We start from the raw sequence: 57,671 nt of genomic DNA, 5'->3' as shown, positions 1-57,671 counted from the left end.
CCATCGCTTTGTTCGCCGCTTCAATCGTTGCATCGATATCTTCCTCTGTATGGGCAATTGTCATGAACCATGCCTCATATTTGGAAGGAGCAAGATTGATGCCTTGATCAAGCATGAGACGGAAAAACTTAGCGAATATTTCTCCATCAGTATTTTGCGCCTCGTCATAGTTTGTGACAGGGTGGTCGCAGAAATGAGCTGAGAAGGAGCCACGAATTTGATTAATAGTAAGAGGGATGCCATGTTGCTTCGCTGCATCGCCGAGTCCCTTAGCAAGTCTTGTTGCTTGAGCATCCATACGCTCATAAATACCTGGTGTTTGCAGTACTTCAAGACAAGCAATACCAGCTGAGATTGAAGCAGGATTGCCTGCCATCGTTCCTGCTTGATAAGCAGGGCCAAGTGGAGCAACTTGCTCCATTATTTCACGACGACCGCCGTATGCACCGATCGGAAGTCCTCCGCCAATGATTTTGCCAAGTGCGGTTAAGTCGGGTTCAATCGCTGCATGATCCGCAAAGAAGTTATATGTTTGAGCAGCACCATAGTGGAAACGGAATGCGCTGATGACCTCATCATAAATAACGAGAGCGCCTGCATCTCTTGTTAGCTTGCACAGCCCTTCCAGATAACCTTCATGAGGCATAACCATGCCGAAGTTGCCGACGATAGGTTCCACCATAACTGCCGCAGTCTCATTACCCCAACGTTGCAGAGCTTCTTCAAGTGCTTTCAAATCATTAAATGGTACGGTAATGACTTCTTGTGCAATGCTAGTTGGAATTCCCGCACTGTCTGGAATACCAAGAGTGGATGGTCCTGAACCAGCGGCGACTAGAACAAGATCGGAATGTCCATGATAGCATCCAGCAAATTTAATGATTTTGTTGCGTTTTGTATAAGCACGTGCAACTCGAATTGTTGTCATAACTGCTTCTGTTCCGGAATTGACGAAGCGAACTTTATCTAGTGATGGAATTGCTTCTTTCATCATTCGCGCAAGCTGGATTTCGAGTTCAGTAGGTGTACCGTATAGGACACCATTCTGTACAGCACGAACGATTGCCTCTGTAATGTGCGGATGAGCATGTCCTGTAATTATTGGTCCGTACGCAGCTAAATAATCGATATAACGATTATTATCAACATCCCAGAAATGAGCGCCTTCAGCACGTTTCATAAAGACAGGAGCGCCTCCGCCTACAGCTTTAAAGGATCGGGAGGGGCTATTAACGCCTCCTACAATATGTTTAAGTGCTTCTTGATATAAATGTTCGGAAGTGGGTCTGTTTGAATTCATCTTTACATTCCTTTCAAAAAGAGATTGTTGTACAAGGAGAGGACAGCCTGCTCGTTGTTCGAGCAGGCTGTCCATTAATGTGGTTAAGTATCATTAAAATATTAACAAAAGGTGGATGGTCATTTATCTAGACGACCGGCTACTGCTTGACTCGCTAGCATTACTTGAGCGCTCGCTAGTACCGTTAGTGCTCTCACTACTGCTTTCTCCATTAGGAGAAGATGATTCAGATGGTGTCGGCAACGTATCATCCTTGAGCAACACTTCCTGTACGTAGCCAATCAATGCGTCGGTATCACGTATCCCAATAACGGATGCGCCGCCAACATGTCTCTCTCCTACAAGCTCCATCGGAGGGATTTGGGCTGAGCCGCCAACCGTGCTCTCTACGCCAAGTTGACCTAGCTTCAGCATATCGCCAACTGTTAAGTTAGTTTCAATGTAAGGTGATACACTTTCTAATATTTTTTTCATTTGAACGATATTCCAAGTCGATTTCATTTCCTTTGCCACTGCGCCGAGGAAATTTCGTTGTCTTTCCGTACGTGTATAATCACTCATCGCATCATGACGGAAACGTACATATTGCAGTGCTTTATCACCATCTAGAAGTTGATAACCTTTTTTCAAATCAATGTCGTAACGATTCCCGTCAGCGTTATCTCTATAACGCATGTCTTTTTCAACTTCAAAGTTGATTCCGCCAATGGTATCGATTAGAGCTTTAAAGCCTTCAAAATCGGTGTATACAAAATATTGAATTTCAAGTCCAAGCAGATCGCCTACTGTTTTCATGGCTAGCGGAGGCCCGCCAATCGTAACGGCGGAGTTAATTCTGCCGTCACCATGATCCGGAATTTCCGCATATGTGTCGCGAAGTACGGAGAACAGATGAGCTTTTTTCGTTACCGGATCAAGAGAAGCGACCATAATGGAGTCAGATCTTGCGATATCTCCGTCTTTGGCATCTCGTGCATCGCCGCCGAGCAACAGAACATTGACTCGCTCTTTACCTTCCCATTTAGGCACTTCTACAACATTTTCTGGTTTGATGTCTTTGAAAATGGATTCTTCTGGTGTCTTTTTGAAATTGTCCAAAGCACTATATATACCAGCGCCCCATATGATCGATACTGTCAAAATACCAGCAGCGATGATGGAGAGGATAATAATTAGCCACTTCCATCGAAATTTTTTCTTTCCATCTGACCGTGTACGCATTGCGTTTGTAGGTCTCCTTTCAATTACGACAATTTTGTGTAATACATCCATGTAAGTAGGTCAGACAGCTGTAGTTATACGTGTGTATTGGCTAAGGAGATATTGCAATCAGCAGAACCGATTGCGGCTAAGGGTAGCCGTTCGCAAATACAGGCGCACATAGGGTTGCACCATTTACGCATAGAGATAACTGATGTATGATTACATATCATAAAATTATAAAGCTCTTGGTAGACTAGTTGCAAGTTTTATCGTTTTGGGCACAATAAAATCGTTATTTCCCAGGAAATGTCGACAGAAGAGGAGTTGCTACATAAAAATGTTAGCGATAGATGTGAAGGACCTACGAAAGGACTTCCGCGTACAGAAAAACCGTGAAGGTTTGTCAGGCGCACTGCAAGACTTGTTTAAGCGTGAATATAATGAGGTTCGAGCAGTTAAAGATATTTCGTTTCAAATTCCTCAAGGCGAGATTTGCGGTTATATCGGTGAGAACGGGGCAGGGAAATCAACGACAATTAAAATGCTCACAGGCATTCTTGTGCCAACCGCAGGCGACATTAAAGTGAATGGGTATGTTCCTTTTAAGGATAGAGAAAAGTTTGTAAATGGGATTGGCGTTGTTTTTGGTCAGCGCTCTCAGCTATGGTGGGATATCGGTGTTATAGAATCATTCCAACTGCTGCGCAAGGTATATAGAGTATCAGAGGCTGATTTCCGTAAGCGACTAGATAATTTGGTCGATCGCTTGCAACTTGGTGAATTGCTTAATCGACCAGTTCGTAAGCTGAGTCTTGGACAAAGGATGAGATGTGAGCTTGTTGCATCCCTTCTACACAATCCATCTATTTTGTTTCTAGATGAGCCTACAATCGGCTTGGATATCGTTGTGAAGACGGAAATTCGTGACTTCCTTATGCAAATGAACAAGGAGGAGGGCACAACTATTTTGCTGACTACACATGATCTCCAAGATATCGAAGCGCTCTGCTCGCGTGTCATTATGCTTGATGATGGCAAAATCATCTATGATGGAGGCTTGGACGATCTTAAGACGAAGTGGAGCAAAGGTCGCGAAATTCAGTTCCAGTTTACAAAACAAACGCCTTTAGCTAAGCTCGAAGCCCTCACAGACGGGATAGATGCGAGCTGGACGATAGAAAATGATTTGACAGCGAAGCTGTTTGTGCCGCATGAGGTTAGCTTCTCGGATGCAATGGCAAGAGTTGTGGGTGGAGCAGACATTCGTGATATCAAAATATTTGAGACAAACACAGACGAGATTGTTAGAAGTATTTATCACTCGGGTTCTGCTGAAACAACGAAGAAGGAAGTTGCTTCATCATGATGAGCGCTTATATCGATTTTATTCGTATCCGATTTATAATGATGCTTGCTTATCGCGTGAATTATTATAGCGGCATCATTATTTATGCGATCAATATCGGCGCATATTATTTCTTGTGGCAAGCAATCTATGGAGATCAAGATACACTTGCAGGTTTTACAGTAGCCCAGATGACTACCTATATTGCTGTGTCGTGGATGGCAAGAGCTTTTTATTTTAACAATCTAGATCGAGAGATAGCCAATGAAATACGTGACGGCAGTGTAGCCGTTCAGCTTATTCGTCCGTATTCCTATCTTCTTGTTAAGATGATGCAGGGCTTTGGCGAAGGATTATTCCGACTTCTATTGTTTATGGTTCCGGGGCTCGCAATCGTTTGTTTGATCTTCCCAGTATCATTGCCAACTGATCCGACCGTTTGGCTTATTTATCTCGTTATGTTGTTTTTCAGCTTTTTGATTAATTCGCAGATCAACATATTGACTGGTCTGTTCGCCTTTTTCGTGGAAAATAATGAAGGCATGATGCGGATGAAGCGGGTTATGGTCGATTTATTTTCAGGGGTTGTTGTTCCAATCGCCTTTTTCCCTGGATGGCTGACTGAAATTATGCAGTGGCTTCCATTCCAAGCAATCACGTATTTGCCAAGCTCAGTATTTACAGGCCGAACTCCGCTTAGTGAAGTAACAGGCGTCCTGTCGATCCAGCTTTTCTGGTTTCTACTGTTGCTTATTCCAATCTGGTTAACATGGCGTGCAGCTCGTAAACGGCTCATTGTCCAAGGGGGGTAAGCGAAATGAGATACGCATCATTATTTTGGGAATATATCAAAAACTATGTCAAAACAAGGCTTACGTATCGTGCCGATTTCTGGATCGAGGTCATCTCAGATCTATTGTTCCAGGGGATGAACCTCATATTCATTCTTATCGTATTTCAACATACGGCGTCACTCGGCGGCTGGTCGGAGCTTGAGGTTGTATTCGTATATGGGTTCTTCATGATTCCATATGGCGTGTTTAGTACGTTCTTTAGTATTTGGAACTTTAGCGAGCGCTATATTGTGAAGGGGGAAATGGACCGTGTTTTGACGCGGCCAGCCCATAGTTTGTTTCAAGTGTTGTTTGAAAACGTCGATCCGCAGTCGCTCATCGGCTCATTCGTTGGAGCAGGCATTATGGCGTATTGCTGGTCTCAAATGGGATTACCATTCGAGATACTAGATTTGTTCATCTTGCTTATGTTCGTATTTGGCGCAGTTTTGATTTATGCGGGAATATACACAGCACTCAGCGCTATTTCATTTTATTCCGATGCGCCTACTGGTATTGTTCCACTCATGTACAATATTCAAAATTATGGACGATATCCCGTTAACATTTATAATAAACTAATTAGATTTGTGTTAACTTGGCTGCTTCCATTCGCATTTGTTGGTGTTATTCCGGCATCTTACTTTTTGGAAAAGAAGTCAGATGATTTGTCGCAGCTAGCGATGCTTACACCGGTAGTAGGTATTGTTTTCTTTAGCGTTGGACTAGCTATTTGGAACCATGGCGTCAAGAAATATCGTGGAGCAGGATCGTAAAGATTGAGGGGGATAAGCAGTGGCTTTGGTAATGGGGAAAAAAGCACCTAAGTTTAAGCTGCCAGCATCAAATGGTGAAACTGTTTCGCTTATGGACTTGCGAGGACAAAATGTCGTTATCTTCTTTTATCCGAAGGATATGACACCAACGTGTACTGAGCAAGCATGCGACATGAGGGATGCATATCATCAATTCAGCGGCGAAAATACGATTGTACTTGGCATAAGCACGGATTCAATCAAATCACATTTGAACTTTATTGGGAAAAAGGAGCTGCCTTATCTGCTCCTCTCAGATGAGGCGCATAAAGTGTGCGAACAATACGAGGTTTGGCAAATGAAGAAGTTGTATGGCAGAGAATATATGGGCATCGTAAGATCAACTTTTTTAATTGATACTGCTGGTAATTTCGTACGTGAATGGCGCAAAGTGAAAGTGAAGGGTCATGCCCTTGAAGTGCTTGAAGCAGTAAAAGAGTTAAACAAATAGATTAACAAAAATGTTGTGAATTTACGTTATGAACTAGTGAGAAGCCTTAAGCATTGTAAAAGATGCTTAAGGCTTCTTTTTGTTATTTTTAAATCAAATTATTATCATTAGCGCTGTCATTTACTAGAATCCGATTTCATATACTCTATCAAATCGATAATAAGCAATTATTTTCATGATAGAGAAGGGTGGCAATGACGATGCGGAGATTCATACAAGCATCCATTTGTTTAGTTGTAATTTGGTTTGGCATTTTGCAAATTGGCGGTAGCCTGATTTATAAGGGGGAGGCAGCTAGAATCAGTAATGAATCCTATTCAGCTAGCACAGTGACCTATCAATATGAGACTCAGCCGCTGCTCGGGGAACCTATTCAAATCATTCCTGAGGAAGAAATAGCTATTGAGAACGTGGAGGGGATAGCTGTATCTTCCAAAGAAGAAGGCAAAAAGTCAGATATAACCAATACTAATCTGAAGCCAGATAAGCGAGTAGATGGGAAGACCATTTATTTGACGTTTGACGACGGACCAAGCAAGCATACTCCTAAGGTTTTGGATATTTTGAAGAGCGAGGGTATTCAAGCTACATTTTTTCTGCTTGGTGAGCAAGTACAACAAAATCATTCTATTGCAAAACGAATCGTAGAAGAAGGTCATGCTGTTGGCAATCATTCCTTTAATCATAAATATGAACAATTGTACGGAGGTTTCGGCGAATTTGCCGAGCAAATTATGAAAACGGATGATGCGATCTATAATGCGACAGGTATCCGCACAACGCTGCTTAGAGCTCCTGGCGGGACACATACTAATTTTGATCAGGGTTATTTCGATGCATTAGCTGAAGCGGGTTATCAGGTACACGATTGGAATGTAGACAGTGGTGATTCGAAACGTCGGGGTGTACCAGCTGATGAGATTGTGGCAAATGTGAAGAACTCTAAGCTCGCAAACACGCTAAATGTATTGCTGCATGACAGTGTGGGGCATGAACAATCGGTAAAGGCATTGCCACAGATTATTAGTTATTATAAAGGATTGGGTTATCAATTTGACGTTTTGGATGAAAGTGTTAAGCCTATGCAATTTCAAACAGCAAAACGATTGAAGTGGAGCAGGGGTTCAGTAACAAGCAGCCAACAAAATAAGTTAAAGATGTTCGCTGATAGACTAGATGGTAGTGGTGAACGGAAACATAAAATAGAAGCGGGTACTTCATTAATTGTAAATCGTGGAGATGAGCAACTTATTTTGGGAGCAGGGGAATACAAACTAATTGAAGGTTCTATCCATGTTCCATTAAAGAAACTGACGGAGTGGTTGGGCGGGGAAGCAGAGATGGATCAGAAGTCTGGCATTATTGAAGCAAATATTCAAGGGAAACAAGTATTTTGGCTTGCTGATGCGGATGCACTTACTACTCAAAGCCCGGCAGAAAAACTTAATGTTCCAATTAGAGCTACACTTAGTGAATTTGGCATTTCAATTGAGGATTATGTTTACAATAGCGATCACAGAGAGGTTTGGATCGAAGAGTAAGAGAAAGCTTAATAATAATAGAATCTAGCAGGTCTAAATTGGGAGTAAAGTGGGGAACCTGAGAAATAGATAGATTTATTTTTCAGGAGGCGAAAGCACGATGATTAATTCCCAATTATCCGAAAGCAATGAACATGAACCTCAATTAAATGCGCTTAATCACTGGCCTGAGGCACCGCAAGTGTTGCTTCATCGCTTATTAGTTAAAGTAGAGCAAGTATTGCTAGGGAAGCAAGAGTTGATCAGACATACACTCGTCGCGATGCTCGCTGGTGGACATGTGCTGCTTGAAGATATTCCTGGCGTCGGAAAAACGATGCTCGCTCAAGCTTTTGCACGTGCGGTAGGCGGCGACTTTAAACGAATTCAATTTACATCCGATATGTTGCCAGCAGATGTTGTAGGCGGGGTAGTGCTAGAACCTCGGACTAATGAACTTGTATATCGTCCAGGTCCAATTATGGGTAATGTCGTCTTGGCAGATGAAATAAACAGAACGTCACCTCGAACACAATCAGCACTTCTTGAAGCAATGGAAGAGCGTAAAGTAACGATAGAAGGGAAAACGAGGCGACTTCCAGTTCCCTTTATGCTAATAGCAACTCAGAATCCGCTTAGCTTCGAAGGGACTAGTCATTTGCCTGAGGCACAGCTGGATCGATTTATGATGCGGCTAACAATTGGTTATCCCGGTGCGAGCAATGAGAAGCGGATGCTAGAGCAATATGCAGAAGGTAAACGAATAGAGCCGGATCGGATCAGACCTGTTATAGCGATTCAAGAATGGCTGCAGATGCAAGCTGAAGTGAGACAAGGTCACACCCATCCAGCATTGCTAGAGTATATGGTTCGTGTAGCAGAAGAAACGAGACGTTCTAATGATGTATTGCTGGGACTGAGTCCAAGGGCGCTTCGTGATTGGTTGCGGGCCGCACAGGCAAGTGCATATCTGGAGGGACGCAGATATGTTATTCCAGATGATCTTTCTACTACAGGAGAAGCAGTATTGTCACATCGCTTAACTTTACGCAGCAGTGCAGGTCTTGCTCACTCGGATGAGTCATCCGTTATTCGTCGTATCATTCGAGATACGCCATATCCTCCAGAAGCGGGCGTCGGCTTTGGAAGTAGGAAATCGAGATGAGTGAACGTGAAATTACAATTTCGATTAGCGATATGAGAGAGAAAGCAGTCTATCAAACAAGATGGGGCGTCTGGTTTTTTATAAGTATCGCGTTTATAGCTTCGTTTGTAGCCGTATTGCATCGTGGAGGAGCTGTGGAATGGTATGCTCTAACTTTGCTGGCAGGACTGATTGTCGTTAGTGGTTTATTACCGTTAGTTGCTTCGATTGGATTAGATGCTACTAGACGATCCTTTTCTGTAGAAGTAGTGGAAGGGCAGGATGCCTGCATTGAAATAACATTTCAACGCTCTTGGCGCATACCTTTTGTTTGGATTGCAATAGAGGATAGTGAACGAAATGAAAGCGGCATAGACGAACGCCCAGTTTACTTCCGATCCGTGCATGTACCAATGTTCAGTAAGGAACAGAAAGTCACTTATTCGCTTAAGTCGCTAACAAGAGGTGTTCATTGCTTTTCACCCATTTCCGTAATCGTTGGAGATTGGCTTGGCATGACGGCAATTAGGCGAACGATAATTCAAGAGAATAAGCTTCTTGTTATACCTGCGGTACCTCATATGCAATTACTATTACAGGCAAAAGCAGTGGGGGAAGATGGACGAGTGAAGGGGCACTTGCCTCAGCATATAAAAAATAATCGTTCGAGCATGATAATGGGATTAAATGAATCGTCAGTATCGTCTGCATGGGCAGGCGCAGGTCCTGATAGCCGTCCTTACCGAGATGGTGATCCGCTGCGGAACTTAGACTTCCGAGCAGCAGCAAGAGGACGAGGGCTATTTACGAAGGTGTACTCTGGTGTTGAATTATTACACACATACATATTGATTGATCAGTACAGGGATGCATACAAAGGGGATAATCGGTTATTTGATACATGTATTAGCTGGGCGTTACGGAGTGTTAAGGACAACGTAGAGCAAGGACATTCTGTTACAGTAATAACAAATGATTGGATATACGAAATTGCAAATAAAGCAGGCGTTGATCGCCGAGCAAATATGTCCGAATTAACACATCAGCTTGCTTATCTTCGTGTCGACAGTAACGCTTTCAAAGTGGAACGCTTAAGTGAAATAAGCGGGCGTTTGATCAAAGGTGGAACATTAAAGTTGTTTTCCCCCGATTGGCAAGACGATCGCCGCTTGTCGACGTTAGCTGATTATGCAACTGAGCATAATATGGGGATTGAGCTTTATTTGATCGTCCGCCATTCAGTAGCAACATTTGCAATGCGGGAGCAGAGCCGAAAGTTGGAAGGCAGCGGTATGAAAGTACATTGGGTGCATATGTCCGAAGGCATGGAAACATGGGCTTCTTCTGAGGAAGGGGTGAACGACTATGCCATCTGATAAGTGGGATGAATATTCATCAAAAGAAATGAATAGGGAAATCAATGAATTTTCATCACTAGACATGAATGGAGAAATAGTAAGCGGATCGAAGCAAGAGCAAGCGAGAGGAACCGAAAGTGAACAGGCAGACAACGACAGATTAGAGGAACAAATGTTGATTCGTAATCAAGTAAAGGGTGCGGATCGTGATGATGAAAAGGAGTATGAAGGGTCTTTTGCATTTCGTGGCGTAACATCACTGCTTCTTTTTGGACTGCTGGCAGAATGGCTGCTCCCATGGGGCAACTCAGGCCAATTGTCCCTTATCTTCCAGCCTATTCCGCTGATGATGGTCATAGGTTTAATATTGCTCACTGGTATTTTCAGACTGTCTTTGGGTGTTACAATACCACTCAATATTGTAATTGTATTGGCAGGCTTGATGTTATTGTTTAAGAGTGACAACCAAAGTGTTTTAGATTGGTTGATAGCTTTTCCAGTCTTGCTCACTGAACAGGTCCAGTTAATTATACAAAATGGACTATGGGCAATGTCTGATGAAATTCGCACACTTTTATTATTTGTCGGCTGGTCGCTGCTTGCACCAGCATTACAATCATTAATATGGTTAAGGCAGACTGCGCTAAGCATTGCTGCAATAACACTGCTTTATTTGGTAACACTGCATATATGGCTAGGTATGGATGTTATGTCAGGTTTATTGCGTACAACAGCAGAAGGTCTTTTGCTAGCGGCAGTTGTAGCATTGCCACGTGTCAGACGTATGATGGATGTTGGCGTGGGTCGACTGCAAGGTGTAGATCGCAGTTGGTTAGCTGGCTCATTGTTTTTAACGTTAATTATTGTTGGCTTCTCACTTCTTGCAAGTGGTGAAAAAGAAACTGATTTGGCGCCTGCTGCGTGGACAGTTGCGATGACGGAACGTCTACAACAGGGGATAGATGCAATAAACTCGGATGGCGCATCTGTTGCGGCACTTAGAAACTCAAAGGCAGGTCAGCTAGGCAAAGGCTTAACAGGTTATGGATTTGATGATACAAAGCTTGGTGCATCGCTAAGCGATGACTCTACTGTCGTATTTAATGGTTATTCATCCATTAGAGCCAATTGGCGTGGTGAATCGAAGTCATTTTATGATGGCAGCGGCTGGAGTAACGATGTTAGTGAGTTGACACTATTGCCAGTACAAACTAGTAGTACTTCTGTACGTGAAACGGGAGTGACCTCAGAGGGGAATAGCGGGTTTGCAGGGGGGACCACCCAAAAGAAAGGTTCACTTATTAAACAAACAATAACATGGGAAAATCCAATTGCTGCAATGCCGCTTTTTGCATCTGGACAACCAGTTCAAGTAACTGAGATGATCGCTGCAGATCCAAGGCGGAAGCTTGGCAGTTACTTAAAAAATGATCTCATAGACAGCTTGTATGCACAATCAGAAATGACAATAGTAGAGCAGTATACGATAGAAAGCTACTTGCCAATTACGGGGGAAGATGAGCTTCAAGCATTGGATGAAAGCGGATTTGAGTTTGGGGAAGAAAATAAGGAATTAACTTCTGGATTAGGTTCCAATGATGAAAGTGCGGGAGCAAGTACAGGGGCAGATGCAGAAGGAAATGCAAAGACAAGTGCAAATGAGAAAGATAAGGCTGAGGCTGAGGATTTAAGTGATGATGAGTTGGAGGTTTTTTTGCAGCTGCCAGATTCACTGCCTAGTCGTGTTGCTGCCTTGGCTGCAGAAGTGTCTGGTGGAGGAGTCACAAGTCGTTATGACCGGGTAAAGGCGATTGAGCGATTTCTAGAGAGCAGTTTCTCCTATACGAAAACAGATAGTAAAGCTCCTCCTGCTGGAACAGATTTTGTTGACCACTTTCTTTTCGAGCAGCGAAAAGGTTATTGTGTTCATTTCTCTACGGCAATGGTTGTTATGCTTCGCGCAGAGGGCATTCCTGCTAGGTGGGTGAAAGGTTTTACTCCAGGTACTGTTGTTCAAGCAAAAGACGGAGCGACTGCTAAAAATGTGGAACTTTCACTCGCGGCAGGTAATACGCAGTACGAGGTGAAAAACTCGGATGCTCATGCGTGGGTGGAAGTGTATTTCCCAGGCGCAGGCTGGGTGCCGTTTGATCCGACACCAGGTTTTGATGGCGTGAGTGCAGTTGCGTCTTCCCCCGGCGCTGGCTCGGGGGAAGGCAGTAGGGACGCAGCGAATGGCGGAGCCGCTGCGGAAAGTGGTGGCGAGCTGAGCTTTGCAAAGCTCGCCAGCAGGTTTGAGGCGGCGGGAGAGCAAGCAGCCGTAGCTCTTGCGCGCGGGGCGAAAGCGATCGCCCGCGGTGCGGTTAGCGCCGCTGAAGCGGCTGCGGCTGCGCCACTAGCGGCAGCTAGCGTAGGCGCTGCCGCGCTGGCGCTAGCAGGCGCAGCAATAGCTGCGGCGCAGCGCAAGCGGCTGCGCCTGCGGCTCGCGCTGCGCCGCTATAGCGCGGCTAGCGCGCGGCTTGGGGCGCCTGCGCTAGCCGGAGCAGCGCTAGCGCTGAGCGAGCTGCCCGGCGGCGTAGCGGCTAGCGCATCGGCGCAGCGGGAGCAGCTTGGCGCTGCGAGCGAAGCTGCGGCGCTTGGACCGCGCCGCCAAGCAACGGCGAAGGCTGCCTGTAGCGGAGCTGAGCGGCAGAGGGAAAGTCTTATCGATGTGGCGGAAGCACTCATCGAATTGCTGCGCAGCCGACTGAGCGGAGCGGAAGCATTGGCTTCGCATCGTCAAGCTAGTCATATGACACTGCGAGAGTTGACGAGTTCGCTTGGTGAACGTATGAATACGGAGCAGCAGAGCACATTAATAAGGTTAACGCATTGGCTAGAGGATGCGAACTATAGTGCTCCTGGGTATTTACCAAATGCCCCCACAATAGATGAGCTTCGAGAGGTGTGCATCAAACTTTTGAAGCAGGATCGTACGCTCGATCGTCAAACAAAGGCGCAAAGACGTTATTTGGGTAATAATTGAGCATTAATGCCAAAAAAACCGTTCCCTAGGATAGTTTTCTAAGGTACGGTGTTACATATTCGACAGGATATGCTCTGCGCCTTGACTCTCTCAAAGCGCCTTATATATAATTACTACATCAATTGAGGGAGGCTCGGTAATGACTAAGCAAAATGAAATGATCGTTGTTCTGGATTTTGGAGGACAATATAACCAACTTATAGCACGCCGTATTCGTGATTTGGGCGTATACAGCGAGCTATTGCCGTATAATACATCAGTAGAACGGATCCGTGAATTGCAGCCGAAGGGTATTGTATTCTCGGGAGGACCCGCTAGTGTATATGAAGAAAATTCACCAATGGTAGACCCTGCGATCTATGATTTGAACATTCCAATTTTCGGTATTTGTTACGGTATGCAGCTTATGTCGAATCAACTGGGCGGTAAAGTTGAGCGTGCAGGCAAACGTGAATATGGTAAGGCGGAAGTTGAATTTATAGAAGGATCACAAATCGGCTTTGGTCTTGACAAGGTTCAAACTGTTTGGATGAGTCATGGCGATCATGTAGTTGAATTGCCTGAAGGCTTTAAATTAGATGCAAGTTCAGATCATGCAATTGCAGCAATGAGCAATGCTGATCGTGGATTCTTTGCAGTTCAATTCCATCCAGAAGTTCGTCACTCGGAGTTTGGTAATGAAATGATTCGCAACTTCCTTTACAACGTTTGTGATTGTGATGGAAATTGGACGATGGAATCGTTTATTGAAGATGCAATTCGTGATATCCGTAATGAAGTTGGCGACAAAAAGGTGCTTTGCGCGCTTTCTGGCGGCGTAGATTCATCCGTTGTAGCTATTCTTCTTCATAAAGCAATCGGCGACCAGCTTACTTGTATGTTTATCGACCACGGTATGCTGCGCAAAGGCGAAGCAGAGGGCGTTATGGAAACATTCGTAGGCAAATTCGATATGAAAGTTCTAAAAATCGATGCGCAAGAGCGTTTCCTTGGCAAGCTGAAGGGCGTAGAAGATCCAGAGCAAAAACGTAAAATTATCGGCAACGAATTTATTTACGTTTTCCAAGAAGAATCGGACAAGCTGGATGACTTTGAGTTTTTGGCACAAGGTACGCTTTACACAGACATCGTAGAGAGCGGTACTGCTACAGCTCAAACAATCAAATCTCACCACAATGTTGGTGGATTGCCTGAAGATATTAAGTTCAAGCTTATTGAGCCTCTTAAAGCGCTATTCAAAGATGAGGTTCGTAAAGTTGGCGAAGAATGTGGCCTTCCAGAAGCAATCGTTTGGCGTCAGCCATTCCCAGGCCCGGGTCTTTCAATCCGTGTTCTTGGCGAAGTAACAGAGGACAAGCTTCATATCGTTCGTGAGTCCGATGCTATCTTGCGCGAAGAGATCGCTAAAGCTGGCCTTGATCGCGAGATCTGGCAATACTTCACGGCTCTTCCTAACATGAAGAGTGTTGGCGTAATGGGCGACGCTCGTACGTATTCCTACACAGTAGGTATCCGTGCAGTAACATCCATCGACGGCATGACAGCTGACTGGGCACGTATTCCTTGGGATATTCTTGAGAAAATCTCAGTACGTATCGTTAACGAAGTAGACAACGTAAACCGTATCGTTTATGACGTGACATCGAAACCACCAGCTACAATTGAGTGGGAATAGATTGAAACTATTAGATGTCATCAATCGCTCATAATCTCTGTAATAAAAGGGGTTATGACGTTGGTGATGTTGATATTCTACGTACACCTGCACCAATATAATGTGAAAATATGCTCTCTTTTGTTTGCGTTGTTTAGCAAATAGAAGGGAGTATTTTTTTTGACCATAATCCAAGAAATAATAGAGGAAATGAATAGAAAGGTTGGATGACAGCCAGTTATGGAATGAAACTTTTTCCAGTAAAAGTCGTTAAAGGTTAGATGGAGAGAACGATTTTGAACAGGAGGGTTGGAATGTCTGAGGAGTTAGATTTTGAGCGTTTCACAGAAATAAAAGAGCGGATGCATGAGCTGTCCAGAGTTGTAGAGAAGCAGCGGTATTTGAATAAGCGAATCAGAGAGCAGGAAGTACTAATCGTAAAGTTGGAAGTGGAGCTGGAGATGGAGCAAGAGGATGTTGAGAAACTGACGAGGTTATCTCTAATGAATTTGTTTCATACGATATTGAGAAGCAAGACGGATCAACTTGAACTTGAACGTCAGCAGGAACTGATAGCAGTACTGAAACTTCAAGAAGCCAAGCAAATTCTTAAGGAACTTAAAGAGGAGCTGCTAGCTGTTGGCGAGCAATATGTTAGTCTTTCGAACGCAGGCTCAGATTACAATGAGCTGATGTTAAGGAAGGAAACTGCGTTACGTAATTCCCCACATACAGTTGATGAACTGGAGGAGATGGAAGAACATATTTCGCACAAAAGCTTACTGCTTAAGGAGATAAAAGAGGCACTTTCTGCCGGTCGTGGCGTCCTGTCCTCGCTAACTTATGCTTCGGAGCATTTGGAAAAAGCGGAGAACTGGGGCAACTGGGATTTGTGGGCGAATGGTGGTTTATTAAGCACTCATATTAAGCATGAGCATATAGATGATGCAAAAACGTCTATTCATAATGCAAATCGCCAATTGCAAGACTTACATAAAGAGTTATCTGATCTTGATAAGTCGACGAATATTCATATCGATATAAGTGGGACACTTAAAATGGCGGATTACTGGTTTGACGGTTTGATTTCCGACTGGCTTGTTCAAGGCCGTATTAAAGATGCGCAAGAACAGGTACTAAGGGCGCTTGAAAAGCTAAGAATCGTAGTGAAGTCTCTCGAAGTTGAACTTAGCAATGCGGAAAAAGAGGTGTCTCAATTAAAAGCGAAACGTATTGCTTGGATTGAGGAGACTCAATGAGCTAGTTCCTGTACTGATTTATATTGTCTATTTTAAAGCTTTTGCTACAATTGAAAATGAATAAGATGAAATATTCCTACTCTGGTTATGAGATGCGATTATTCGACATCACATCTATGCTAATATAAAATGGCATCGACAACTAATGAAGGAGATGGTTTTGTGAATCATAAGGATCTCAACTTATTGATTTTTCTTCCTGGCCCCAAATGTCCTGTCCTCATGCATACACTAGTTGAAAAAGAAACGAAGCCTAAGAAGAAGTTAAATCTCTTTAAAAGAAAGCGTTAATCCTATTTTCGAGTAATGGATTTCAAAAAGACTGGGGCATCGGCTATCCGATACACCAGTCTTTTATTATTACTTATTGAAAACCGACCATCCCTGTCGCCTGCAACTAGGAGTAAATAACGTTTGATTGAACCATCGTTTTTTTGGATGAAGACACTAGCCATAGAGCTTGAATGACGAGAATTGCGATAACGATATAGGAATAAAGATGAGTGCCAGGATCATTTCCAGTGAAGTTAAGGAAGTTATGCAAACCGTGGAAGAGGACGGCGAGCAGAATGGAGCGATTTCTCAAAACGAGCATTGCCAGTACAAAGCCTAGAACTAACGCATATACAATTTGCAAAATGGTATCTTCTAACGATTGACCGCCTAGTGCCTGCAAAGCATGGGTGACTCCAAACAATACGCTGGAAACGACGACCGCAATAGCTTTTCCTTTTGGCATAAGAACCCGCAGCATTATTCCCCGGAACAACGTTTCTTCAACAAACCCAACTAAAAATAACTGGGACAGAAGCATATATGCGAAAAATGAGAAAGGAGCAGGTTCAAAGCCTTTATTAGCGATCAATAATACGATTAATATGAGCAGCAGTGGTAAGTATTCGAGCCATTGTTGCTTTGTTAGTTTAGAAAGACTAGTGAAATAAAAGGTGTTCCATTGTTTTTTTGCAGTCAGGTAGATAACAAGAAATAGTGCAATCGGAATAAAGCCAATGGTTAGAGCTAGTGGATGTGTAATCTCAGCGATCGATGTGAAGGCGCTGCCTCCGGCAACAAAAATGATAAGCATAAGCTCGATTAAAATAAGAGTGGCTATAGGTCTTTTTATAAAGAAGCTATCCGTTGTTTTCATTTAAAATTCCTCTTTTTCGATTATTTTTTTTAGCCATTCATTTTCCATCTTGAAAAAGTGTAAACCATAATGCATGACAGATACGCGGTAGTAATAAGCGTCTTTATCTTCCAGTTGCTCAAGTTCCTTGGATACGATGGATTGCACAACTTCCATTTGTGAAATGTTACGTGCGATCGTTTGTTGGTATGTCATTAAGTTGCGCTTTTTTGTTGGTTCATCCAAGTAATCATAAAAGAAGATTTTGATCAAATATTCGCGTTTGTTCGATTGAAGAGGTTCACTTAACCATTTCATAAAATGCTGCTGTCCGTCGGTTGTAATGCTGTACACTTTTTTGTTTTTACTGTCTTTCGTTTCTTCTTCCGTTACGAACCCACTTTCCAGAAGACGTTTGAGGGCGGGGTATAGACTTCCATAGCTCATTTTGTAAAAGATTCCGACAGACTGCTCTGTAATTTTTTTAATATCATAGCCGCTCATTTTTCCTTGAATCAACATTCCTAATATAACTAATTCAGTCATAAGCTAACTCCTTTATGTATCAACTCGATATATCTATTTGATATATTCAATATACTTTTAATGTAATTTGTTGTCAACAATAAAATTTCGTGGCAATGATGGATATGCTGTCTAGGTTGTGGGATGTTGATCGTATCTCAAGCAGGAGGTACTATTTGATTTAAAACAAACTGCACAATTGCCAATATTTTCTTAGTCGTTTACATTTAAATCAGCTAATTAAAAGAGAGTATGGAGGAAAAAGATACATGTCATTTAGTTATTATGGTGAGCTTTGCACTGAGGTTTATGAACTAACGAAAAAAATCGGGCAGTCGCTTAACGGGGATATTGAATATTACCAAAAGAGACTGAAACATTGTGAGGGGCGGGTACTTGAAGCAATGGTTGGTTCTGGACGAGTTTTTATTCCGCTGCTTGAATCTGGTCTTCTTGTAGATGGCGTGGATTATTCTGTTCAGATGTTGGATACTTGCCGACAGCATTGTAAAGATCGAGGTCTCGAAGCCAATTTGTACCGGGCAGACTTAAAGGAATTGGATTTACCTAACAAATATGAAGCGATTATTGTTCCAGGCGGTTCATTTCTGTTAATAGAACAACGTTCGGAGTCAATTGAAGTTTTAAAACGTCTATATGAGCACTTGGAATCCGGTGGACGAATTATTATGGATTTATTTTTACCAGACAATCAATTTAACAGTTCTGATATAGGGAAATGGAATGGCTCAGCGACATATCATCTTCCGAATGGTGATATCATTACAATGGAAAGTAAGCTTGTAGAAGCTGATTTGTTCTTTCAACAAAATGAGGTCAGCTACTTAAAATATGAGAAGTGGCGTAATGGGGAACTTATTCAGACAGAACTGCAACGTTTTGCTCTTCGGTGGTATGGGGTAGAGGAATTTAAGTATATTCTTGAGAGTGTAGGTTTCACTGATGTAACGGTATCCGCTGACTACGAGTATGGAAAAGAGCCAACGAGTGGAAAGCAGGTATTTATTTACGAAGCTACAAAAAAATAAATGAAGAGAAGCCGCCCTTGAGGCGGCTTTTCTTATTCAATAGATTTGAGGTGCAGTTCAAACTATTCAATAAAATATGTCTCATATTTTAATTGTGAATACTGCAACAGAGTACCTATAAGAAAAGAAGAAGCTTTTCAATAATGAATGCTTGGTGTTAGTTTCTTGTATCACAAGTAGCAGCAAGCAATATGCAATGTCAGTAGATAAGCTAACGAAAATGATTCATTTCATTGTTCGTAAAATTATGGTGAATTTATAAAAAATGAAATAAGGTGATTTAAGAGGAATTCTACGTACATCCGAGTGTAATTTTAGTTGCAAGGAATCAAGAAGATGATAGGATAGGCAGATTCGTCGGTTTACGCAAACCGTCGCTAGAAGGAGGCATTATGCTATTATTGCTATTTTGACCGGGTTGCCGTTCTAATTCGTGCACACGCTTTTCTAAATCTCGATTCGTTTTGCTTGTTGATCTACAACCGTAAGCAGCGCATGGAAGTAACTGGCAATTTCTTCATCACCTTTGCAAATTATGTTTACCTATTGCGGTGTTAACTTCATCCGTCCCACTCCCTTACAAAAAATCTTTATATAGAACTTCTACACAAGCAGTTGATTTTCCCGTATAACGAAAAAAAATCCACCTCGGGGTAGGGAGACCTAAGTAGTAACTAGTTTCAATTTAATACGATAATATCCCTTGAAAATTGTGTTATACATGATATGATTTTACAAATTAGGGGAGGAGTGAATTCAAAGAGTTAAATATCACTTCGATTTCCAGACTACAAACTAAAAAAAGAGGTAGATGACAAATGATGAAGAAATTTGGAAAACTAGTTTTGGCAGCTGTAATAGGACTTGGTATTGCCAGTAATGTAGATATTCGTGTTGCAGATGCTGCTGAAACAACAATTATCACTGATCCAGTTAACTTGGCTGTAGGTGGTACAGTAACTGCAAGTGGAGAATACGGGACTCACCAAGATCGAAATAAAGCGTTTGATCAGTATATTTTTTCAAAGTGGTTAACATTTAATTCCCCTGCTTGGCTGCAATACGAATTCGCCGCACCAAAGGTTATAAACTATTATACGATTACATCTGCTGAAGATGAGCCTTACCGCGATCCGAAAAGTTGGGTAGTAAAAGGTTCGAATGATGGGATTACATGGACTAATCTAGATTCACAACAAAATCAAACATTCGCTACTCGGCACCAAAAGAAAACTTATACTATTGTGAATACGACTGCTTATAAATTTGTGAAGTTTGATAACTTTACGAATCAGAATGAGGACAATCAAATTTTGCAAATAGCTGAAATTGGATTATTCGGCAGCGAGGTGCAAACGTTTAAAACGATTAAGCCCACAGTAACGGCAAGTGAAGAAAATGCTCCTTATGATCTCAAAGCAAATCTGGTGGATGGAAAAAGCATGACCAAATGGATGGCGTATAACAATACGGCATGGTTGCAATTCGACTTCGGTGAAGCAGTGACAATCGATGGATATGCTCTTGCGTCGGCGAAATCGAACAACATGTCTACTGATGCCGATCCAAAAAGCTGGGTTCTACAAGGCTCGAATGATAACACTAGCTGGACAACTCTAGATACAAGAAACGATGAAAAGTTTAAGTTTCGGCATCAACGTAAGCACTACCTATTGAATGATAATACAACAGCTTATCGTTACTATAAGTTGAGTAATATCAAGAATAATAGCGGCTTCTCTATTCAATTGTCGGAAGTAGAGTTTTCTCGTACAGATGACATGTGGCATACAGAGAACCCGATAATCGAAGTAAAGAACATAGCTAGTTTCGCAGCATTTGAACAAGCTTTTCCCCATGCTGAGAAAGAAATTTTAGCAGTTCTGCGCAAAGCAAATGACATTTTCTATAATAGTCCAGCAGAAATGCCTGTTAGAATGAAGAAAATAGCGTTGCACATTGTGGACCAGCCAGGATTTGCTTGGATATCTGGAGATGCTGAGCTTAAGACGATAGGCATCAGTTCTCAATTTCTTGCGACCGTTGCACCAAACGAGCTTCACGATGAAATTATCGGTCTTCTCTACCACGAACTTGGACATGCCTATCAATATAGCAACCTTGATATAGAAGGGATAGCGGACAGCTTGCGTTTTGAAGCGGGTTACCATCATCGTTATGGTATTACTCCGGTTGGAGATTGGCATAGCAATGGTCCAGCGAACTTCTTTCGCTGGATTGGAGATACAAAACATGATGGATTCATTCGTGATATAAATGCAACAAGTCTGATCCCTTACGGCTTGAATCCAAAGCAAATTATTGCTTGGAAAGAAGCTCGAATTAAATCCATAACTGGAATAGACGTAAATACGCTATGGACGCAATATAAACAATCACTTTCTAATCAATAGCCAATTCAGGGACTGTCCCGCTAGTAGATTAAATCTACTGTGGGACAGTCCCATTTCTATGGCACTTAACTTAAATGACCATTTTTACTCCAAATCCGATTAGCATAACGCTAGTAGATTTTTGAAAGATGGTTTGAAATTTAGGTTTACGCAACCACTCTTTCACATGACCTAATAAAAATACTAACGTCAAAAACCAGCTTACAGCTATTAATGTGAGGATTAGTCCTAATATAATTAGTTGTTAATTAACATTTCCATTCAGATTAATGAATTGAGGCATAAACGTAATGTAGATTAGAACCTTCATATAGATTCTATATCATTCGACCGAAAATAACTTATACATACAAAGACAAACGATATAGTTATTATCCTTATGCATCTATATATGGTGCACTTAATATTACGGAAGCTGACTTTGATAAGGAATATATGAAAACAACGCAAGTTGCAAACGAAAAATAATGAGAAGCATATTTACAAAAACCGATTGCGTCAGCCACCAATTGAAGAGCGTCCCATAGCACGAAATCACCCAAGAGCTTTCTTAATGTTTTAGTAGCGACGCTCTGCTATAATTTGCAGTAATCCAGTTATCCATTAAGGAGGATTAATGCATGAAGTTGTTCCCTACGATCATAAGAGATCAGATTGATCTGCCGCAGGGATTTCCCATTATTATGTCGCAAACGGAAGGGGTTAGCCCACCGTTTCAACGGCTTCATTGGCATACGCCTCTGGAGGTTAATTATATATATAGCGGCAGTGGATATTATCTTATTAATGGCAGTCGCTATGAGTTTCAGCAAGGTGATATTGTATTAATTAATTCCAACGATCTTCATCGCGCAGTTGAAACGGAGTCTCTTGTTATAGGCGTCTTAATGTTCAACCCCGCATACTTGGCGCTGGAGCAACGATATGATACTGATTTGCTCATTCCATTCCGTGAAATGGGCGTGAAGTTCAGCAACGTTCTTGATCGGGAGCATCCTGAGCTTGGGCGCTTGAGCACTATTTTTAAAGAAATGCGGGAAGAATACATGCGTAAAGAGCCCCATTATGAAGCGATTGTTAGAGCGAAATTAGTTAGCTTCTTAGCTTACGTAAATCGTTATTTTGCAAAAGAAACAGAGAGCAAATCATATCATGCAAGAGGGATGGAATCTATTCGCAGTGTGCTTCATGAAATGGAAGAGCGGATCGAGTATAGTTGGACGCTGAAGGAGCTGTCTGAAAGGGCGCACCTAAGTACCTCTCGCTTCAGTACATTGTTTACTCAAGTAGTTGGCACATCTCCAATGGATTATTTGATCCAGCTCCGATTATCACGAGCAGTGGAATTGATTGAAACAACAAATAATAAAATAATAGACATTTCGTCTGAGTGTGGTTTCCGGAACTTATCAAATTTCAATCGGTTATTCAAGCAGCATATTGGCAAGTTACCATCGGAACTTAGAGATTAATACATAGTAAGATAGTATCAGAACATCGTTCTTTTTCATTAGAGGAACGATGTTTTTTGTATTAGAATTAAAATATAAAACGACATAAAGTAACACAAAGCAGCTAAGGAGCGTGGGCATTATATTATTTCTCGGGATTGATGCAGGCGGCAGTAAGACACATGCTTTGCTGGTAGATGAGAAAGGAAACGTGCTGGGCCAAGGATTAAGTGGTAACGGCAATCATCAGACAGCGTTCAAAGCAGCACGTACGAATATAGAATCAGCATGTAACGAGGCGCTTAAAAGTGCTGGAGTTTCGAAGGAAGAAGTTACTTATGCCTATTTCGGATTAGCAGGTGCAGATCGGGAACCCGATTATGAAATACTGCGACCGATGGTCGCTTCATTAGGTTATGAAAGATATGCTATTTCATGTGATACGATGATTGGCATGCGTGCTGGCACTCATCAATCGTTTGGTGCTGTCATTATTAGTGGAACAGGTTTTAATGCTGCTGCCCGCAATGCGCAAGGCCATGAGCTTCAATACGGAGGTTTTGGCTATATGTTCGGAGATGGGCTGGGCTCAGGAACGGATCTAGCTATACATGCGTTCCGTGCAGCAATTCGCAGCTGGGAAAGACGCGAGGAACCGACGATTCTTAAAGATCTTGTGCCACACAAACTTGGATATAAATCAGTGAAAGAAATGTATGACGACGCCCTCGACAATGGAAAACAACCGCCAAAGGATTTGGCTAAACTTGTATTCGAAGCTGCGAGTCAGGGTGATGAAGTGTCTATTAAAATTTTAGTAGAAGCTGGTCGTGAGCATGGCAATTCTGTTAATGCGTTGATCAAACGTTTAGGTATGCAGAACGAACGATTTGATGTCGTACTGGCTGGCAGTGTAATGTCGCGCGGAAGTTCTCCTCACATGGTTGAGGCGATAGAAGAGACGGTTCGGGAAGTTGCGCCTCATGCGAGCATAGTGAGACTTACTATCGATCCAGTCATTGGAGCTGTAATGAGTGCTATGGATTGTGCAGAAATTACTATCGATTCGGAAACGGATGCTGCTTTAAGAAAAATTACATTTTAAGGGAGGTTGCTCATTATGTTGAACAAAAAAGCATTAAAGATTGCTGTTATTGGTGGCGGATCATCCTATACCCCGGAAATTGTAGAAGGTTTCATTAAACGTTATGACGAAATGCCAATACGCGAGTTATGGCTTGTTGATATTGAAGAAGGACGCCATAAGCTTGAAATTGTCGGTGAATTAGCGAAGCGTATGGTAGAGAAATCTGGTCTTCCGATAGAAGTAAAGCTAACTCTTAATCGCCGTGAAGCAATTGCTGGAGCGGACTTTATTACCACGCAGATGCGTGTAGGGTTGCTTGAGGCAAGACGTCGTGATGAACATATTCCAATATCACATGGTGTTATAGGTCAAGAAACGACTGGACCTGGCGGCATGTTCAAGGCGTTGCGTACGGTACCTGTTATTTTGGATATTTGTAGAGACATTGAGGAACTTGCTCCTGATGCTTGGCTTCTTAACTTTACGAACCCTGCCGGCATCGTGACCGAGGCCGTTCACAAATACAGCAAAGTAAAATCAGTTGGTCTTTGCAACTCGCCAATTAACTTTTATAAGTTTTTGGCAAAAGAATACGGCGTGACGGAGCGAGATGTGCTTCCTGAATTTGTTGGTATTAACCATTTGCACTGGGTGACTGCCGCTTACGTTAACGGTGAAGATAAACTGCCGGAGCTTATAGGCTCTGGACGTGATTATACGGCTTCAAATGTAACAGCATTTGATTGGGATGCGGATTTCCTTCGTTCCCTTGGCGCTATCCCGACTTACTATTTGCGTTATTTCTATATGAAGGACAAGATGTTTGCCGATATGAAGGAGTCGCTTGAGAAAAACGGAACACGCGCCGATGTGGTTAGTCGTGTAGAAGCGGAATTGTTTGAGCTGTACAAGGATGTTAATTTGAGCGAAAAGCCGAAGCAGCTTGAGCAACGTGGCGGTGCTTATTACTCAGAAGCGGCTGTCAACTTGATGCACTCGCTGTACACGGACAAACGTGATATTCAGACGTTAAATGTCCGCAATGGCAGCATAATTGACTTCTTGCCAGAGGATGCCAGCATTGAAGTGAACTGCGTCGTAACAGCACAAGGACCAATTCCAATCCCATTGCAAAATGTGCCTGAGCAAGTAACGGGTCTGCTCCATGCTGTAAAAACGTATGAGTCTCTCACAATAGAAGCAGCGATCACAGGTGATAGAGGAATAGCACTACAAGCATTGGTTCATCATCCGCTAGTGCCAAGTGTATCCGTTGCTAAGCAATTGCTTGAAGAAATGTTGGAAGCGAACAAATCATATCTTCCGAATTTTTTTGATAAGGAATAGGCTACTTTATTCGGAGAAGTAATAGCTGAAGCGGCCAATATTTGCGAATATAACTAAAAAACACGTTAAACCTTCAGTTTTTCTCGAAGGCTTAGCGTGTTTTTTTTATAGTTTGGAGTTAGGAGCCATTATTAAATTGACTTATTAAGATAACGGAAATCTTCAGGTAATATTAAGGATTGCTTAACACGCACATTAATTTTACTCGCTACAATAACAGTATCAGCAACAATACAAACCGATAAAGCGTACTTAAAAACAACAATGGTTGAGCAAGTAGTTGTTCAGGCAGTAATAGCTTTGCAGAAGAGAGATGAACCTATGATCTATCAAGGGAATTTGCGAAAAATTACTTTCTTATTTTTGGCTCTGTACACTATTTTGATCGTGTATTTCATGTATGTAGGCTTTGGCAGAGAAGGTTTCTCTAGCTCTATTGGTAATTTCACACCAGGATATATTCCTCTTAGCCTTCCAACAGAAGGATTTAATCAATTTTGGCTTTTCGAGTTTGGCAACTTTGCAGCATTTTTACCTTTTGGGCTAATAATCCCGCTCTTGTATCGTATTAACTTTGTTCGATTTATTAGTCTGTTTATTTTATCTATCACGTTTTTAGAAACAATGCAGATGCTTTCCCGACTAGGAATATTTGATATTGATGATATTATCGTTAACACATTAGGGGCTGCAGTTGGTTTTACCGCACAACGATTTGTACGCCATGATCGAAATAAAGGCAAAGGCATCCTCAAAATAGCACTGGCAGCATGCATCCTTTCTCTGGGAGTCATCGTTATTGTGGACGGAGCGAATGAATATTTTGAACATGGAGGAGGGAAAGTCGTCGCACTGAATGAACTTTCATCAAGGGATAGCTCTGTACTTTGGGATGAAGAGTTATCTAGCTTTGAAGTAGCTGGTGAGAAGATTGTTCCAGTAATGAATCGGTATAGTAGCAAAAATAGTAGAATGAATGAATTTACGTATGAACTAAACGGCAACTATAATAAAATAGCATTTTACGGTGCTATTCCCGACGAGGTTGTTAAAGAGGGAAGCAATGGGAAAAGCAATATAGCTATTAGCATAGACGATAAACAAGTTCATGCATCTGATATGGAAGCAAATAGGGATAGGAGTCAGCCCGAACATTTCGTAGTGGACGTGAACGGTGCTAATAAAGTTACCATAAAGATTACGAATGATGATCCCAATCCAGATACAAATGTCGTCATGTGGGACGTTGCGCTTACTGAATTAAACGCAGGACAAACATTAATGTCTCGATTAAAAGATAAATGGCAATCATTTTTCTAGATGAATGATCCCATTGATTGGACAAATAACCGAGTGATTTTCGGCAGCTGCTTTTACGGAGCGACCGCTATATCACTCGGTTTTTTTGCAATATGTACCATCTCAAATGAAGACTTAGGAGGTAATTGTAAAATTAGGTGTTGAATATATGAGTTATAGTTGTTATACTTGATATATAACAGATAGATGAATGAGGTGAATAAAAGGTTGGTCATCTAAAAGTATGTTTATGAAAAGGTGGTGAAGAGAAATGTTGCTTGGAATAGACCTTCAGTCAGAGACTCCTATATACACCCAGCTTGTTAATGGCATCATTGAAGGGATTGCAAGAAAACAACTTGTACCAGGAGAAGCTTTACCCTCCGTACGAAGTATGGCAGCTGATTTGGGAATCAATTTGCATACGGTCAACAAAGCCTATCATTTGCTGAAGCAAGAAGGCTATGTGCAAATCAATCGCAAGCAAGGTGTAGTCATTCAGCCAGATGCTTTTCCTGCGGCGGACGAACATTTCAGAGGGCGGCTGAAAGAACAGCTTCGACCATTAATAGCGGAAGCGATTTGCCGAGGAATGACTAAAGAGCAGTTTAATGAAATTAGCTTTGAAGTATTTTCGGACATGATTAAAGGAGGCGAATAGGGATGAGTAATGGAATGATGTTGCTGCTAGTGTTTGTATTGATGGTGCCGATTACTTTTATAATGACGTTAATACCCCTTTTGACGCGGAAAATAGAAAGTTTTGGTGTAACGATTCCGGAAGAGGCTCAGAACGATTCTGCGATTGTGAAGCTGAAATCCCAATATTTATGGCTTAGTGGGGGAGTCGGTGTAGCGATTACAGCATCTCTTCTTTGGTTCTCCAATAAAGCGACGGATGAATTTCAATGGGGTATGTTGCTTATGGGTCATGTACTTGGTTATATATTGTTCACCTTTGTCATTTACTTGAAGCAACATTATTTGGTTAAACAACTTAAGGCAGAGAAGAGTTGGATGACGAATTCGGTTCAACGGGTAATGATCAATACGAAATTTAGAAATGCGCAGCTTACCGTCTCCTATTTCTGGTTTATTCCACATGTTCTTCTCATCTTGGCTACGATACTATTTGGCGTTTTGAACTATGAACAATTTCCTGAACAAATTCCGATGAAGTTTGGAATGGACGGGGAAGTGAGTCGAAGCGTAGAGCGGAGTTATATGGCTGTTTTATGGCCAGCACTTATTCAAGGCTTTCTGTTGATCATTTTTATTATAGTCAATTTCGGTATAAGTCGAAGCAAACAAATTGTTGAAGCAAGCGACCCGGAAGGCTCGATAGCTCGCAATGTTAAATTCCGTCTATACTGGTCTGTTTATATCATTACAATTGCTTTTGTAATGATGGTAATGTTCGGATTTATTGAGATAGGCATGTTGCAAGGATGGGGAGGCAATGCAGTCACAACTATTACTTTGGTGGCCTCAGGAGTAATCGTGTTATATGCAATTGTTTTGTCTATCATTACGGGACAAGGCGGTAGTCGTATTAAAATAGATGGTGCGTCGAAGCCACAATCGATGCCAATGGGAGACCAAGATCAATACTGGAAGCTAGGTCAATTGTACTTTAATCCGCAAGATCCATCTATATTTGTGGAAAAGCGTTTTGGCGTCGGATGGACGATGAACTTTGCTAGACCGATGGGCTGGATCATTTTATTGGTACCAATTGTAATAATTACTTTGTTGATATTTGTCATCGAAAGTGCTGGTTAACCCTTCCAAATTATGTGAAAACGTTCCCTTTACGAATGATTTTGCAAAAAGTTTATCGAATATTCGTGAAAATTGTTGACAAGATGTTCGTTTACTCTTTAAAATTGGAGACGGAAAACAACAATCGCATATACCTTTTCGTATAATCTCAAGAATCGGCTTGAGAGTCTCTACTAGATCACCGTAAATGATCAGGCTACGAGGAGAGTGGAATAACGTTGTCGCTTAAGTCTAGCGATGCGTTATTCCCCTTTTTGCAGAGCCTTGGAGAAATGCGTCTTACGCGTTTTTTTATGGGCTTTTTTGTTTGTTCCAACACAATTTTGGGAGGGTATTATCAAAATGAATAGTTTCTTTCGCTTAAAGGAACTGGGGACAAATGTAAAAACTGAAATTATGGCAGGAATAACCACTTTTATGACGATGGCTTACATTTTGGCTGTCAATCCGATGATCTTGGAGCCTGCTGGTTTGAACTGGACTGGCGTATTCCTTGCAACTGCTCTAGCAGCAGGTATTTTCTCTATTGCAATGGGCTTGTTCGTAAACTTTCCAGTTGCGCTTGCACCGGGTATGGGATTAAACGCTTATTTTGCTTCTGTCATTATTGCTTCTGCTGCGACGGATACGCCAATCAGTCCAGCGATGGGACTTACAGCCGTATTTATTTCTGGTATTATCTTTATTATTTTGACCGTAACACAAATCCGTCAAATGCTTATAACTGCAGTTCCAGACAGCCTTAAACATGCGATTACAGTAGGTATTGGATTGTTTATTGCAATTATTGGTCTAAAGAACAGCGGCTTAATGACAATTGCTGTAAATAGCTTTACTGATATTAAGGCAAATTCATTCACTCCAGTAATTGGTCCAGAGACCGTTATTCAACTTGGTAGTTTTCATAACGAGACAGTCGTATTTACCATTATTGCGCTTGCGTTGATCGCGATACTGATGGTACTAAAATTCCCGGGAGCTATTTTGTTCGGAATTCTCGGAACGACGATTATCGCATTACTTACCGGACATGTAGATGTTAAAGAAAAATTTGAAGGTAAAACATGGGTTCCAGACTTCTCGAAGATGGATATTTGGCACTTTGACTTTGCCGGAGTTTTCGAGGTTGGTCTAATAACAGTTATTCTAACGTTTACGTTTGTTGAACTGTTCGACACGTTCGGTACATTGGTTGGTACAGCTAACCGTGCAGGTATTATGAAAAACCCTGAAGAAGGTAAAAAACGCATCGGTAAGGCGATGATGGTTGACGCAATTGGCGTAGGCGGTGGAGCAATACTAGGAACTAGTACAGTTACCGCATATGTCGAGAGTTCAGCGGGTATTGCTCAAGGTGGACGTTCGGGTCTGACTGCAATAACAACAGGTATTTGCTTCTTGTTTGCAATCTTCTTATCACCGCTAGTATCACTTGTTCCAGACTCTGCGACAGCAGCAGCGCTTATTATTGTAGGCGTGTTGATGATGCAATCTGTGAAAGAAATTGATTTCTCTGATTTGGTTTATGGTATTCCAGCATTTTTCACACTTGCGCTAATGCCTTTCACGTACAGCATTGCTAACGGTATCTCATTTGGTATCGTGTCGTACGTCTTGCTTGCGTCAGTTGCTAATCTAGCAGGTAAAGGCAAGTACAAAGTGCACTGGCTAATGTGGATTCTTGCAATATTAATTATATGCCGCTACGTGTTTATGGGTGGAGAGTAATCGTTGGAAAATGTAGATAGTAGAAGTAGATGAAAGATAGTAAATAGTAGATAGTTGAAGGGAGAGCAGCGCTGATTCAGTCAGTTGCTGTTCTTTTTTTGATTGCATTTTGTGTAACAAACCGTAGTCTAACGAACCATATAACGCTAATTATGCCGAAAACCTCGATTCATTGGTTCTAACGAACCTCATTGGCGTTAAAGAGTAACATTGGGTGGAAAACGAGCTCTTTTTCACGGAATAACGCTACTGAGATTCGTTACAACTCAAAACCGCTTCATTTTGATCAAATAAGAGTTTCTGGATTCGTTAGCTATAATTCTCGCTAAACGATAAACAGTTACCATTAGTTCTACTTGGATAAATAAGATAAAGGCATAAAAAGCACCTAACGCATTAACTTTCAAAAAGTGAGCATCGTATCAACTCCTTGCTTTTACAAAGAGATAAGTAGTCTCATAACTGTTCGCGGCCTTGTTATCTCCCAATAAAGATAATACAAACGCTATGACTCATTAAGGTATAATTACGATAATAATAAGCGGAGGGGTCGATAGTAGATGTACCGTATTGATCTAAATTGCGATATGGGAGAAGGATTTGGTCCTTTTCGTATTGGTGAGGATCACGAACTGATGAAGCACATTACATCTGCAAATATTGCTTGCGGCTTTCACGGTGGAGATGCATCGACGATAAGATCATCTGTGAAGCTTGCGTTAAAATATAATGTGGCAATTGGCGCACATCCTGGCTTACCTGATATGGCTGGTTTCGGAAGAAGAAAAATGGACATTAGTGCACAGGAAGCTTATGAGATGACGGTTTACCAATTAGGTGCAGTGATGGCTTTCGCTCAGTCTGAAGGAGGACGGGTCGCACATGTTAAACCGCATGGTGCCCTCTATAATATGGCTGCTGTTGATCCCAAGATAGCGAATGCTATAGCAGAAGCGATCTACAAAGTAGACGGTACTATGTTGCTGTATGGACTATCAGGTAGTGAGTTAATTCGTGTTGGAGAGAGAATAGGTCTGAAAACGATGAACGAAGTATTTGCAGATCGTTCCTATGAAGATGATGGAACACTTACTTCAAGAGATATCGAGGGTGCTCTAATAACTGATTCAAGCGTTGCAGCTGCCCAAGTCGTAAGCATGGTGAAGACGGGTACGGTTCACTCAAGGCTTGGTGGATTACTACAATTGAAAGCAGACACGGTATGCGTCCACGGTGATTCGCCGGGAGCACTTAATCATATCATTGAATTGAAGAAAACATTGCATGAGTCAGGAATACGGATTGTTAAAGCGGGAGAGTGACTGGGCAGTTATTGCTCAATTTTTTCACAGTAGAAATGGGGTGGGAGAAGTGGATATTAGGTCGTTAAGTTCGACTAAACAATTGATCCAATATGAATTGTTTCCACTAGGGGATAGCTGTGTTCTTATACGTCTTGGTACGACGATTAACGAGGACACTCACAAAATTGTAATCGCTGTGACCCGTTTACTTCAGAATAATGACATTGTTGGTATAAATGATATCGTTCCTGCATTTGCCTCAGTAGCGATACATTATAATCCTGTTCAAGTTTGGAAGAGTAGGAGAAGAGAAGAGGCTGGACACGAAACGATTTATGACACGATGTGTACGAGACTGAACCAATTATTGAGCAAGTTGACACTGGATGGAATTAGCAATTCAAACGATAACCAAAAAATAATTCGTATCCCAGTCTGTTATGGAGGGGAATATGGTCCTGATCTGGGAGCAGTAGCTGAACATTGCGGCAGGACGGAGAGTGAGGTTATCTCGCTACATAGTAGTGGAAGTTATTTGGTGTATATGATCGGTTTTGCACCTGCGTTTCCTTATTTAGGCGGTATGCCGAAGAGGATAGCAACACCAAGAAGAGGAACGCCGCGAACCGTTACTCCAGCTGGAAGTGTTGGTATTGCAGGCGAGCAAACGGGTATTTACCCGATAGCAACGCCCGGAGGATGGCAAATCATCGGTAGAACGCCGATTGAGCTATTTCGACCACATCATGATCAACCTAGCCTTCTTGAAGCTGGCGATCGGATCGTATTTGTACCTATTACAGAGGAGCAATTTGAAGGTTGGTTCAGCACTGAAAATGAAGTAGCTCCAATTGTTTAGGAGGGTGATGTCTAATGACAATAACTGTATTGAAGCCCGGTACGCTTGCAACGATTCAGGATCTAGGAAGAACCGGACATCAAAGGTTTGGTATCGTTGTTGGAGGTGCGATGGACTTAGGGGCGGCAAGAGTAGCTAATATCGTAGTTGGAAATGAAGAGAACGAAGCTGTTCTTGAACTAACACTTGCCGGCGGGGAGTTTCTAATTGAACGTGAATTGTTGATCTCACTTTGTGGAGCTGATTTGAACGCTACTGTCGATGGTCAAGTTTTGCCGCTGTGGAGACCAGTTGTGCTCCAGAAGGGACAAGTTATAAAGCTTGGGACAAGTCGCTTTGGATGCAGAGCCTATCTTGCAGTAGCAGGTGGATTTGATGTGCCACAAGTAATGGGTAGCAGAAGTACATATACAAGAGGTGGACTAGGTGGATATGAGGGCAGGGCAATAAAAGCTGGTGATAGGCTTAAGTTGAAAAAGATTGCTTCACTTTCCTTGTCAGCTAAATTGATTAGTGCCGTTCATGAGAAAAGATGGAGGTGCACGTGGCATGCCGGCCAATTTGCAATTGCGAACAGAGCCCTCTATGTCGTGCGGGTAACAGAAGGCGCTCATAGTAAAGGGATATCGGATGAAGCTAGAGCTTTATTATTCGGTGGCATCTTCCGTATCGACACATTGTCTGATCGGATGGGATATAGGCTCCAGAGTGATCAAAAGCTAACGCCTCTTTATTCTACTTCCGAGCTTCTATCTGAAGCGGTAGCAATAGGGACGATACAACTACCGCCTGACGGCAATCCTATCGTATTGCTTGCAGATCGGCAGACGACAGGAGGTTATCCGAGAGTTGCTCATGTAGCTACAGTCGATATTGCTGTGTTTGCTCAGATGAAGCCGGGGGACAGAGTTATATTTGAGCTTATTACTCAGCGAGCAGCAGAGATATTGTTGTTAGCGGCCGAACGAGACATTGAAATGTTAAAAGTTGCCCTTCAATTAAAGGGAAAGGAGTAGCCAATTATCGGCTACCCCTTTCCCTTATTAGTTATGCTAAATTCATAAATTAGGCTGGATAGCACTACTTTTGTGTTATTCTGCCTAGTTGCAATCCCAACTAACTTATTTGAAAAACAAGAAGTGAGTTGGTAATCTGCGTAATGATCCGTCAGATGGTTTATTTATGAGCTTTCCATTAAAGACGAGTGAAGACGAACCTCCACCATCAAGGTTGTATCCATCACGTGCGCCATATTGCTTGAGCAAAGTTTGTATTTCTTCAAGTGTAGCACCGGTACTCCCTGCTTCATTGTATCCATCTGTTACGAGGATGAGCAATTGATCATCTTTGTAATTTGCAATAACGGTGCGAGGAGCACGCTTCGGACTGGTCTGCCACTTAGGCGGAATAGGCTGAGCAACCCCACCGCGCAGCAATACGGGTACAAATGAAGCGCCGAACTTCGGTTTTTTTGCATCGAGTTGGTTTTTACTTGTAAATTCGCCGCCAATCAGTTTGTTTTTGTCGTTTAGACCAACAAAAAATAAATCCGCGTAAGAGGCTTCGAATCCAGTCACATACTTTCCATCCACAATTGTATTGCTAAGCGGATATCGTTTGCCTTGTCCATCTGCATATCCACCAGCGTTAACACCAACAGCAGCATTATGTGACTTCACTGCTTGCATTGTCGTTTGGGCTTGTCCAACTTCTGAGCCGCCAAGTACCATCTTCATAGCGTCATCGGCTTTTAGTTTAATTTTGACCGCGTAACTTCTGAAGTTTGCATTATACATATAAAACAGCTGTGCCCGCAGCTTATCAGAAGAAATCGTTGCAACTGGCTTGCCTAGTTTTGCTGTTATTTTCTTATCGTAAATTTCGTGCGGCCGCTTCGCTTGTGTCGTTGCTATAGTAGCAATTGCCTTCATCTCTGCATTTGTTTTTTTATAAAGCGCAAGCTGTGTCTTTATCGACTTCTGAGTATGAAAAGCAATGCTATTTGCTTGATCAAGCCCAGATGATGTTTCTTTCAACAAGCTCCCTGTTAGTGATGGCTGTTTAAAGTCAGCCTTAGGCATAGCTTTCTCAGAAACTTCAATAACAAAGCTGGAGAGTAGAAGCCAGAGCATAATTCCGACAAAAGGCGCTATAGCCAGTAATGCAGTACGATTTAACGTTTTTACAGTTATTTTCATTTAAGGACGTCCAAGCTTTTTTTCAGTTCATCCAATTGTTTCTTCACTTCATTTAATTGCGTATACAGTTTATTGCTGTTGTCCGTTTTTGTATCTGCATTATCTTTTGTGAAGGTTAACAGTTCGTTCAACGCGTCAACTTTTCCTTTAAGCTCAGTCATTTCCGTTTTATAGCTTGTTTCGAGCTTGGTAAGGCGTTCATCGTAAGACTTTTGCATAATCGCAATTTGTGCTGCCGTTTGCTTCTCTACATCAGCAGTAATCTCTTGCTGCATTCGATCTGTGTATAATTTGGCACCGAAGATTCCACCGCCAATTAAAAGAATCCAAATGCTTAAGAAAACGAGAAAAGCTGTCGAGTTTCTCTTTTTGCGAGTGTTAGCAGTTTGTCTGCCAGATGTTGCGTGTTCGATATTAGTATCATTCATCGTTATTCATTCACCTCTATTGCTAGTTATTATTGTTATAAGTATGGGTGAACGAACTGAAAGTGGAGGTCCTATACGCGAAGCGGCTAACTATATACGAATAAGAATAACCAATGAAAACAAGTGCTTGACCACTTACTCTAACGCACAAATAGGGCAGAAAGGTTGCGGATGTAACCTTATTGTAACAAAGGGGTTAACTGATGTCGCCTCCTCATAGAAACATATTAGAAATGATAACGCATACAACTTTGTGAAGCACACTTCAAGTCATGTATAATAGGAATAAGAATCACTATCAAAGCTTAGAGAGGATGGTTGTTATGGAACAACAGCCGTTATCGAATAAATCATTAGCGATGTTCGCAGGTGGCTGCTTCTGGTGTATGGTCACCCCATTTGAGGAAATGCCGGGAATTATATCAATCGTATCCGGTTATACAGGTGGACATACTGTTAACCCAACTTACGAAGAAGTGTGCTCACACACGACAGGACATACAGAAGCAGTACAGATTACGTATGACGAAACTATTTTTCCTTATGAAAAGTTGCTCGATATTTTTTGGCGGCAGATCGATCCTACAGATGCAGGTGGACAGTTCCATGATCGGGGCAATTCTTACCGACCTGGAATCTACTATTATACGGAGGATCAGCGTTTAGCGGCAGAGGCGTCTAAGCGGGAGCTTCAAGAAAGTGGACGATTCGACGGACCGATAGTAACAGAAATCGAACAAGCTGGCCTATTTTATGAGGCAGAGGAATATCATCAGGATTATCACAAAAAAAATCCATATCGTTACAAAATGTACCGTAAAGGCTCAGGACGAGACTCCTTTATTGCAGGTCACTGGAAAGTACAGAAGGATGTCGCAGATCTTAAGAGAAAACTAACACCCATTCAATATGAGGTAACGCAAAACAATGGTACGGAGCGACCATTTACTGGAGAATATTGGGATCATACGGAAGACGGCATTTATGTCGAAATCGTCTCAGGTGAACCACTCTTTAGCTCACTGGATAAATATGATGCTGGATGCGGCTGGCCGAGTTTTACGAAACCACTACAGAAATCAACGATTGTCGAGCATACGGATACGAGCCATTTCATGGTAAGAGTAGAAGTGAGAAGCCAAGAAGGGGATTCACATCTAGGTCATGTATTCGATGATGGACCACAGCCGACTGGTCTTCGTTATTGTATCAATTCTGCTTCTTTACGGTTCGTGCCTGAGAACAAGTTGGAAGAGGAAGGCTACGGGGAATATCAATATTTATTTCAAAAGAAGTAATGCTAAGCTGCTAGTGTAAGCTAGCAGGCTGAACTAATATAGATGAAAGTGAGATGTTGATCGTGACAAAAGTATCGAATGTAGCAAATTTAAGACGCCAAGCTATCGAAGTTGGTGTTTTGGAAGCCATTCGTGAGCGTAGAACAATTGGCAGAGTCAAGAGTGATCCAGTTGAGCGGGAAATTATTGAAGACTTGCTTCTATCAGCATCTTGGGCGCCTAGCCATCATAATACGCAGCCTTGGCGATTTGTTGTTATGACCGGGGAAGGTAGATCAAAGCTGGGTGAAGGTTATGCCCGTGTAACAGCAGCTTCTTCTGGAATTGAAGGAAACGAGTTAGAGGATCGATTGAAGAAGGAACGATCAAAAGCATATCGTGCGCCTGTTGTTATTGCAGCAATCTGTTCACCTGCTGATGATCCAAGAGCAGTGTACGCAGAGGAGCTTGCAGCAACACAAGCTGCTGTGCAAAATCTTTTGCTTGCCGCACATGCATATGGTTTAGGTGCAATTTGGCGTTCGGGAGCACCAATGTTCGACCCACTCATGAAGGATACATTTGAACTGAGAGCAGACGAGGAGATCGTAGGTTTTATTTATTTAGGATATCCCGATATGAAAGCTCTAGCTGCACAGCGTACGCCGGTTGAGAACAAAACGCTTTGGCTTGAAAGTTAAGTGGCTATTTAGGAAACTAAATAATAGAGTCTGATTGAGGGCTGTTTCACAAGTAGAGGAATCTATTTGTGAGGCAGTTTTTTTGTTCTTCTACTATATAATAAAGGAATTTGAAAACTTAACTCTTAGGTGAATCCTTCTAATTCAATAATTCATTTAACATTATTGATATTAATTTTTTTTAATGTTTAAAAGGTAGGATTTGGGTAGAGAAAAAAGAACTATATAGTGTAGTATAAACGAAGTAATAAAAATTATATGTGGCCGAATTCCGATTCAGGAAACGGGGGATCCACTTGGGTGAATTAATCTGAACGTCAAAGATTATAGGGAAACCTTCTTCCGAACCCTTAGCTAACCTCGTAGGCATCGAAGGGAGAACGTTTTTTTTGAAGAAGATTTTTGCATCATTATTGGTAGGGGTAATGTTTTTTACATTTGCAGGCAGTATGTTTGCAGATGGGATGAAAGTTAAACATGCTGTCGATGAAGTAGTTGGAACACCATACAAATGGGGTGGGACGACTGTTGCCGGTTTTGATTGCTCTGGATTTATTTTGTACATATTTGATCAATATAACGTGGATCTCCCAAGAACATCAAAGGATCAAGCTAAAGAAGGAACGAAGGTAGATCAAGCAGATTTGAAGCATGGTGATCTAGTATTTTTCAATACAAATGGCCGAGATATCTCACATGCTGGTATATACGTAGGTGACGGAAAGTTTGCTCATTCCTCTAGCAGTAAAGGTGTGCGCATCAGCAAACTATCTGAAGATTATTATGCAAAAAGGTATGTAACGGCTCGTCGAGTAATATCTGAGGAAGTATATGCAGATATGACGAATAAAGAGCATTAAATGAATATAAGAGAACAAGCTAATCTTTCGCGAGATAAGAGCTTGTTCTTTTTTTGTTTTCACGAGTATAGGCGCTGCTGGTGCGCATGTTTTTTCTCTCACAAATGGTAGAGAATTATTCCTTTGACCTGAACGAAGTTTTTGTACTACAATATGTAGTGTAATGTGTCAATCGAAACATAAAGCGAATAGTTGGGTGAACTATATTGGAAATAGAAAGGATCTATTATGAGAAAAAGTTCAAATAAAAAGTTATGGGCGTTAGTAGTTTCAGTATTAGTTATCGTTACCGTCGTTGTACTTGTTTCAGTCAACAAATCTTCAAAAGAGAGCAATATTACTTTGACGCATGTGCATGGACTAGGATTTACAAATGACGGATCTCAATTATTAATCCCTGCTCACGAAGGGTTAGTCAGTTATTCAGAAGGACGTTGGAAGACGCTAAGTGGTAAAAAGCATGATTACATGGGTTTCAATATGACAGATAACGGTTTCTATAGCAGTGGTCACCCAGAGTTTGGATCTAAGCTCAGAAATCCATTAGGTATTGTGAAAAGCAATGACTATGGTGAAACTCTCGAAATGTTAGATTTGTACGGAGTTGAAGACTTTCACGGGATGGCAGTTGGATATTATTCACATGCAATATACGTTATTAACAATAGACCTAATGAGAGAATGAAAGAATCCGGTTTGTATGTAACAGAGGACGAAACAAAGTCTTGGAGGAAAAGTAATATAAACGGTGTGGGTAGCGCAGTATCTTCCATATCTGCCCATCCTACTAACGCAGGGACGGTCGCAGTTGGGACAAATGATGGTGTTTACTTATCGAACGATTATGGTGATCAATTTCAAAAGCTCGATTTGAATTTAGAAGTAACTGCAATAGCATTTGGCAAGGAAGGGGATTTGTTTATCGGAGGAAGTGGGACTTTGCATCATCAGAAGGGAGATTCATTAATAAAAGTTTCGATTCCATCAGATGATTCAGACAGTGTAATTGTATATATCGCACAAAACCCGATACAGAGCAATGAAATTGCGTATGCTACTTCCAATAAGGATGTTTTCATTAGCAACGATTCTGGATTGAACTGGACTCAAATTGCGAATAAAGGGATAGTGATGGCTGGATAACCGCTCTTCTTGACTCATGTTCCCAAAAACAACTACAATTTGTAAGAGCATAGGTGTGAAGTTTCCCTTCTGCTTTTTAAGTAGTATGTGTGGTTGAGAAGGAGTTGCTAGTATGAAGATACATCGAATGAAAATAAATGAAGAAGGATTAAATCGGTTTTTTGGTTCACTGGAAGCTCAAATAATGGCGATTGTTTGGAGTGAAAGTGAAGAAGTATCCATTAAGAAGGTTCAATCTTTGCTTACTGAAGAACTATCATTTAATACAGTCATGACCGTGCTGAATCGCCTTGTTGAAAAGGGGCATTTAACGAAAACTTCTTTAGGAAAAGGTAGAAATAAAACGAGTAGTTTTGCGCCTGTACAGAGTAAAGAACAATTTGTTAATGAGCAGACAAAAATCGTAACGGAAGAGCTGGTTCAGGAATATGGACAAATGGTCGTTAATCATTTTTTTGACGCATTTGAACAAACGGATCCGGAGTTAATGCGATTGATGGAAGAGCGAATAAATCAGTGGAAGCGTGACAAAGATGAAACTTAAAAGTCATCATATTATTTTTCTGCTTATGATTGTAGTTAGCGGATTTGTTGGAGCCCAAATGATTATATATGTTCTTCATGCGGTCTTTGGTTTTCATTCATCTTGGGGATTATTACATTATTGTATAGCTGCTTTAAGTGAACTTACTTTTTTGCATTCAGCGGCGAAGATTGGTTTGAATGTATTAATTGCATACACTCTCGTAATGGTGGTAGTTACAGGATGTAAACAACTTGTACTAGAACGAAAATGGAAAAAGTACATATGCGCCAATCGTCATGAGAAATTATCGCTACAACTTAATAGTAAATATAAGCATTTGGATCAAGAGATTATTGTCATTAGGCATAATTCCATATTAGCAGTCACATCGGGTCTCTTATTTCCGAAAATAATTATTTCTTCTCAATTGCTATCAAGCTTCTCGGAACGAGAGATTTCTGCAATATTGCTTCATGAGTACAGTCATTGTCGACATTATGATCCACTTCGGATGCTACTTGTTAAAATGATGATAAGCAGTTTTCCTTTTATCCCAATATTTAAGCGATTTTCGCATTATATTAACGTGTGGATTGAACTAGAAGCTGATCAATTTGCTGTTCAATATATGAGGTCACCCGTTGACCTTGCAACAGTGTTAGTAAAATGGTCGAAAATGAGCACAAATAAGGGTGTTGGTGTTGCCTTTGCTGATAAAGCAATCAATTATCGCTTACTCCGCTTAATTGAGCCGAATCAAGCCATTCGCGTTCCGATCTTATCATTTAGTCCTTTGATGATCTCATTAATTGCAATCTATATAATAAGTTGTGTTGTCATATTTGGCTGTTACTAAGAGTTGAAAAGGACGAACGCTGTGCAACTTTAAAGTTGGCAGGTTCGTCCTTTTTTTAAGGTAATTTCAGCCCGAACTTTTCAATTTCGATACGGAATATATCTGATGTGCCCCGTGCATTTATCGTAAACACAAATTTTGGTTATCAATTTGAACAAGCAATGATATCCGCACCAAAGTTGTAATACTAAGAAGAGATCCGTATTCATCCTTACTTGGATAAACGGATCTCTCTTTAATTTATGATTGCAAGACTCATATTAATCGTAGAGTTAATTAAAGTCATCATACTAGCTTCTTAATCGTAAAGTTCTCCCCTAACACAAACCAGTTTTGCGGGAAAGGAACGCCAAGTACCCAGAAACTAACTCCTCGCAGCTTGAACATTTTCACAATATCGTATTTGGCTTGCACGCTTCGAGCGTCCTCGAACCACACAACATGTGGCTTACCCTCTTCATCATAATAATTGTAATAAGGAGATTGTGAAGACTCATCGTAAAATATAGTTGAACCATACTTCGCTGCACGTTTTACCGCTTCAAAGGAACTGATAGAGGGAGCCCACTGTCCGCCTTGAACGTAAGGCAGCGGCCAATCATATCCGTAAAGCGGCATTCCCAACACTATTTTCCCCGGCGGAATAACGGAAAGTGCATAATTTAACACTTTTACTACTTCGTTAAGTGGAGCAACTGCTCTTGGCGGTCCACCTGACCAGCCCCATTCATAGGTCATTAGAATAACAAAATCTACAATTCGCCCTTGTGCCTCATAGTCGTGAGCTTCATAAAGTGTTCCTGCTTGCTCTGCCGTTAGCTTAGGAGCTAACGCAGATGACACGAGATAACCAAATGAATGGAGGGTATTAACAAGTCTTTGGAGGAATGCGTTGAATAACTCCTTATCCTCTGGCGGTACATATTCAAAGTCAACATGAAGTGTCATATATCCTTTTTGTTTCATCTCGGTAAGGATATTTCCGATTATAACAATTTGGATGTTAAGATCGGCGACTGCTATATGTGCAATTTCCGGGCTGAAATTGCTGCCCTCGTAATTGGAAATGACCATCATAGGAGCAGCTCTTTTTTCGATGCCAGCATGAAGGATAGCTGTATCATCAAGAGGCATTAACGAGCCATCAGGCCTAATGCGATAACTGAAAGGACTGAGATAGGTTAAGTAATCGCCGACTTCATTGATTAGATTAACCCCATAATCATTAAATTTCTCTGTATAGGTATTCACTTCAATAATGGGCTTGTGAGGTAACGGAATAGAAAGCACTTGTCCAGCATAAATGAGTGCAGGATTATGTATTTTATTGACTTTAACCAGTTCTTGCAAAGAAACACCGTAGCGTTGACCGATCTTCCACAGAGTTTCCCCTACAGCAACTGTATGTGTGCCTCCTCCTGAAGAAGTTGGAATAATGATGGCTTGACCAATGACAAGCGGACTCTGATTCGACAAGCCATTTGCAACGAAAATATGCTCCAGTGGAACATCGAATTTCCGAGAGAGATCCCACAATGTATCTCCCCTCTTGATTGTGTGAATGTGCATTTTGAATCTCCTCCAAGTTTTATGATAGTGAACGTGATTAACGTGATCATAAATAAAACTACATCGGAAGCGTGAACTTAAGTTTTATGATAGTGAACGTGATTAACGTGATCATAAATAAAACTACATCGGAAGCGTGGGCTTAAGTTTTATGATAGTGAACGTGATTAACGTGATCATAAATAAAACTACAGACTCCAAAGGATGGCTTTAGCCGTTTACGCTTGTTTATTCATATGTATTCAATTTATGCTTCTTGTAGTCATAAACATAGAAAACAGGTATATAGGGAAAAGAGCTGGTAATATTGGGAAGCAGAAGCTATAATTAAGCTGTATTTGAGACTAAAAAACGAACTTTCACAATTGATTGATCTTTAATGTTCGTATTTTGTTGACAGTACAGAACCGATTCGATAAACTAGAATAGATTTGAGGCGGAGCATGCCGCCCATAATTGCAATCTCGTATATATTTGGGAAAGGCCCGAATGTCTCTACCCGGAAACCTTATTTTCTGGACTACGAGCTTGATGAATCGATATTCTAATTCAGTTGTAAATCTACCACTTATTAGTGGCATGATTTTTAAACCGATTTGGATCTATATGCTGCAAGAATGACCCGTTGATCGTTTCGAGGTTGCTCTCATAAGGAGCAGCCTTGTGCTGTCTGTGGTACAGTGGTATGCGTATAGTGTCGAATTCATTAATGTGTTGTCGCTTTTGCACTTCGCAATAGGGACAGCCGCACGGGTCCGATGGCATATCGAGTTATGATAGCTATAGGGCCTTTTCTGTTTTCATAGGGCATGAATAAATTTAAATTATAGAAAGTGGGTTTGAACAAATGTCTGCTAAGGTGGGCGTCATCATGGGCAGCAAGTCGGATTGGGATACAATGAAACTAGCTTGTGATATTCTTGAGGAGCTTCATATTCCGTACGAGAAAAAAGTTGTATCGGCACATCGGACACCTGATCTTATGTTCCAATATGCAGAAACAGCAGTTCAGCGAGGGCTAAAGGTTATTATCGCAGGAGCTGGTGGAGCTGCTCATTTGCCCGGCATGGTCGCATCGAAGACTATTTTGCCGGTTATTGGCGTTCCCGTTAAGTCATCCAATCTAAGCGGACTGGACTCATTACTTTCTATTGTTCAAATGCCAGGTGGTATTCCTGTAGCGACTGTTGCGATTGGCAATGCAGGAGGCACTAATGCAGGATTGCTCGCAGCACAGATGCTTGGCGCATTCGATCCTGAGATTCAAGCCCGAGTTGAGGCACGACGTGAGCGTGTGAAGCAAGAAGTACTTGAAAGCAGTGAGACATTATGAGTTACATGACCGACGAGCCGCTGAAGCAACTTGGAAATACAGAGGCTGAGTTCGAGAGAATGTCCACCATTCACACAATATTGCCAGGTGGAACGATTGGTGTTTTAGGTGGAGGTCAGCTTGGTCGAATGCTGGCGAACGCTGGAAGTGCGATGGGTTATAGGTTTATAGCCTTAGACCCAACCGAAGATGCACCGATGGGGCAAGTTGCAGAGCAAATTGTAGCCCACTATGATGACCGTGATGCGGCGCGCAAGCTGGCGGAGCGTTCGGATGTTATCACATACGAATTCGAAAATGTAGATGCAGATGTAGCAGCAATGCTGCTTGCAGAAAGCTATGTGCCACAAGGCAGTAAGCTGCTCTATACGACTCAGCATCGTCTTCGTGAGAAACGTGCAATTGAGGCAGCGGGTGTCAAAGTTGCACCGTATAGCGAAATTTGCAGTGTGGAAGAGCTTCGTGAAGCGGTTGCTCGATTTGGAACACCATGTGTTCTGAAGACTGCAACAGGCGGATATGACGGTAAAGGTCAGTGGGTTATCCGTAGCGAATCCGAAATAATAGAAGCTTTTGAAACGTTATCTCTGGCTAAAACAGAATTAGTGCTTGAACAGTTTATTGATTTCACAAAAGAAATTTCAGTGATCGCAGCGAGAAGTTCAAAAGGCGAAATAAAAGTATTCCCTCCTGCGGAAAATATTCATATTGAAAATATTTTGCATCTATCTATCGTGCCGGCGAGAATCGACAAGGATCTTCAACAGGAAGCTGAACGTCTCGCGATAAAAATTGCGGAGGGCTTAGGCGCTGTTGGTCTGGTAGCGGTAGAGATGTTCGTTACAGCAAGCGGAGAGCTTTATGTAAACGAGCTTGCACCAAGACCGCATAACAGCGGTCACTATACGATGGAAGCTTGCCACACCTCGCAATTCGAGCAGCATGTACGCGCGATATGCGGATTGCCGCTTGGGGATACGACACTGACTAGTCCTGTCGTTATGGTAAATGTATTAGGTCAGCATATGGAGCCATTGCTCCAGAAGCTAGCTGTAAGGGATGTAGTCGCTGAGCGATTGCATGTAGCACCAAAGATTCATTTGTATGGAAAGAAGGACGCAGTGTTCAAGAGGAAGATGGGTCATATCAATGTGCTTGGTCCAACAATTGAAGCGGCGCTTGAATGGATAGAAGAAACTAAGATTTGGAAGGCGTGAACTTATTATGTTAGAACGTTACAGCAGACCGGAAATGAGAGCTATTTGGACAGAGGAAAATAAATTTAAAGCTTGGTTAGAGGTAGAACTATGTGCGTGTGAAGCTTGGTCAGAGCTAGGTGTAATTCCACAAGAGGATGTTGTTGCACTTCGTAAATCGGCAAGCTTTGATATGGATCGAATTTATGAAATCGAGCTTGAAACTCGTCATGACGTAATCGCATTTACTCGTGCAGTATCCGAAACAGTAGGTGCGGAGCGCAAATGGGTTCATTACGGCCTAACGTCAACAGATGTTGTTGATACAGCAATGGGTTACTTGCTTCGCCAAGCGAACGAGATTTTGCTCAAGGACATCGAACGTTTTATCGATATTTTGCGGGCAAAAGCCATTCAATATAAAGATACCCCTATGATGGGGCGTACACATGGCGTTCATGCTGAGCCAACTACTTTCGGTTTAAAAATGGCACTTTGGTACGAAGAAATGAAACGTAATTTGGAGCGTTTCAAACATGCGGCAAACGGCGTTCAATTCGGCAAAATGTCAGGCGCAGTTGGCACATACGCTAACATCGATCCTTTTGTAGAAGAGTTCGTTTGTAACAAGCTTGGCATTACGGCAGCTCCAATCTCAACACAAACGTTGCAGCGTGATCGCCATGCGGAATATGTCGCTTCAATCGCTCTTGTAGCAACTTCACTGGATAAATTCGCTACAGAAATTCGTGCGCTTCAGAAGAGTGAAGTTCGCGAAGTTGAAGAAGGATTCGCTAAAGGTCAAAAGGGCTCATCGGCAATGCCGCATAAGCGCAACCCAATCGGCTGCGAAAATATTTCCGGACTGTCCCGTGTTATCCGCGGACATATGCTTACTGCATACGAAAACGTAACGTTGTGGCATGAGCGTGATATTAGCCATTCCTCGGCAGAACGTGTAATTTTGCCAGACTCGACAATGCTTCTGAACTATATGCTTAACCGTCTTGGCAATATCATCAATAACCTAACTGTCTTCCCTGAAAATATGAAGCGCAATATGGGCGCAACGTATGGTGTTCCGTTCTCAGGTCGCGTATTGACGAAGTTAATTGATAAAGGTTTAAGTCGTGAGCAGGCTTACGATACGGTTCAGCCGCGTGCGATGCAAGCGTGGGAAGAGCAACGTCAATTCCGCTCCATTGTTGAAGCTACAGAAGAAATTACAGCGGTGCTTAGCGCCGAAGAAATAGAAGATTGTTTTAATCCAGCATGGCACTTGAAGCATGTAGATACAATCTTTACACGTTTGGGCTTGAATTAAGGAGGAGTTAGCGTTCATGGGAGTAGAGTCGCATGCTTTGTCTACGGCAGTACAATATGTAAAAGCGCCCCTTGTCTATAAAGGCAAGGTGCGTGAGCTGTACGATTTGGGGGAGCATTTCCTGATTGTTGTTACCGACCGGATATCAGCATTTGATTATGTGCTGGACCCGGCTGTTCCTGACAAGGGCAATGTGCTTAATCGTCTGTCTGCTTACTGGTTCGGCGTTACTGAGGATATTCAGCACAATCATGTCGTACACACAGATGTTGAGAAGTTGGGCGATATTATTACTGCTCCAGAACTTCTGAGAAACCGCATTATGGTAACGCGCAAGGCAGAACGTATCGATATCGAATGTGTCGTCCGCGGTTATATAACTGGAGGCGGCTGGAGACAGTACCAGAAGTCAACTGCGATCAATGGTATTGAGTTGCCAGAGGGACTTCGGAAAAATGAGCGTTTCATCGATCCGATCTTCACCCCCGCAGCCAAAAATGATGTCGGTCATGATGAAGACATTCCTTTCGAGCGAATGGTAGAAATGGTGGGTGCAGAGCTTGCGGCTGAACTGCGAGACAGAAGCATAGAATTATACCGCTTCGCGCATGAATTTTGTAAGGAGCGCGGCATTATTTTAGCAGACTGTAAATTTGAGTTTGGTCTTATCGATGGGAAAGTTATATTGATAGATGAGATCTTTACACCAGACTCATCGCGCTTCTGGGCTGAAGGAAACTATGCTTTCGATGTTGAGATTGATAGCATGGACAAAGAGCCGGTTAGAACTTATTTGCTAGGTTCCGATTGGGATCAGAACAGTAAGCCAGATCCGTTGCCAGAGCCAGTTGTTTCTGCGACTACAGCTCGTTACCGTGAAATCTATCGCCTCTTAACGGGGACAGAACTTAGTTAGGCGATTGCCTGAGAGCTTTTTTAAAAACATAACAATCTATAATTTTGCTTTTCAATAATTGACTTTTATTTCTCCGCGAAATGATAGCTAAGCCTCCCAAGGACGACTTTAGCCGTTTACGCTTGATAGACCTGATTCGTATTTATAGAGTTGTAAGCTATTTTTCACAAAAGTAAGCAAACAAAAAAACGACCAATTTCAGGAGGCAATTATGAAGGCAACCGTCTACGTTACGATTAAGGAAAACGTTTTGGATCCACAAGGAACAGCAGTTCAAGGCGCGCTTCACTCAATGGGTTTTGCAGAGGTCGGTAAAGTACGCATCGGCAAATATCTTGAGGTTGTGCTTGATACGAATGACCGCGCGGAGGCAGAAGCTCGCTTGAAAGAAATGTGCGAGAAGCTGCTTGCTAACACTGTCGTAGAAGATTACCGTTTTGAGCTGGAGGGATAAGCGATGAAGTTTGCAGTTATCGTATTTCCAGGCTCCAACTGTGATATTGATTGCTATAAAGCAGTACAATCCTCACTCGGCGAACCAGTCGATTATGTGTGGCATACTGCAACGGACTTATCCTCGTATGATGGAATTCTAATTCCGGGTGGTTTCTCTTATGGAGATTACCTGCGTTGCGGCGCAATTGCGCAATTTACTAATGTAATGGCTGAAGTGAAAAAGGCTGCTGAGGCCGGTAAGTTCATTCTTGGTATCTGCAACGGGTTTCAAATTTTGACGGAAGCGGGCCTATTGCCGGGTGCACTTATCCGTAACAACGGACTTAAGTTCCGGTGCCATAGCACGCCTCTTGAAGTGGTTAACGCAAATACACCTTTTACAAATCAATACTCGCAAGGCGAAATTATTCATATTCCAATCGCTCATGGCGAAGGAAACTATTATTGTGACGAAGCTACTTTGTCAGAGCTGCAAGACAATAATCAGATCGTGTTCCGCTACGCTGACGATACGAACCCGAACGGTTCCATCGACAACATTGCAGGGATAAGCAATAAAGCAGGAAACGTAGTCGGCATGATGCCACATCCTGAGCGTGCAGTAGATCAACTGCTTGGTTCAGAGGACGGCAAACGGATGTTTACATCGATTTTGAATGCATGGAGGGAACAACATGGCGCAGCAATTAACGGCTAAAGAACCGACAGCGGATCAAATCGCTGATCAACGCATCTACACGCAATTCGGTGTTACGGACCATGAATATGATTTAGTTTGCGGGTTTCTTGGACGTAAACCTAACTATACAGAGATTGGCGTATTTAGCGTTATGTGGTCGGAGCATTGCTCTTACAAAAACTCCAAGCCAATCCTGAAGAAGTTCCCGATTACAGGACCTCGTGTTCTGATGGGACCAGGTGAAGGCGCTGGTATCGTAGATATCGGTGACAATCAAGCAGTCGTATTCAAGATCGAATCGCATAACCATCCGTCTGCGGTCGAGCCTTACCAAGGTGCAGCAACTGGTGTAGGCGGCATCATCCGTGATATTTTTTCAATGGGAGCTCGTCCAGTAGCTCTTCTTAACAGCTTGCGCTTCGGCAATCTAAACAATGATCGTGTGAAATATTTGTTCGAAAATGTAGTAAGCGGTATTGCTGGCTACGGCAATTGCATCGGTATTCCTACTGTTGCTGGTGAAGTGATGTTCGACGAAAGCTATGAGGGCAATCCGCTCGTTAACGCAATGTGCGTAGGCCTAATTGATCATGATAAAATCCAACGTGGTGTCGCAAAAGGCGTAGGCAACCCGGTATTCTATGTCGGTCCGGCAACTGGCCGCGATGGTATCCATGGTGCTACATTCGCATCGGTTGAACTGTCTGATGAGTCAGAAGAGAATCGTACAGCGGTCCAAGTCGGCGATCCGTTCATGGAGAAGTTGGTTATGGAAGCAACGCTTGAACTAATTAACTCCGGCATCGTGTTAGGCATTCAAGATATGGGTGCAGCAGGTCTAACTTGTTCCAGTGCAGAGATGGCATCAAAGGCGGGCAACGGTCTTGAGCTATACCTTGATGAAGTGCCGCAGCGTGAGACAGGCATGACACCATACGAAATGATGCTTTCGGAATCCCAAGAGCGTATGCTCTTTGTAGTAGAACCACAGCATGAAGCACAAGCAATGGAAATCTTCGATCGCTGGGGAATCATTTGTGCCAAGGTAGGTAAAGTGACAGATGACGGTCGTCTTCGTCTGTTCCACCAAGGTGAAGAAGTAGCGAATATGCCGGTTACAGCACTTGTAGATGAGTGCCCGGTGTACAACAAACCTTCGGCTGAGCCAGAATACTACCGTGAAAATGCATCAATAGACGCATCGGCTTTTGCTGAGTTAACGGACCTTACTGGCACACTTGAGAAGGTTCTTGGTTCTCCGACAGTTGCGAGCAAAGAATGGATTTACAATCAATATGACTATATGGTTCGTACTGCAACAGCTGTACAGCCGGGCTCTGATGCAGCAGTTGTATTAGTGGATGGAACACGTAAAGCACTTGCGATGACAACAGATTGTAACGGTCGATACGTATATCTTGATCCAGAAATGGGTGGTCGTATCGCTGTAGCAGAAGCAGCTCGTAATATCGTCTGCTCCGGTGCGGAACCGCTTGCCGTTACAGACAACTTGAACTTTGGCAACCCTGAGAAACCAGAAGTGTTCTGGCAATTGGAGAAATCCGCAGACGGTATGTCCGAAGCTTGCGTCATTCTAGATACACCAGTAATCGGCGGTAATGTCAGCTTGTACAATGAAAATGCAAAAGGCGCTATCTATCCAACGCCAGTAATCGGAATGGTAGGTCTAGTTCACGATATTGATCACATTATGACGCAAAAGTTTAAGTCCGAAGGTGACGCAATTGTTCTTCTAGGTGAAACGAAAGCGGAGTTCGGCGGAAGTGAATTGCAATATGTAATGAACGGCGCACCTTCTGGCCGCCCGCCAGTTGTTGATCTTGCTACTGAGAAAAAAGTGCAAAACGCAGTATTAGGCGCTATCCAACAAGGTCTTGTAGCATCTGCACATGACTTATCTGAAGGCGGTATTGCAGCTGCTATTGCTGAATCTTGTATTAGTGGGGCGATTGGTGCTGAGGTGAACTTAACTAGCGATCTGCGCCCTGACCACTTGTTGTTCAGCGAATCACAATCTCGTATATTGCTATCGGCTAAGCCGGATCAAGTTGAAGCTTTGAATGCTTGGCTAACAGAGCAAGGAGTCGTTCATGCAACTATTGGTACAGTAACGGGCAGCAATGTAACGATTAAAGTAAACGGTAAAGCTGGCATCAACGCACCAGTTCAACAACTGGAGAAGGTTTGGAAGGATGCGATTCCGTGTCTAATGAAGTAATCGAGAAACCTCGGCTATGGACTGGAAACCATTATAACGAGGGCATTGGCCGTGACGATATCTTTGATAAATTACGCGAAGAATGTGGCGTATTCGGAGTGTTCGGTCATCCTAATGCATCTGATCTTTCGTATTACGGCCTTCATGCGCTTCAGCATCGTGGGGAAGAAAGTGCTGGAATATGTACGGTTGATACAACGGACAACAATAAATTCAACTCTTATCGTGGGATGGGTTTAGTGAAAGAAGTGTTCGATAAGGATAAGCTGGATATGTTAGCCGGCGACCGTTCCATCGGGCATGTTCGCTATTCAACGGCGGGAGAAAGCAAGCTGGCTAACGCTCAGCCGCTTATCTTCCGTTACCGTGACGGCGACCTTGCAGTTGCCACTAACGGCAACATTGTGAACGCACCAGAAATTCGCAGGGAATTGGAGATGGCTGGTTCCATCTTCCAAACATCCAGCGATACGGAAGTTATTGCGCATTTAATTGCCCGTTCGCCGAAAGATTTCGAGACGGCTGCAAAGGAAGCACTTCAGCGTATTGTTGGAGGTTTTGCGTTTCTCATTATGACAAATGACAAGTTGCTTGTTGCTTCTGACCCGCATGGCTTGCGCCCAATAGCGATGGGACGAATCGGTGATGGTTATGTGTTCTCTTCTGAGACATGTGCATTCGAGACGATTGGCGCAGAGTATATGCGTGATGTTCAGCCGGGGGAATTGCTCGTATTGGATTCAGATGGCATGCGTCAAGATCGTTACGCTGAGGTAGAGCGTCGTGCGACTTGTGCAATGGAGTATATCTACTTTGCTCGTCCAGACAGCGACATTCATGGCATCAACATTCATTCCGCTCGCAAACGTATGGGTCAGCAGCTTGCTATTGAATCGTTTGTTGATGCGGATATCGTAATCGGCGTACCAGACTCCAGTATTTCTGCTGCTATCGGTTATGCAGAGCAAACAGGAATTCCTTATGAGCTTGGTCTTATCAAAAATAAATATACAGGACGCACATTCATTCAGCCTTCTCAAGAGCTTCGAGAAAAAGGTGTCAAGATGAAGCTGTCGGCTGTTCGCAAAGTTGTTGAAGGCAAACGTGTCGTCATGATTGATGATTCTATCGTTCGTGGAACGACATCTCGTCGAATCGTTAACTTGCTTCGTGAAGCAGGGGCAGCGGAGGTTCATGTTCAAATCACTTCCCCGCCTTTCAAAAATCCTTGTTATTACGGTATCGACACACCGGATCGCAAGGAGCTTATTGCTTCTTACCGAACGGTCGAAGAGATTCGGAAGGAAATTAATGCGGATTCGCTCGCTTTCCTAAGTGATGAAGGGTTTGTAGAATCTGTTGGCGGTAATGACGGAGAACATAATCGCGGCATGTGCTTAGCTTGCTTCGATAATGATTATCCAACTGTAGTGGATGAGAATTCGGATAAAAGTTGCGGCTGTTAGTATATAGAGATAGGGCTGCGAACTAGAGGATAGTGAGACTGAAAATATAGAAGGAGTTGACCCCGGGTGTCAGAAGCATACAAAAATGCAGGCGTTGATATTGCCGCAGGCAATGAAGCGGTTGAACGGATGAAGAAGCACGTGAAACGGACTTACCGTCCAGAGGTGATGGCTGAGCTCGGAGGTTTCGGCGGATTGTTTGGCCTAAACAAGGACAAATACGAAGAGCCAGTGCTCGTCTCTGGCACGGATGGTGTTGGCACGAAGCTGATGCTTGCTTTTGCTATGGATAAGCATGACACAATTGGGATCGATGCAGTTGCAATGTGCGTGAACGATATTATCGTACAGGGCGCTGAACCACTATTTTTCCTTGATTATTTAGCATGTGGTAAAGTTGTGCCAGAGAAGATTGAATCAATCGTTAAAGGCATTTCCGAAGGTTGCGTTCAAGCTGGCTGCGCCCTAATTGGCGGAGAAACTGCTGAGATGCCTGGCATGTATTCCTCGGATGAATATGATATTGCTGGCTTTACGGTTGGTATCGTTGATAAGAAAAAAATGATTGATGGTTCAACAATCGCACCGGGCGATGTTGTACTTGGCTTTGCTTCCAGTGGTATTCACAGCAATGGCTTCTCTCTCGTTCGCCGTTTGTTGCTGGAACAAGCAGGCTACAAGTTAGATCAACAAATCGAAGAGCTAGGCGGAGCGAAGCTTGGCGACGTTCTTCTTGAACCTACGCGCATCTATGTGAAGCAAGCTTTGAAACTTATTGAGGAAGTTTCGGTTAAAGGGATGGCGCATATTACAGGCGGCGGCTTTATTGAAAATATTCCACGCGTTCTTCCAGAAGGCGTTAATGTCGATATCGAGGTTGGTTCATGGCCAATTCTCCCGATCTTCGACTTGATGCAGAAAAAAGGCGAGATTACGAATCGTGACATGTTCACGACATTTAATATGGGTATCGGTCTCGTTATCGTTGTACCTGCTGATCAAGCGGAAGAAGCACTGCGTGTTTCTGCTGAACTTGGAGAGCAGGCATATCGAATCGGTACTGTTACGGAAGGCAGCCGTATCGTGACGTTTACTGGAGCTGTTGTATAATGGCGGCTCTTCGCATTGCGGTGTTCGCGTCGGGACAAGGCACTAACTTCCAAGCGATTGCCGATTCCGTGCGAGAAGGGAAGCTCGATGTCACCGTCGAGCTTCTTGTTTGTGACAAGCCGTCTGCTCCTGTGGTGGAACGGGCAGCTAAAGCGGGAGTAGACGCTTTTGTGTTCAACCCAAAGGATTATCCGTCTCGTGAAGCTTATGAAGAGCTCATCGTGCAAGAGCTCCGTAAGCGTCAAGTAGATCTAGTCGTGTTAGCGGGTTATATGCGGATTTTGACCCCTGTTATCGTAGAGTCCTATTTTGGCAAAATGATTAATATTCACCCTTCCCTATTGCCAGCTTTCCCAGGAATGCATGCGATTAGGCAAGCGGTCGAATATGGTGTAAAAACGACAGGAGTAACCGTGCATTATGTTGATGGCGGGCTTGATAGTGGTCCAATCATTGCACAGACTTCTGTAGAGATTATGGAAGACGATACGGAACAATCGTTGACCCCGCGTATCCAAGCTGCTGAGAAGGAATTGTTACCAAGTGTAATCCGATTAATTGCAGCAGGTGCTGTAACGATAAATGGTAGGAAAGTTTCGATAAGGTAATTAGCTTCACTATTACAAGGAGGGTATTTGCGTGGCAATTCGTAGAGCATTAATTAGTGTGTCCGACAAATCGGGTATTGTGGAGTTTTCAAGAGAATTGGCGAACCAAGGTGTACAAATTATTTCTACGGGGGGCACGTTCAACTTGCTTCAGAAGGAAGGTGTTCCCGTAATCGGCATTTCCGATGTAACGGGTTTCCCTGAAATTCTTGATGGACGTGTCAAAACGTTGCATCCAGCCGTACATAGCGGTCTTCTTGCAGTTCGTGATGACGAAGAACATCAGAAGGCGATGAAGGAACTCGGCTTAGATTATATCGATCTCGTTATCGTTAATCTATATCCATTCAAAGAAACAATCGCTAAACCAGATGTATCCTACGAAGATGCGATCGAAAATATCGACATCGGCGGCCCAACAATGCTTCGCTCTGCTGCGAAGAACCATGCATTTGTTACCGTAGTGGTCGATGCAAATGATTATAGTGCTGTTCTTGAAGAAGTAAAAGCTGATGGCGATACTACACTTGCGACACGCAAACGTCTTGCTGCAAAGGTGTTCCGTCATACAGCATCCTACGATGCACTTATAGCAGATTACCTCTCGAAACAAATGGGCGAACCTTTGCCAGAAACCTATACCGTTACTTATGAAAAAGTGCAAGATCTACGTTATGGAGAAAATCCGCATCAGAAGGCTGCTTTCTATAGCAAACCGCTTGCACCAACTGGCAATGTGACTACAGCTGAGCAGTTGCATGGCAAAGAGCTTTCTTACAATAACATTAACGATGCGAACGCTGCGCTTTCCATTCTTAAAGAGTTCGAAGAGCCTGCGGTTGTAGCAGTGAAACATATGAATCCATGCGGCGTTGGTATCGGAACAACAATTCACGAAGCATATCAGAAGGCTTACGAAGCAGATTCAACATCTATCTTCGGCGGTATTGTTGCAGCTAACCGTATGATTGGTGCGGATACAGCTGAACTTCTTAGCGGCATTTTCCTTGAAATTATTATTGCTCCAGACTTTACACCAGAAGCGCTTGATATTTTGACGAAGAAAAAGAATATCCGACTTCTTAAAATTGGTGAGCTGACGGCAGCGGCGGAGCGTAAGCCTGAATGGTTAGTTACAGCTGTTGACGGCGGCATGCTCGTTCAAGAAAGTGACGTTCATAGCTTGAATGAAACTGATTTGAAAGTTGTGACAGAACGCCAGCCTACTGCGGAAGAAATGAAGCAATTGCTGTTTGGTTGGAAGGTTGTTAAGCATGTAAAGTCGAATGCTATTTTGCTAGCTAAAGACGATATGACTGTTGGTGTTGGTGCTGGACAGATGAACCGTGTAGGTGCGGCACGTATTGCAATCGAGCAAGCAGGCGAGAAAGCAATTGGATCGGTTCTTGCTTCGGATGCATTTTTCCCAATGGGCGATACGGTTGAACTTGCGGCACAAGCTGGAATTAAAGCAATTATCCAACCAGGCGGGTCAATAAAGGACGAGGAGTCCATTACTGCTGCAAATGCGAATGGTATTGCGATGGTATTTACGAGTGTTCGCCACTTTAAACATTAATATTGCAATCTTTTAATCTTAAGGAGGTTTACGGATATGCGTATTTTGGTAATTGGCGGCGGCGGACGTGAACATGCAATTGTATGGGCGCTTAAGAAAAGTGAAAAAGTAAAGGAACTATTTTGCGCACCGGGTAATGCGGGCATAGCCAAGCTGGCACAATGTGTTCCGATAGCGGTATCCCAGTTCGACGAATTGACTCGATTTGCAAAAGATACTGCAATTGATCTTGTATTTGTTGGCCCAGATGATCCACTTGCAGATGGAATTGTGGACGCATTTGAAGCGGCAGGAATTCCTGCTTTTGGACCAAATAAGTTAGCAGCTGAGATCGAAGGCAGCAAAATTTTTATGAAAAACTTGCTTAAGAAATATAATATTCCTACTGCAAAATACGAAACGTTCACCGATTATGAAGCAGCATCGACTTACTTGCGTCAGCAATCGTTGCCAATTGTTATTAAAGCAGATGGGCTGGCAGCAGGTAAAGGTGTTACTGTAGCAGCTACGATGGAAGAAGCTGAACAAGCTCTTCGTGAGGCAATGGTAGACAAAGTATTTGGTGAAGCGGGTAATCAGATCGTTATTGAGGAATTTCTAGAGGGACAAGAAATGTCGATTCTAGCGTTCGTTGATGGTGAAACGGTGAAGCCTATGGTTCCAGCACAAGATCATAAAACAATTTTTGACGGTGACAAAGGTCCGAATACGGGTGGTATGGGTACATATACACCACTTCCGCATATTGATCCAGCTATCATCGAAGAATCTATCGTTAACATCATTATACCGACAGCTAAGGCGATGGTCAGTGAAGGTCGTTCGTTCCGAGGAATTCTATTCGCTGGTCTAATGATAACGAAGGATGGTCCGAAGACGATTGAGTTCAACGCACGGATGGGTGATCCAGAAACACAGGTTGTCCTACCTCGTTTAAAAACAAACTTAGTCGATATTGTGCTTGCCGCAATGAATGGCCGTTTAGGTGAACTTGATATCGAGTGGACTGATGAAGCAGCTGTATGTGTAGTAGCTGCATCGGAAGGATATCCGGCATCATATCCGAAAGGTCGCGTCATTACTGGTATTGCTGAAGCAGAAGCGCAAGGTGCACTTGTGTTTCATGCAGGTACAGCTGCTAAAGACGGCGAGATCGTAACAAATGGTGGACGCGTACTTGGTATTGTTGGTCTTGGTCGAGATATCGCTGAAGCACGTGCTCGCGCTTATGAAGCTGTAAGTGTCATTCAGTTTGAAGGCAAACAGAGCCGCACAGATATTGCAGCGAAAGCTTTGGTGTAGAATAATGTAAGTGCTATTTTTTGTAAAATGAAGCCCGTCACTCAAGTTTACTTTCATAAGTAGAACTTGAGCGACGGGCTTCTTCTAGTAGAGTGTGACGTTATTATGTGCTGATGCGGGGTTACAACTGTAAAATGATTTTAATAGTCAGTTATGTTTAGTGTTTTATATTCGAGCCATTTATCAACTTCACTTTTCATGAAGATCATTTCCCCACTTGGCACTTTATAGTAGGGGATAAATTGATAGGTGTTATAAGAACCTGGTAATATAGTTTTAATTTCAATGTCTTTTTTTATGATGTAATCGATCGTTTTTTCAGGAATCATAAGATATACTGCTAAATCACTTTTAGATAAAACATTTTGGTTCGAAGGGGTTTCAATGGGTGTTTGCATCGGCATTGTTAGTGTTACTGGTGTTGATTCTTTATTTAATTGAGCTTTGATCGAACTATTGATAATTAATAGCCCTGCTAAGATAGATCCCCCAACAATAATACTACAAATTATTGCAAGCAACGATTTGTTCAATATAAGCACTCCTTGACCTCGTAATATTGGTAATTTTATCAATAAATTTAATATCCATCAATGTTTAATACTAAGGTATAGTTCGCCTGAATCCGCGAAATTTAAAAATTCGTTTTGACTGTGGCATCCATGGGCTTCTTCGTCGCATGCAAAGCTTCAAACTTCCAGTGACAATCTGAACAGGGCCTACAACCAGTCCATAGGCGATATTAGTGTGGTCAATGTCAAACAAAAAAAGTGTTTGGTTTCTCCCACATAATCACAAAAAAATAAAAGGAAGGAAGTATTTTGTGAAAAATATCTTACAAATGTAATTTTTGAAGAAACTTATTTTATAGATTTTTATGTGGACAAAGAGATGATCGGAGGGGATGGCAAATGGTTATTATGTCTTTAAAGAAAAAAAATGCAGTGGTGGCGTCTGCTATCCAGACTATATGATGGATAAAATAGTAGGATTATTTTTTATAGGACTAAGTGCGTTACTATTAATTGCTCAAAAAGGTATCCATTATGTAACTGCAGCAATACTTACTGTTGCTAAGCCTGCAGGATCATATGACTTTAATTTTGATAAAATTGAAACACCTTTCTCTAGTAATTTTATTATCATTTCTTTAATTATCGGAATTGCTTTTTTATTGTCCGGTTATATTAAGAAGAACAAAAAGTGATATGAATCAGTAATAAAGTTTTTCTTCATCCCTTTAAATCTCATAAAAAGTTCAGAGGAATTTAGAATTTGACTTGCTCTGCTGCCAGCGCTCTCCGATACTCAATTGGAGAGCGCTGTTCGAGTTTAGCCAGAAAATTTTATTTTCGGTAAATAACTTTCACCCCTTGAAAATAATTGTAGTTTTCAGCTTGGCATCACTTTTCAATTTATATAAATGAACAGGGGCTGTCTTAGTGGTAGTATAAACTACTTTTGAGGCAACTTTTTTGTTGTTTAAGGGAAGTTTTCGTCTGATGAGCACGAAACATGTTACTAATTTGTAACTCTCTGAAACTACTATTCCGTTAAGATTAATCTATTAGCGGAATAGAAGGTGATTCAGATGGAATTTGCAAAAAAACGTCGTCGTAGAATGGCATTGTTTATCGTATTTGCAGCAGTATTGTTATGGGTAGGTGGCTGCGCTGCTGGTCAATCAGTTGGTTTGTCTGCATTAATACCTATGGCGGAGAAAGAGACATCAGCAAAAGAAGATTTAGTTGGTGGTGTAGTAGAAGGTAATGTCGATGGCGATAACTATCCTATCAGCGTACCAGACAGCCACAAAGAAAAAGAAACGACTGAACCAAGTGGCAACAAAGATAAAGATACTGGTTCTGAAAATGAAATTAAACCTGATGTTGAAACCGATGGTAATGGTGGATCAGAATCATCAATTATTGAAAAGAAACCGCCAACTGAAGAAACAATTAAGCCAAATCAAAATGAAAAGCAAGTAGCATTAACCTTCGACGACGGACCTGATACCCGATATA

General features: G+C 42.4%; 50 protein-coding genes, 2 pseudogenes and 3 riboswitches (2 of these 55 running past the window's edge). Of the genes and pseudogenes, 42 read left to right on the top strand and 10 right to left on the bottom strand.

Annotated features, from left to right (window positions below; translation table 11 throughout):
• Together MFF31_RS24985 and MFF31_RS24980 are read right to left on the bottom strand one after the other, a co-directional pair.
• Positions 1 to 1,300: the 5' portion of a glutamate-1-semialdehyde 2,1-aminomutase gene (locus MFF31_RS24985; RefSeq protein WP_238191971.1), read on the bottom strand. Its footprint begins 11 nt before the window's first position; the window shows 1,300 of its 1,311 coding nt (coding positions 1-1,300); the start codon lies at positions 1,298 to 1,300; its stop codon lies off the left edge, out of view.
• A gap of 123 nt (positions 1,301 to 1,423) precedes the next feature.
• On the bottom strand, positions 1,424 to 2,521 hold the full coding sequence (locus MFF31_RS24980) for an LCP family protein (protein WP_238191969.1): 1,098 nt from the start codon (positions 2,519 to 2,521) through the stop codon (positions 1,424 to 1,426).
• 319 nt (positions 2,522 to 2,840) lie between these two features.
• Between MFF31_RS24980 and MFF31_RS24975 the strand changes: the two genes are divergently transcribed.
• The 10 genes from MFF31_RS24975 to MFF31_RS24930 all read left to right on the top strand — a co-directional run bounded on the left by MFF31_RS24975 (position 2,841) and on the right by MFF31_RS24930 (position 15,907).
• The gene (locus MFF31_RS24975; protein WP_238191967.1) at positions 2,841 to 3,869 is read left to right on the top strand and encodes an ABC transporter ATP-binding protein; all 1,029 of its coding nucleotides are present in this window, start codon (positions 2,841 to 2,843) and stop codon (positions 3,867 to 3,869) included.
• Positions 3,866 to 4,660, top strand: a complete 795-nt coding sequence (locus MFF31_RS24970) for an ABC transporter permease (protein WP_238191966.1) — start codon at positions 3,866 to 3,868, stop codon at positions 4,658 to 4,660. The genes MFF31_RS24975 and MFF31_RS24970 overlap by 4 nt, the downstream gene beginning before the upstream one ends.
• Before the next feature lie 5 nt (positions 4,661 to 4,665).
• On the top strand, positions 4,666 to 5,457 hold the full coding sequence (locus MFF31_RS24965) for an ABC transporter permease (protein ID WP_238191964.1): 792 nt from the start codon (positions 4,666 to 4,668) through the stop codon (positions 5,455 to 5,457).
• 19 nt (positions 5,458 to 5,476) lie between these two features.
• Positions 5,477 to 5,947 (top strand): thioredoxin-dependent thiol peroxidase, encoded by a 471-nt coding sequence (gene bcp / locus MFF31_RS24960; RefSeq protein ID WP_238191962.1) that lies wholly within the window; start codon positions 5,477 to 5,479, stop codon positions 5,945 to 5,947.
• A 200-nt stretch (positions 5,948 to 6,147) separates the two neighbouring features.
• On the top strand, positions 6,148 to 7,488 hold the full coding sequence (locus tag MFF31_RS24955) for a polysaccharide deacetylase family protein (protein ID WP_238191960.1): 1,341 nt from the start codon (positions 6,148 to 6,150) through the stop codon (positions 7,486 to 7,488).
• Positions 7,489 to 7,588: 100 nt separating this feature from the next.
• Positions 7,589 to 8,632: an AAA family ATPase gene (locus tag MFF31_RS24950; RefSeq protein ID WP_238191958.1), complete on the top strand. Its 1,044-nt coding sequence runs from the start codon at positions 7,589 to 7,591 to the stop codon at positions 8,630 to 8,632.
• Positions 8,629 to 9,987, top strand: a complete 1,359-nt coding sequence (locus MFF31_RS24945) for a DUF58 domain-containing protein (protein WP_238191956.1) — start codon at positions 8,629 to 8,631, stop codon at positions 9,985 to 9,987. Before MFF31_RS24950 ends, MFF31_RS24945 begins: the two co-directional genes overlap by 4 nt.
• Entirely contained in the window at positions 9,977 to 12,994 is a 3,018-nt protein-coding gene (locus MFF31_RS24940) for a transglutaminase domain-containing protein (protein WP_238191954.1), read from the top strand. The genes MFF31_RS24945 and MFF31_RS24940 overlap by 11 nt, the downstream gene beginning before the upstream one ends.
• A 139-nt stretch (positions 12,995 to 13,133) precedes the next feature.
• On the top strand, positions 13,134 to 14,669 hold the full coding sequence (gene guaA, locus MFF31_RS24935; protein ID WP_238191953.1) for a glutamine-hydrolyzing GMP synthase: 1,536 nt from the start codon (positions 13,134 to 13,136) through the stop codon (positions 14,667 to 14,669).
• Between the two features lie 293 nt (positions 14,670 to 14,962).
• The gene (locus MFF31_RS24930) at positions 14,963 to 15,907 is read left to right on the top strand and encodes a hypothetical protein (RefSeq protein ID WP_238191951.1); all 945 of its coding nucleotides are present in this window, start codon (positions 14,963 to 14,965) and stop codon (positions 15,905 to 15,907) included.
• Between the two features lie 397 nt (positions 15,908 to 16,304).
• Here the strand turns inward: MFF31_RS24930 and MFF31_RS24925 are convergent, their stop codons facing one another.
• Both MFF31_RS24925 and MFF31_RS24920 read right to left on the bottom strand, forming a co-directional pair.
• A complete protein-coding gene (locus tag MFF31_RS24925; RefSeq protein WP_238191949.1) occupies positions 16,305 to 17,057 on the bottom strand; it encodes a CPBP family intramembrane glutamic endopeptidase in 753 nt (250 codons plus the stop codon).
• Positions 17,058 to 17,582 (bottom strand): PadR family transcriptional regulator, encoded by a 525-nt coding sequence (locus MFF31_RS24920; RefSeq protein ID WP_238191947.1) that lies wholly within the window; start codon positions 17,580 to 17,582, stop codon positions 17,058 to 17,060. It abuts the gene before it with no gap.
• A 248-nt stretch (positions 17,583 to 17,830) separates the two neighbouring features.
• On the opposite strand from MFF31_RS24920, the gene MFF31_RS24915 reads away from it, so the two are divergent.
• The gene (locus tag MFF31_RS24915) at positions 17,831 to 18,610 is read left to right on the top strand and encodes a class I SAM-dependent methyltransferase (protein WP_238191945.1); all 780 of its coding nucleotides are present in this window, start codon (positions 17,831 to 17,833) and stop codon (positions 18,608 to 18,610) included.
• A gap of 328 nt (positions 18,611 to 18,938) precedes the next feature.
• On the opposite strand, the pseudogene MFF31_RS24910 reads toward MFF31_RS24915, so the two are convergent.
• Positions 18,939 to 19,058, bottom strand: a pseudogene (locus MFF31_RS24910) (DUF6444 domain-containing protein); the annotation flags it as partial.
• A gap of 370 nt (positions 19,059 to 19,428) precedes the next feature.
• On the opposite strand from MFF31_RS24910, the gene MFF31_RS24905 reads away from it, so the two are divergent.
• Positions 19,429 to 21,024, top strand: a complete 1,596-nt coding sequence (locus MFF31_RS24905) for a discoidin domain-containing protein (protein WP_238191940.1) — start codon at positions 19,429 to 19,431, stop codon at positions 21,022 to 21,024.
• A 70-nt stretch (positions 21,025 to 21,094) separates the two neighbouring features.
• On the opposite strand, the pseudogene MFF31_RS25345 reads toward MFF31_RS24905, so the two are convergent.
• Positions 21,095 to 21,328: pseudogene (locus MFF31_RS25345) on the bottom strand (LysE family transporter); the annotation flags it as partial.
• A 316-nt stretch (positions 21,329 to 21,644) separates the two neighbouring features.
• Here MFF31_RS25345 and MFF31_RS24900 point away from each other — a divergent pair.
• From MFF31_RS24900 to MFF31_RS24855, 10 genes are all read left to right on the top strand, one after another.
• Entirely contained in the window at positions 21,645 to 22,496 is an 852-nt protein-coding gene (locus tag MFF31_RS24900; protein WP_238191938.1) for an AraC family transcriptional regulator, read from the top strand.
• Between the two features lie 112 nt (positions 22,497 to 22,608).
• Positions 22,609 to 23,580 carry an N-acetylglucosamine kinase gene (locus MFF31_RS24895; protein WP_309296699.1) on the top strand — a complete coding sequence of 324 codons (972 nt, stop codon included), beginning with the start codon at positions 22,609 to 22,611 and terminating at the stop codon, positions 23,578 to 23,580.
• Positions 23,581 to 23,595: 15 nt separating this feature from the next.
• Positions 23,596 to 24,909 (top strand): 6-phospho-beta-glucosidase, encoded by a 1,314-nt coding sequence (locus MFF31_RS24890; RefSeq protein ID WP_238191937.1) that lies wholly within the window; start codon positions 23,596 to 23,598, stop codon positions 24,907 to 24,909.
• A 264-nt stretch (positions 24,910 to 25,173) separates the two neighbouring features.
• Positions 25,174 to 26,229: a VanZ family protein gene (locus MFF31_RS24885; RefSeq protein WP_238191936.1), complete on the top strand. Its 1,056-nt coding sequence runs from the start codon at positions 25,174 to 25,176 to the stop codon at positions 26,227 to 26,229.
• Between the two features lie 250 nt (positions 26,230 to 26,479).
• Complete coding sequence (locus MFF31_RS24880) at positions 26,480 to 26,869, top strand: GntR family transcriptional regulator (protein WP_238191935.1); 390 nt, start codon at positions 26,480 to 26,482, stop codon at positions 26,867 to 26,869.
• A 2-nt stretch (positions 26,870 to 26,871) separates the two neighbouring features.
• Positions 26,872 to 27,990: a DUF1648 domain-containing protein gene (locus tag MFF31_RS24875; protein WP_238191933.1), complete on the top strand. Its 1,119-nt coding sequence runs from the start codon at positions 26,872 to 26,874 to the stop codon at positions 27,988 to 27,990.
• A 118-nt stretch (positions 27,991 to 28,108) separates the two neighbouring features.
• Positions 28,109 to 28,209, top strand: a riboswitch (purine riboswitch).
• Positions 28,210 to 28,332: 123 nt separating this feature from the next.
• On the top strand, positions 28,333 to 29,718 hold the full coding sequence (locus tag MFF31_RS24870; protein WP_238191931.1) for an NCS2 family permease: 1,386 nt from the start codon (positions 28,333 to 28,335) through the stop codon (positions 29,716 to 29,718).
• 560 nt (positions 29,719 to 30,278) lie between these two features.
• Complete coding sequence (locus MFF31_RS24865; RefSeq protein WP_238191929.1) at positions 30,279 to 31,040, top strand: LamB/YcsF family protein; 762 nt, start codon at positions 30,279 to 30,281, stop codon at positions 31,038 to 31,040.
• Entirely contained in the window at positions 31,003 to 31,881 is an 879-nt protein-coding gene (gene pxpB, locus MFF31_RS24860) for a 5-oxoprolinase subunit PxpB (RefSeq protein WP_238191927.1), read from the top strand. The genes MFF31_RS24865 and pxpB overlap by 38 nt, the downstream gene beginning before the upstream one ends.
• 14 nt (positions 31,882 to 31,895) lie before the next feature.
• Positions 31,896 to 32,897, top strand: coding sequence for a 5-oxoprolinase subunit C family protein (locus tag MFF31_RS24855; protein ID WP_238191925.1), 1,002 nt, complete (start codon positions 31,896 to 31,898; stop codon positions 32,895 to 32,897).
• Positions 32,898 to 33,002: 105 nt separating this feature from the next.
• Here the strand turns inward: MFF31_RS24855 and MFF31_RS24850 are convergent, their stop codons facing one another.
• Together MFF31_RS24850 and MFF31_RS24845 are read right to left on the bottom strand one after the other, a co-directional pair.
• Positions 33,003 to 34,079, bottom strand: coding sequence for a phosphodiester glycosidase family protein (locus tag MFF31_RS24850; protein WP_238191923.1), 1,077 nt, complete (start codon positions 34,077 to 34,079; stop codon positions 33,003 to 33,005).
• Positions 34,076 to 34,507: a hypothetical protein gene (locus tag MFF31_RS24845; RefSeq protein WP_238191921.1), complete on the bottom strand. Its 432-nt coding sequence runs from the start codon at positions 34,505 to 34,507 to the stop codon at positions 34,076 to 34,078. The genes MFF31_RS24850 and MFF31_RS24845 overlap by 4 nt, the downstream gene beginning before the upstream one ends.
• Positions 34,508 to 34,830: 323 nt before the next feature.
• On the opposite strand from MFF31_RS24845, the gene msrB reads away from it, so the two are divergent.
• The 6 genes from msrB to MFF31_RS24815 all read left to right on the top strand — a co-directional run bounded on the left by msrB (position 34,831) and on the right by MFF31_RS24815 (position 39,870).
• The gene (msrB, locus tag MFF31_RS24840) at positions 34,831 to 35,805 is read left to right on the top strand and encodes a peptide-methionine (R)-S-oxide reductase MsrB (protein WP_238191919.1); all 975 of its coding nucleotides are present in this window, start codon (positions 34,831 to 34,833) and stop codon (positions 35,803 to 35,805) included.
• Positions 35,806 to 35,867: 62 nt separating this feature from the next.
• A complete protein-coding gene (locus tag MFF31_RS24835; protein ID WP_238191917.1) occupies positions 35,868 to 36,485 on the top strand; it encodes a nitroreductase family protein in 618 nt (205 codons plus the stop codon).
• 252 nt (positions 36,486 to 36,737) lie between these two features.
• A riboswitch (cyclic di-AMP (ydaO/yuaA leader) is annotated at positions 36,738 to 36,869 on the top strand.
• A 5-nt stretch (positions 36,870 to 36,874) separates the two neighbouring features.
• Complete coding sequence (locus MFF31_RS24830) at positions 36,875 to 37,345, top strand: C40 family peptidase (protein ID WP_238191915.1); 471 nt, start codon at positions 36,875 to 36,877, stop codon at positions 37,343 to 37,345.
• A gap of 228 nt (positions 37,346 to 37,573) precedes the next feature.
• Positions 37,574 to 38,488 carry a F510_1955 family glycosylhydrolase gene (locus MFF31_RS24825; protein WP_238191913.1) on the top strand — a complete coding sequence of 305 codons (915 nt, stop codon included), beginning with the start codon at positions 37,574 to 37,576 and terminating at the stop codon, positions 38,486 to 38,488.
• Between the two features lie 112 nt (positions 38,489 to 38,600).
• Positions 38,601 to 39,032 carry a BlaI/MecI/CopY family transcriptional regulator gene (locus tag MFF31_RS24820; RefSeq protein ID WP_238191911.1) on the top strand — a complete coding sequence of 144 codons (432 nt, stop codon included), beginning with the start codon at positions 38,601 to 38,603 and terminating at the stop codon, positions 39,030 to 39,032.
• Positions 39,022 to 39,870, top strand: coding sequence for a M56 family metallopeptidase (locus tag MFF31_RS24815; protein WP_238191909.1), 849 nt, complete (start codon positions 39,022 to 39,024; stop codon positions 39,868 to 39,870). Before MFF31_RS24820 ends, MFF31_RS24815 begins: the two co-directional genes overlap by 11 nt.
• A 285-nt stretch (positions 39,871 to 40,155) precedes the next feature.
• Here MFF31_RS24815 and MFF31_RS24810 read toward each other — a convergent pair whose 3' ends face one another.
• The gene (locus MFF31_RS24810; protein ID WP_238191907.1) at positions 40,156 to 41,439 is read right to left on the bottom strand and encodes a glycoside hydrolase family 18 protein; all 1,284 of its coding nucleotides are present in this window, start codon (positions 41,437 to 41,439) and stop codon (positions 40,156 to 40,158) included.
• A gap of 444 nt (positions 41,440 to 41,883) precedes the next feature.
• Positions 41,884 to 41,982, top strand: a riboswitch (purine riboswitch).
• Positions 41,983 to 42,286: 304 nt separating this feature from the next.
• Here MFF31_RS24810 and purE point away from each other — a divergent pair.
• The 12 genes from purE to purD all read left to right on the top strand — a co-directional run bounded on the left by purE (position 42,287) and on the right by purD (position 55,647).
• The gene (gene purE / locus MFF31_RS24805; protein ID WP_238191905.1) at positions 42,287 to 42,772 is read left to right on the top strand and encodes a 5-(carboxyamino)imidazole ribonucleotide mutase; all 486 of its coding nucleotides are present in this window, start codon (positions 42,287 to 42,289) and stop codon (positions 42,770 to 42,772) included.
• A gap of 59 nt (positions 42,773 to 42,831) precedes the next feature.
• On the top strand, positions 42,832 to 43,989 hold the full coding sequence (gene purK / locus MFF31_RS24800; protein WP_238192271.1) for a 5-(carboxyamino)imidazole ribonucleotide synthase: 1,158 nt from the start codon (positions 42,832 to 42,834) through the stop codon (positions 43,987 to 43,989).
• A gap of 7 nt (positions 43,990 to 43,996) precedes the next feature.
• The gene (purB, locus tag MFF31_RS24795; protein WP_238191903.1) at positions 43,997 to 45,292 is read left to right on the top strand and encodes an adenylosuccinate lyase; all 1,296 of its coding nucleotides are present in this window, start codon (positions 43,997 to 43,999) and stop codon (positions 45,290 to 45,292) included.
• A 16-nt stretch (positions 45,293 to 45,308) separates the two neighbouring features.
• Positions 45,309 to 46,208 (top strand): phosphoribosylaminoimidazolesuccinocarboxamide synthase, encoded by a 900-nt coding sequence (locus tag MFF31_RS24790; RefSeq protein WP_238191902.1) that lies wholly within the window; start codon positions 45,309 to 45,311, stop codon positions 46,206 to 46,208.
• A 208-nt stretch (positions 46,209 to 46,416) separates the two neighbouring features.
• Positions 46,417 to 46,662 carry a phosphoribosylformylglycinamidine synthase subunit PurS gene (gene purS / locus MFF31_RS24785; protein ID WP_238192269.1) on the top strand — a complete coding sequence of 82 codons (246 nt, stop codon included), beginning with the start codon at positions 46,417 to 46,419 and terminating at the stop codon, positions 46,660 to 46,662.
• Between the two features lie 3 nt (positions 46,663 to 46,665).
• Positions 46,666 to 47,361 carry a phosphoribosylformylglycinamidine synthase subunit PurQ gene (gene purQ / locus MFF31_RS24780; protein ID WP_238191901.1) on the top strand — a complete coding sequence of 232 codons (696 nt, stop codon included), beginning with the start codon at positions 46,666 to 46,668 and terminating at the stop codon, positions 47,359 to 47,361.
• Positions 47,339 to 49,582, top strand: coding sequence for a phosphoribosylformylglycinamidine synthase subunit PurL (gene purL, locus MFF31_RS24775; protein ID WP_238191900.1), 2,244 nt, complete (start codon positions 47,339 to 47,341; stop codon positions 49,580 to 49,582). The genes purQ and purL overlap by 23 nt, the downstream gene beginning before the upstream one ends.
• Positions 49,567 to 51,048, top strand: a complete 1,482-nt coding sequence (gene purF / locus MFF31_RS24770) for an amidophosphoribosyltransferase (RefSeq protein WP_238191899.1) — start codon at positions 49,567 to 49,569, stop codon at positions 51,046 to 51,048. The genes purL and purF overlap by 16 nt, the downstream gene beginning before the upstream one ends.
• 66 nt (positions 51,049 to 51,114) lie before the next feature.
• A complete protein-coding gene (gene purM / locus MFF31_RS24765; RefSeq protein ID WP_238191898.1) occupies positions 51,115 to 52,158 on the top strand; it encodes a phosphoribosylformylglycinamidine cyclo-ligase in 1,044 nt (347 codons plus the stop codon).
• Positions 52,158 to 52,766, top strand: a complete 609-nt coding sequence (gene purN, locus MFF31_RS24760; protein ID WP_238191897.1) for a phosphoribosylglycinamide formyltransferase — start codon at positions 52,158 to 52,160, stop codon at positions 52,764 to 52,766. Before purM ends, purN begins: the two co-directional genes overlap by 1 nt.
• Before the next feature lie 31 nt (positions 52,767 to 52,797).
• Complete coding sequence (gene purH / locus MFF31_RS24755; RefSeq protein ID WP_238191896.1) at positions 52,798 to 54,345, top strand: bifunctional phosphoribosylaminoimidazolecarboxamide formyltransferase/IMP cyclohydrolase; 1,548 nt, start codon at positions 52,798 to 52,800, stop codon at positions 54,343 to 54,345.
• 36 nt (positions 54,346 to 54,381) lie between these two features.
• The gene (purD, locus tag MFF31_RS24750) at positions 54,382 to 55,647 is read left to right on the top strand and encodes a phosphoribosylamine--glycine ligase (protein ID WP_238191894.1); all 1,266 of its coding nucleotides are present in this window, start codon (positions 54,382 to 54,384) and stop codon (positions 55,645 to 55,647) included.
• 140 nt (positions 55,648 to 55,787) lie between these two features.
• On the opposite strand, the gene MFF31_RS24745 is transcribed toward purD, so the two are convergent.
• Positions 55,788 to 56,180: a hypothetical protein gene (locus MFF31_RS24745; RefSeq protein WP_238191892.1), complete on the bottom strand. Its 393-nt coding sequence runs from the start codon at positions 56,178 to 56,180 to the stop codon at positions 55,788 to 55,790.
• 371 nt (positions 56,181 to 56,551) lie between these two features.
• On the opposite strand from MFF31_RS24745, the gene MFF31_RS24740 reads away from it, so the two are divergent.
• Complete coding sequence (locus tag MFF31_RS24740; RefSeq protein ID WP_238191890.1) at positions 56,552 to 56,854, top strand: hypothetical protein; 303 nt, start codon at positions 56,552 to 56,554, stop codon at positions 56,852 to 56,854.
• A 384-nt stretch (positions 56,855 to 57,238) separates the two neighbouring features.
• Positions 57,239 to 57,671, top strand: partial view of a polysaccharide deacetylase family protein gene (locus tag MFF31_RS24735; RefSeq protein ID WP_238191888.1) — the start only. The gene runs 527 nt beyond the window's last position; 433 of the gene's 960 nt are visible here — the first part of the coding sequence; it begins with the start codon at positions 57,239 to 57,241; its stop codon lies off the right edge, out of view.

The sequence above is a fragment of the Paenibacillus sp. L3-i20 genome (assembly GCF_022180385.2).
Classification (GTDB): Bacteria; Bacillota; Bacilli; order Paenibacillales; family Paenibacillaceae; genus Pristimantibacillus.
Note: the sequence above shows the minus strand (reverse complement) of the source record. Positions and strands in the feature narration are given on the sequence as shown.

Excerpts from the sequence above, each read along its gene's own strand:
- MFF31_RS24965 (WP_238191964.1), top strand. The coding sequence starts at position 4,666 with ATGAGATACGCATCATTATTTTGGGAATATATCAAAAACTATGTCAAA.
- MFF31_RS24920 (WP_238191947.1), bottom strand. The coding sequence starts at position 17,582 with ATGACTGAATTAGTTATATTAGGAATGTTGATTCAAGGAAAAATGAGC.
- guaA (WP_238191953.1), top strand. The coding sequence starts at position 13,134 with ATGACTAAGCAAAATGAAATGATCGTTGTTCTGGATTTTGGAGGACAA.
- MFF31_RS24925 (WP_238191949.1), bottom strand. The coding sequence starts at position 17,057 with ATGAAAACAACGGATAGCTTCTTTATAAAAAGACCTATAGCCACTCTT.
- MFF31_RS24915 (WP_238191945.1), top strand. The coding sequence starts at position 17,831 with ATGTCATTTAGTTATTATGGTGAGCTTTGCACTGAGGTTTATGAACTA.
- MFF31_RS24855 (WP_238191925.1), top strand. The coding sequence starts at position 31,896 with ATGACAATAACTGTATTGAAGCCCGGTACGCTTGCAACGATTCAGGAT.
- purK (WP_238192271.1), top strand. The coding sequence starts at position 42,832 with ATGTCCACCATTCACACAATATTGCCAGGTGGAACGATTGGTGTTTTA.
- purN (WP_238191897.1), top strand. The coding sequence starts at position 52,158 with ATGGCGGCTCTTCGCATTGCGGTGTTCGCGTCGGGACAAGGCACTAAC.
- MFF31_RS24950 (WP_238191958.1), top strand. The coding sequence starts at position 7,589 with ATGATTAATTCCCAATTATCCGAAAGCAATGAACATGAACCTCAATTA.
- purD (WP_238191894.1), top strand. The coding sequence starts at position 54,382 with ATGCGTATTTTGGTAATTGGCGGCGGCGGACGTGAACATGCAATTGTA.
- MFF31_RS24740 (WP_238191890.1), top strand. The coding sequence starts at position 56,552 with ATGGCAAATGGTTATTATGTCTTTAAAGAAAAAAAATGCAGTGGTGGC.
- MFF31_RS24865 (WP_238191929.1), top strand. The coding sequence starts at position 30,279 with ATGTACCGTATTGATCTAAATTGCGATATGGGAGAAGGATTTGGTCCT.
- MFF31_RS24905 (WP_238191940.1), top strand. The coding sequence starts at position 19,429 with ATGATGAAGAAATTTGGAAAACTAGTTTTGGCAGCTGTAATAGGACTT.
- MFF31_RS24930 (WP_238191951.1), top strand. The coding sequence starts at position 14,963 with ATGTCTGAGGAGTTAGATTTTGAGCGTTTCACAGAAATAAAAGAGCGG.
- MFF31_RS24975 (WP_238191967.1), top strand. The coding sequence starts at position 2,841 with ATGTTAGCGATAGATGTGAAGGACCTACGAAAGGACTTCCGCGTACAG.
- MFF31_RS24850 (WP_238191923.1), bottom strand. The coding sequence starts at position 34,079 with ATGAAAATAACTGTAAAAACGTTAAATCGTACTGCATTACTGGCTATA.
- MFF31_RS24885 (WP_238191936.1), top strand. The coding sequence starts at position 25,174 with ATGGTTGAGCAAGTAGTTGTTCAGGCAGTAATAGCTTTGCAGAAGAGA.
- MFF31_RS24890 (WP_238191937.1), top strand. The coding sequence starts at position 23,596 with ATGTTGAACAAAAAAGCATTAAAGATTGCTGTTATTGGTGGCGGATCA.
- MFF31_RS24945 (WP_238191956.1), top strand. The coding sequence starts at position 8,629 with ATGAGTGAACGTGAAATTACAATTTCGATTAGCGATATGAGAGAGAAA.
- MFF31_RS24875 (WP_238191933.1), top strand. The coding sequence starts at position 26,872 with ATGAGTAATGGAATGATGTTGCTGCTAGTGTTTGTATTGATGGTGCCG.
- MFF31_RS24815 (WP_238191909.1), top strand. The coding sequence starts at position 39,022 with ATGAAACTTAAAAGTCATCATATTATTTTTCTGCTTATGATTGTAGTT.
- msrB (WP_238191919.1), top strand. The coding sequence starts at position 34,831 with ATGGAACAACAGCCGTTATCGAATAAATCATTAGCGATGTTCGCAGGT.
- MFF31_RS24940 (WP_238191954.1), top strand. The coding sequence starts at position 9,977 with ATGCCATCTGATAAGTGGGATGAATATTCATCAAAAGAAATGAATAGG.
- purE (WP_238191905.1), top strand. The coding sequence starts at position 42,287 with ATGTCTGCTAAGGTGGGCGTCATCATGGGCAGCAAGTCGGATTGGGAT.
- MFF31_RS24955 (WP_238191960.1), top strand. The coding sequence starts at position 6,148 with ATGCGGAGATTCATACAAGCATCCATTTGTTTAGTTGTAATTTGGTTT.
- MFF31_RS24810 (WP_238191907.1), bottom strand. The coding sequence starts at position 41,439 with ATGCACATTCACACAATCAAGAGGGGAGATACATTGTGGGATCTCTCT.
- MFF31_RS24880 (WP_238191935.1), top strand. The coding sequence starts at position 26,480 with ATGTTGCTTGGAATAGACCTTCAGTCAGAGACTCCTATATACACCCAG.
- MFF31_RS24790 (WP_238191902.1), top strand. The coding sequence starts at position 45,309 with ATGGGAGTAGAGTCGCATGCTTTGTCTACGGCAGTACAATATGTAAAA.
- purB (WP_238191903.1), top strand. The coding sequence starts at position 43,997 with ATGTTAGAACGTTACAGCAGACCGGAAATGAGAGCTATTTGGACAGAG.
- MFF31_RS24870 (WP_238191931.1), top strand. The coding sequence starts at position 28,333 with ATGAATAGTTTCTTTCGCTTAAAGGAACTGGGGACAAATGTAAAAACT.
- MFF31_RS24900 (WP_238191938.1), top strand. The coding sequence starts at position 21,645 with ATGAAGTTGTTCCCTACGATCATAAGAGATCAGATTGATCTGCCGCAG.
- pxpB (WP_238191927.1), top strand. The coding sequence starts at position 31,003 with ATGAGTCAGGAATACGGATTGTTAAAGCGGGAGAGTGACTGGGCAGTT.
- purL (WP_238191900.1), top strand. The coding sequence starts at position 47,339 with ATGGCGCAGCAATTAACGGCTAAAGAACCGACAGCGGATCAAATCGCT.
- MFF31_RS24825 (WP_238191913.1), top strand. The coding sequence starts at position 37,574 with ATGAGAAAAAGTTCAAATAAAAAGTTATGGGCGTTAGTAGTTTCAGTA.
- MFF31_RS24980 (WP_238191969.1), bottom strand. The coding sequence starts at position 2,521 with ATGCGTACACGGTCAGATGGAAAGAAAAAATTTCGATGGAAGTGGCTA.
- MFF31_RS24820 (WP_238191911.1), top strand. The coding sequence starts at position 38,601 with ATGAAGATACATCGAATGAAAATAAATGAAGAAGGATTAAATCGGTTT.
- MFF31_RS24845 (WP_238191921.1), bottom strand. The coding sequence starts at position 34,507 with ATGAATGATACTAATATCGAACACGCAACATCTGGCAGACAAACTGCT.
- purQ (WP_238191901.1), top strand. The coding sequence starts at position 46,666 with ATGAAGTTTGCAGTTATCGTATTTCCAGGCTCCAACTGTGATATTGAT.
- MFF31_RS24970 (WP_238191966.1), top strand. The coding sequence starts at position 3,866 with ATGATGAGCGCTTATATCGATTTTATTCGTATCCGATTTATAATGATG.